The organism is Komagataeibacter sp. SM21 (assembly GCF_041402665.1).
GTDB lineage: Bacteria > Pseudomonadota > Alphaproteobacteria > Acetobacterales > Acetobacteraceae > Komagataeibacter > Komagataeibacter saccharivorans.
Genome location: NZ_JBGLOV010000001.1, coordinates 286236 through 343906, shown reverse-complemented (window position 1 = coordinate 343906; position 57671 = coordinate 286236). Strand labels below are relative to the sequence as shown.

Below are 57671 nucleotides of genomic sequence, written 5' to 3'. Positions count from 1 at the left end.
CCCGCATGGATGAACCACGCCGGGTTGGTCATGAGGGCCGCATCATCGGCAGGCAGCGTCTTCGCCTTGCCGACATGGGCCAGATATTCATCCGTTGCCTTGGGGATGACATCGAAGAACAGGCGCTTGGCGCGCTGCGGGGCATTGAACATATACTGCCCGAGACTTTCCGCGGGCGCGTAACGCAGCCATTCCTCAACCGAAATCCCGTTACCCTTGGACTTCGATATCTTCTGTCCGTTCTGGTCCAGAAACAGCTCGTAAGTCAGGCCCGCAGGCGGCTGGCCGCCAAGGATACGGCAGATCTTCCCCGACAGGCGCACGCTGTCGATCAGATCCTTGCCCGACATTTCATAGTCAACGCCCAGCGCATACCAGCGCATGGCCCAGTCGGCCTTCCACTGCATCTTGGCATGGCCGCCCGTTACGGGGGTCTCGAAGGTCTCGCCTTCCTCATCCGTCCAGCGCACGGTACCCGCCACCGGGTCGATCGCATCCATCTTCACCTGCATGACCTGGCCGGTACGGGGATGGATGGGCAGGACGGGGGAGTAGGTGGCACGCCGTTCCTCGCCCAGTGTCGGCGCGATCACGGCCACGATCTGGTCGTGTACTTCCAGCACGCGCTTCAGGGCGGCGTCGAAACGCCCCCCTTCATAATACAGGGTGGAGGACGCGAATTCATATTCGAATCCGAACCCGTCAAGGAAGGCGCGCAGACGGGCGTTGTTATGCGCGGCGAAGGATTCGTGCGTGCCGAACGGATCGGGCACGCGTGAAAGCGGCTTGCCGATGAACTGGTGCAGCATCTCCTGATTCGGCACGTTTTCCGGCACCTTGCGCAGGGCATCCATATCATCGGAAAACGCAAGCAGCCGCGTGGGCAGGCCGGTCAGCTTCGTGAAGGCCTGACGCACCCATGACGTGCGCGCGACCTCGCCAAACGTGCCGATATGCGGCAAGCCGGAGGGACCATAACCCGTTTCCAGCAGCACGGGCCGATCCGCCGTGACAGCGCGCGCGCCAACATGCGCGGACAGTTTGGCGGCCTCCTCAAACGGCCAGGACTTGGGGAGGGGCGAGATAAGGGGACGATGCTGTTCTGACATGGACCGGCAAGCTATGGGCAGGAATGACGCGGGTCAATCCATCCTATTCAACACCGCAGGACGCAGCAATGATAATGATCTGACACGCGGCGGGCGACAGACGCCCACAGGTACCCTATATCATTGACCGAGATGCCAGACACCCCGCCCCTGCCGGACAGCGCACCGGCGATCCTTCCCCGGCACGGCGCATGGTCGGTCCTGACCCCGGATGGAGAAATCCTGTCCATGACGGCGGCCGAAATCCGGCGTGACCTGCCGCACTGGCCGGCCATTCTGGTCATTCACGCCCCGGCCACGGCGCGCAGGCTGGACCTGCCGCCCCCGCCGCGCCCCTGTCCATGGCTGGACCTGCTGGAACTGTTCGCCTTCGCCATGCCCGCGCATGGCGTGCCCCCCACGGCGCGTGGACTTGGGGGGGCGCTGGGTATTGCAGCACACCGGCTGGATGCGCCCGAGGCCGACCTGCTGCCCGATCTGGCATTCGCACTGCTGCGTCACATCGCCCGCAGCCGCAACACGCCACAGGGCGGCATCATGACCGCGCTGGCATGGCGCATGCGGCAGGCGGGATGGGCATGGGGGCCATCCGTCTGTGCCGCGCTGGGACTGGATGCGGCCGGGCCCTTGCCCGCAGGCGTGATCCAGCCCGCCGAAGCCCTGAAGGTCTGGACGCGCCTGCCAAAATGGGAGGACACCGCCCCCCGCCCGCCACCAGCCGCCCAACCGGTAACGGGGGATGAAGCCTGCGACCACCTGCGCGCCATTCTGGGCGAAGGGGCCGAACACCGTCCCGCGCAGGAAGCGTTCAGCCACCTTGCCGCCCGGGCCTTTGCCCCGCGCACCACGCAGGGCGATCCGCACATGGTGCTGGCGGAAGCGGGAACCGGCACGGGCAAGACCCTTGGCTATGTCGCACCGGCCAGCATCTGGTCGCGCCGCAACGGAGGCGCTGTGTGGATCAGCACCTATACCCGGCACCTGCAACGCCAGATCGAGACGGAACTGGCCCGCCTGTTCCCCGATCCCGCCATCCGCCGCAGCCATGTGGTCGTACGCAAGGGGCGCGAAAACTATCTATGCCTGCTGAATATGGAGGAGAGCGTGAACATCGCCCTCTCCCGCGGGCAGGCGGCGAATGCCACCATTATCGGGCTGGCGCTGGTTGCCTTGTGGGTCGCCCATACCGATGATGGCGACCTGTTTGGCGGCGATCTGCCGGGCTGGTTTGCCGACCTGTTCGGTCGCGGGCTGCTGACCGGCATTGCCGACAGGCGTGGCGAATGCATTCACGGCGCCTGCCCGCATTACCAGCAATGCATGGTGGAACATTCCATCCGCCGCGCCCGCACGGCCGATCTGGTCATCGCAAACCATGCGCTGGTGATGTCACAGGCGGCATGGCACGCGCTGGACGGGTCGGACACCAATAACGAGGACAATACCCCTACCCGCTACATCATGGACGAAGGGCATCACATCGCCGATGCGGCCGACAGCGCCTTCGCCCTTGAACTGTCCGGGCTGGAGGCGGCTGAACTGCGGCGCTGGCTGCTGGGGGCCGAAGGGGCACGGTCGCGCGCGCGGGGCCTGCGGCGGCGGCTGGAAGACCTGCTGGTTCACATCCCGCGCATCGAAACCCCGCTTGATACGGCCCTGATGGCGGCACGCGCCCTGCCCGCCCCCGGCTGGTCGGCACGCCTTGCCGCGCAGGACCCGGCCAGCAAGACCGCCACCGTCCCCACAACCGACCTGCCCGACGGTACGGGCGAACCCGTGCTGTCCAATCCATCGGAAATGCTGCTGCATGAACTGCGCCAGCAGGTTCTCGCCCGCACGCAGGGCAGTCCCGAAGGCGGCCAGCGTCGCAGCGACAGTGAATGCGACCTGCACCCGATGCCCGATTCCCTGCGCATGGCGGCACAGGGACTGGAACGCGCCCTGCGACGACTGGCCGAGCCGCTGCGCACGCTCGTCGCGCGGCTGGAGGAAGTGCTGGATACCGAAGCGGACTGGCTGGACACCCCCATGCGCGAACGGATTGCGGCGGCGATCCGCTCCATCCGCCGCCGTGCCCTGTCCCGCGTCGATGGCTGGTGCGCCATGCTGGGCACCCTGCAGGCCGGAGAGCGCCCGCCCGAAGGCGAGACCCCGCATTATATCGACTATATCCGCATGGACCGGCGCGACGGACAGAACCCCGGCGAGCGCGATGTAGGACTGTATCGCCACTGGCTGGACCCGACCATACCGTTTGCCAGTGTCCTGGCCGCCCCCGCCCACGGGGTGCTGATTACATCCGCCACCCTGCGCGACGAAACGGGCGGGAGCAGAACGGAAGAAGAAAGCGAACGCGCATGGGATGCGGCGGAAGCCCGATCCGGCGCGGTCCACCTGCCATCGCCCGCCATAAGGGCGTCCTTTGCCAGTCCGTTCGATTATGCGCAGCAGAGCCGTGCCTACATCATCACCGATGTCGCCCATGACGATCCGGCGGCGCTTGCCGGTGCCTACCGCACCCTGTTCATGGCGTCCGGTGGTGGGGCGCTGGGGCTATTTACCGCCATATCGCGACTGCGCGAGGTCTACAGGCGCATCATCACCCCGCTGGAAGCAGCGGGACTACCCCTGTTTGCCCAGCATGTGGATCCGATGGACAACGCGACACTGGTGGACATCCTGCGCAGTGAACGCAATGCCTGCCTGCTGGGAACCGATGCGATGCGGGATGGAGTGGATGTGCCGGGCGATGCGCTGCGGCTGGTCGCCTTCGAGCGCGTACCGTGGCCACGCCCGGATATCCTGCACCGGGAGCGCCGCATCCACCTGTCCGGTGGGGCGCCGGGGCGTTATGACGACATGATCGCCCGCCTGCGCCTGCGTCAGGCGTTTGGTCGCCTGATCCGCAGTCGGCAGGACAGGGGCGTATTCGTCCTTCTGGACAGGCGCACCCCGTCACGCCTGCTGTCGGCTTTTCCCGAGGGGGTAATGGTCCGCCGCCTTGGCCTGAGCGCCGCGGCACGGGAAATTACGGAGTTCCTGCAGGCGCACGATACCTCCGCAGACCAGCTTTCCTGATCTGGTTCCCGCAGACCTTCCCCCCTGACCGGGAGAGACGTCAGAGCGCCTTGAGGTTGGTCGCAGCAGCCTTGCCGCGCTCCATGGCGATGTCATAGCTGACGGCCTGATCTTCGTTCAGACCACGCAGGCCAGCGGCCTGAACGGCGGTGATGTGGACGAACACGTCCTTGCCGCCATCATCAGGCATGATGAAGCCAAAACCCTTGGTCGCGTTGAACCATTTTACTTTTCCGGTAGCCATAGCCAGTCTCTTCTCCAGCGCCATCCTTGCCGGTCCTAATACCGGGAATCCGGGCGCGTGCCTTTACGGCCATGAAAAAAACGGGGCATCCGGAAAACACCCAGCCACTTTCACGTCGTTCGTGCTCCATAGGGGCAGCATGAAATGGGCGTCCATGTCAAATACTCCTGACATCACATACGCCGATGCCCCATGCACGGGGCATGAAAAAAGGGGGAAAGGCCACTGGCCCTTCCCCCTTTTTTTTCGTCGGTCCGGGTGGCCCCCTGCGGGAGCCACGCAGGAACAGCGTGGATCAGAAATCCATGCCGCCCATGCCACCCATTCCGCCCATGCCACCTTCCGGCATCGCAGGGGCCTTCTTTTCCGGGCGCTCGGCCACCATCGCTTCGGTGGTGATGAGCAGGCCGGCAACCGAAGCCGCATCCTGCAGCGCCGTGCGGACAACCTTCATCGGGTCGATGATACCGGCTTCCACCAGATCCTTGTAATCACCGATCTGGGCATCGAAACCGAAGGTGTAGGTATCGTTTTCCAGAACCTTGCCGGCGATGACCGCACCGTCTTCACCCGCGTTGTGGGCGATCTGGCGCAGCGGAGCCTGCAGGGCCTTGCGGATGATGTCCGCACCGACGCGCTGGTCGTCGTTATGGAAGTGCAGGCCACCCAGCTTGGTGGATGCGCGGGCAAGTGCGGTGCCACCACCGGGGACAATGCCTTCCTCAACCGCCGCACGGGTCGCGTGCAGGGCATCGTCAACGCGGTCCTTGCGTTCCTTCACCTCGATCTCGGTGGAACCACCGACGCGGATCACGGCAACGCCGCCTGCCAGCTTCGCAAGGCGTTCCTGCAGCTTTTCACGGTCGTAGTCGGAGGTGGTTTCCTCGATCTGCGCACGGATCTGGCTGCAACGGCCCTTGATGCCCTCGCTGTTGCCAGCGCCTTCGACAATGGTGGTGTTTTCCTTGTCGATGTGCACCTTCTTCGCGGTGCCCAGCATGTCCAGCGTGACGCTTTCCAGCTTGATGCCGAGGTCTTCGCTGATGACCTGGCCACCGGTCAGGATCGCGATGTCTTCCAGCATGGCCTTGCGACGGTCACCGAAGCCCGGCGCCTTGACGGCGGCGATCTTCAGGCCACCACGCAGCTTGTTGACCACCAGGGTCGCCAGCGCTTCGCCATCAACGTCTTCCGCAATGATCAGCAGCGGACGGCCGGACTGCACAACCGCTTCGAGCAGCGGCAGGATCGGCTGCAGCGAGGACAGCTTCTTTTCGTGGATCAGGATGTAGGGGCTGTCCAGATCGACGGTCATCTTTTCCGCATTCGTCACGAAATACGGGGAGATGTAGCCACGATCGAACTGCATGCCCTCGACCACGTCCAGCTCGGTGTGCAGGCCCTTGGCCTCTTCCACCGTGATGACGCCTTCGGAGCCGACCTTCTGCATGGCCTTGGAGATCATCTCGCCGATTTCATGTTCGCCATTGGCGGAAATCGTGCCGACCTGTGCCGTTTCAGCCGGGGTCGTGATCTTCTTCGCGTTCTTCTTCAGCTCTTCAACGACAACGCCGACAGCCTTGTCGATGCCGCGCTTGAGGTCCATCGGGTTCATGCCTGCGGCAACAGCCTTGGCGCCTTCACGCACGATGGCCTGCGCCAGAACGGTTGCCGTGGTGGTGCCGTCGCCCGCGATGTCGTTGGTCTTGGATGCGACCTCACGGACCATCTGCGCGCCCATGTTCTCGAACTTGTCGGCCAGTTCGATTTCCTTGGCGACGGAGACACCGTCCTTCGTGATGCGCGGCGCGCCGAAGCTCTTGTCCAGAACGACGTTACGACCCTTCGGGCCAAGCGTCACTTTTACCGCATCCGCAAGGATATCAACGCCGCGCAGCATGCGCTGGCGGGCTTCACCGCCGAACTTTACGTCCTTGGCTGCCATTTTCTTTTCTCCGGTATGGAAGGTTTCTTAAAAGGTTACTCGGTGCGAAAAGCGCGGGGTGGTCAGCCGACCACGCCCATGATGTCGCTTTCCTTCATGATCAGCAGTTCTTCACCGTCGATCGTCACTTCCGTGCCCGACCACTTGCCGAACAGGACGCGGTCACCCGCCTTCACGTCCAGCGCCACGATCTGGCCCTGTTCGTTACGGGCACCTGCGCCCACCGAGATCACCTCGCCTTCCATCGGCTTTTCCTTGGCGGTCTCAGGGATGATGATACCACCTGCTGTTTTTTCCTCGCTCTTGAGGCGACGGACGACCACACGGTCATGCAGGGGACGAAATTTCGTCATGGATGGATCGCTCCACATCTATAAAAAAGGTAACGCCCTTGAATTAAGCAACGCCACCGGTTTGGCGCGCGCGCCAGGCCGCATCGCGTTAGCACTCCCCTCGTGAGAGTGCTAATACCCAGATAGGAAGCACCCCGACGGGTGTCAAGAACACCGCATGGCTGGAACAGGCCTAAATCGCACAATCCCGGCAGCAGACAGGACAGTCACAAATTTAACCGTTAATTATCAATATATTATCGCATATTAAGCTTTCATGACCGAAAGCTGTGGGCTGCTGCCATACAACCGCATGGCACGGCCCCTCCCCCGATTCCGGTTCCCCGCATTGCAGGGTCGGAGTCCTTGAAAAACCCGCCTTCACGCTGTTTCATATTGACGCGGCGGGAACGGGCATCATTCTTTTCCCGCAATGCAGATAAGAAATGAGGGACCACCATGGGCGCAGTCGTAACCGTTACCGCGGCAGACGGGCATACGTTTTCCGCTTACCGGGCAGGCCGCCCATACGCCGCGCGCAGCGTGGTGGTCGTACAGGAAATTTTCGGAATCACGCCCTATATCCGCGCCGTATGCGATTCCCTGGCGGAGGCGGGCTATCAGGCCATCGCACCCGCGCTGTTCGACCGTGTCCGCCGCGATACCATCCTGCCCTATGACAGCAATGGCGTGCAGGAAGGGCTGAAACTGCGTGCCGAGGTGGGCGAAGAAAACGCGCTGAGGGACCTCACCGCCGCCGCCGGGTGCCTGACCACGGAAAAGAAGGGCATCATCGGTTTCTGCTGGGGTGGCAAGCTGGCATGGGAAGCGGCATGCCATACAACCACCTTTTCCGCCGCGGTCGCCTGGTACGGCGGCGGCATTGCCGCGACCCGCAACCAGACGCCCAACTGCCCCGTGCAGCTCCATTTCGGGGCGGAAGATGCCCATATTCCCGCAAACGATGTGGACGCCATCCGCGCCGCGCATGAGGATATTGAAATCTTCACCTATGAAGGGGCCGATCATGGCTTTGGCTGCACGGATCGCCCGTCATATGACGAAGCGGCGGCCACGCTGGCCATGCAGCGCAGCCTGAGCTTTTTTGAACACTGGCTGTAAGAGAGTGTTTGAAAAGAAATCTTTAATAAAAACAGGAAGGTTTCTGGATGCCGCTTTTTTCAAAAAGGCGGCGTCTTCCGAAGCTTTTTGAAAAAAGCCTCACCGGGAACGTCCGTATGATTCCTGGATATTTCCCGACAGGCTTTGCAAACGGCCTCAAGGAGCGCCCCGGTAAGGCGACGGGCCGGATACACGCTGTTTCCGGCCCTTTATCCCGCTGCCTGTCTTGCGGCAGCGGGAAAGTCACACCAGTCAGGCGCGGTTCAGCACACGGCCCGCAACCGCATCCAGCTTGGCCAGCAGGGCGGGATCACGCTTTTCGGGTGCGGTAATCAGCGCGTGTTCCAGCGCACGGTCACAACCGGCGTAACACGGCCCACGCTTCGCCCCCAGCCGGGGGATGACCGAACGGACCAGCGCCCGCGCGCGGCTTGCATTTTCCTGCATCACCTTGACCACGGCATCCACTGTCACGCTATCGTGATCGTCGTGCCAGCAATCATAATCGGTGACCATGGCGACGGTTGCGTAGCAGATCTCCGCCTCACGGGCGAGCTTGGCTTCCGGCATGTTGGTCATGCCCACAACCGAACAGCCCCATGAGCGGTAGAGGTTGCTTTCGGCACGGGTGGAGAACTGCGGTCCTTCCATGACCAGATAGGTACCGCCACGGGTCACATCCAGCCCCAGTTCCCGACACTGGCCTTCCAGCACGTCGCCAATACGCGGACATAGCGGATCGGCCATGCCGACATGGGCCACGCATCCGGTATCGAAAAAGCTCTTTTCGCGCGCGAAGGAACGGTCGATGAACTGGTCGATCACCACGAAATGGCCCGGCGGCAGTTCTTCCTTAAGCGAGCCTACGGCCGAAAGCGACACGATGTCGGTCACGCCCGAACGCTTCAGCGCATCGATATTGGCGCGGTAATTCAGCCGTGACGGCGGCAGCGGATGCCCGCGCCCGTGCCGGGGCAGGAACACGCAGCGCACACCGTCCAGACGACCGAACAGCAACTGGTCGGACGGCTTGCCCCATGGGGTTTCGACCGTGCGCCACTCCTTGTCCTCAAGACCTTCGATATCATACAGGCCGGAACCGCCGATCAGGCCGATAACCGGCTCGATCTGCTCATCAGTGGCAGGATTAGGGGACATTGGACCATGTTCTCCGTTTCAGACAGATGGAAAGAATAAGCACGAACACAAGGAACACGACCGCGCCCACCCCCAGCCGGTGGCGTTCGGTCAGGTGCGGCGTCGCCACCCATGCAAGGAAAGTGGTGACATCGCGCGCCTGCTGCGCAACCGTGGCCGGTGTGCCGTCGGGGTAGGTCACGCCGCCTTCATGCAGCGGCGGCGGCATGGCGGTCAGTCCCTGCGCGGCATAGGGATTGTGGAACATGCCCTGCGGCACGACCATGCCGGGGGGCGCAGGCTGGCCGTAACCGGTCAGGAACGCATAGATCCGGTCCACCCCACCGGGATGGACCACCGCCAGCCGGGACTGGTCCGGCGGCATCACGCCATGATTGGCCGCAGCCGCCGTTCGGGCATCGGGATAGGGGGAAAGCAGGTGGTCATCCGCGCTGGCCGGGCGCGAAAGCGCGTGCCCCCCGGCATCCACGCCCGCTGGCACATGATGGGCATGGGCTATGGCGTCGACATCGCTTTCCTTCAGGCCAAGGCCCGCAAGGTCGCCATAGGTAACCGATTTCATGCCATGGCAGGCGGAGCAGACCTGCGCGTAAACGGTATAGCCGCGCTGGACCGCGCCCATGTCGAAATGCCCAAGCGGCCCCTGAAAACTCCATGTCTGGCGGGGCGGTTCACGGTAATCGCGCGCCATGGCGGAACCACCTGACACAAGGCCAAGGGCTACAAGACCCGACAGCAGCGCGCCATGGCGCCGTGCGGCGTGCCTGCCGGGCGTATCGCACCGCTGTTGGCCCTGCTCATCCATGTCCGCTCCCGCCACAATTCCGTACCCCTTTTCGCGCCAGTATCCCACGCTGGCAACCTTCCTAGCGGCAGGATGACGGGTCTTGCAATTGCCCGTCTTGCAATAGGCGGGACAAACGGGCACCCGTAATATCCTTTGCGAATGACCTGAACGGGCAGAACGATACGACCATGACAATTTCCCGCACACCAGTCGCCCATGACGCGCTGAAGGACACGGCCCGGACGTGGTTTGAAACCCTGCGCGACCGCATATGCGCAGCCTTCGAGCAGATCGAGACCGAAGCCGCTGCCGCCGGCGCGCCCACCCTGCCGGGCAAGGAAACACCGGGCCGTTTCGAGCGCACGCCCTGGAACCGCACCAATGAGGACGGCACGCCCGGCGGCGGCGGTGTCATAAGCCTCATGCGCGGGCGTGTATTTGAAAAGGTCGGGGTCAATGTCTCGACGGTAAGTGGTGAATTCAGCCCCGGCTTTCGCGATTCGATCCCCGGCGCATCGGAAGATCCGCGCTTTTTCGCAACAGGCATAAGCCTTGTTGCCCATATGTGCAGCCCGCTGGTGCCCGCGGCCCATTTCAACACCCGCATGATCATCACCACACAGGGCTGGTTTGGCGGCGGCGGCGACATTACGCCGATGTTTCCCGAAAGCGCCGAAGCCATCAGCGACGGCGAACGGTTCCATGACGGGTTCAGACAGGCATGCGAAAAGCATGACCCCGAATATTATCCCCGCTTCCGCGACTGGTGTGACAAGTATTTTTACCTGCCCCACCGTAATGAACCGCGCGGGCTGGGCGGCATTTTCTATGACCGGCTCAATACCGGCGATCTCGATGCGGATTTCGCCTTTACGCGCGATGTGGGGCTGGGCTTTCTGGAAACCTACCCCGATATCGTGCGGAGCCGGATGATGGAACCGTGGACGGAAGAACAGCGCAAGGCGCAGCTTGTCCGGCGCGGACGGTATGTGGAGTTCAATCTCCTGCATGACCGGGGCACGATTTTCGGCCTGAAAACGGGCGGAAACACCGAAGCCATCCTCATGAGCCTTCCCCCCGAGGTCCACTGGCCATAAGAATAGCCCATGCCCGCCCGACACACCCGGCTCCGATCCGCCCCGACCACCGCCATGCCGCCCGCGCCATGGGGCTGCGGCATGCGGGCGCACGGGACCATGAACAGGCGGGCACAGCCATGATCGGGCGGCGCAACCTTCTGGCCATGCTTCTGGCCGGTTCGGCGGCGGGCATGCGCGGGGCGATGGCATCGGAACTGCCGCCCGAACGCCTGCCCGTGCCCGCTGGCGCGTCCGGCACGCCCGGCCTGCTGGTTGCAGGCAACCAGAGCGCCATGGCCGATCGCTGGAAGCCGGTCCTGCCCCGCACGCTGGCGCAGGGTTTTGGCCTGTCCAGCCCCCTGCCGGTGCGCGACACGGTGGGACAGGATGGTGTGACAGGGGCCAACCTGTTTGATTCCCAGTTCGCATCCGATGGCATGATGGCGCTGGCCGCACCGGGATCGGCCCTTGTCTCCTCACTATGCGGGGATACGCGCATCCATTTCGATTACAGCCGCTGGCTGCCACTGCTGCTGTGCATGACCGTGCCGGTGGTGATCGGGCGGGCGCAACTGCATCGCAGCCTTGGCAATTTCATGCGTGACCGGCCCGTGCGCATTGCGGTGTCCACCCTGACCGGCATTGAACTGCCAACCGTACTGGCCATGACCCTGTTCGGCCTGCGCCCCATCCCGGTCACGGGTCTTGCAACACCTGAGGCCGCCGCCGCGGCCCTGCGCGACAATCAGGTGGACGTGATCCAGATAACAGACCCGCTGGGCACGCCCGACACCACCGCCCTGATCGACGGGCTGGCACAGGCGGATTTTCCCGCCCTGTTTACCCTGAGCACACAGGCCCAGCCCTTCACGGTGCAGGACCAGACGATCATGAGCATGGAGACACGGCTGGGTCAGGATGCCCATTCCGCACTCGGCTCGCTGCTTTATGCGGCATGGAAACCGCTGGCGGGGGCGGCCGCGGTGGATCTGGCGCTGGTGCTGCCCATGCTGACCCAGCCCACAACACTGGCCCGCTGGCGGGCCGCGACGGCGCTGGCCATACGGGACAGCGCGGTGCTCTCCCTTACGCGTGACGCGGGTCGCACGCTCCTGACCGGTACGGACGCTACCGCCGCCCTGCAACAGATTTCAGGCGATACGTCCACCATCATGACCCTGCGCCGCTGGCTGGCGGCAAAGCTGCCGACCTGGAGACTGGGCTAACGCCCCGTGCCGCGCCCGGCACGGCGCAGCAGCACCCGCACCGCACCCTGATTGGCGGCATGCGGATGGACAACCGCCAGAATAAGCCGCCCCAGATCACCGCGCCCCAGCCAGAACGGCAGTTCGCGCCGCAGAATGCCGCCATTGAGGCCGCTGCCCAGCCCTGTAATGATTTCGACGCAGCGTACGTTGTCGGCATGTGCCTGTATCAGGAAGGTATGCAGGCGATGGAAGGCCGTCTGCGCCACCTGTCCATGCAGGTCGAGCCTGCGCGCGGGCCGTAGCTTGCCGCTGACGAGGCCACGCCAGCTTGTATCGTCCATTCCCGGCCTGCGCACGCCGATTTCAAACGGGCCGCCCCTGCCCTTCTGCACGGTCACGCTATGGCCGGGGGTTCCGTGCACGCCGTGCATGTTTCCCGCCGCAAGGCGCTGCAACTGTTCCGGGGTGGTAAGGGGCGCGTGTTTATCCGTTCCCGCCGCCGGAGTGGCCGCAACAGTGGGAGAAATGTCGGGCGTCGCCTGCCGGGCCGCGCGCAGGGGGGCGATACCCTGCGCGAAGGCCGTCCACAGGGCCGCCTCCTCCTCATTCAGTCTGCGCTGCCTCACCGTCTGATTCCTTTCCCTGGCCAGCGGCCCGTGCACATAGAATCACACCCCGCCGGTCGGGTCCATGTTTTCAGCCATGGGCCACAATGCAAAAACCCTGCCGCATGAACGGCAGGGCCTGCATTTCCCATAGGGGAAAAGGATTACGGGACCGTGTTACGCAGGGTCTCGCCCTGATAACGCCCGGTCAGCGTATTGAGGAAGGCGACGATATCCGCCACGTCCTGATCCGAAATATCATGATCGGGCGTCTGGTAGCGCGCCATGTCCCGCACGGCCTGATCCAGCGTCTTGACACTGCCATCGTGGAAATAGGGGCCGGTCAGCGCGATATTGCGCAGGTTGGGCACCTTGAAGCGTTCCATGTCCGCCGGGTTGTGGGTGACTTCGATACGTCCCTTGTCCGCATCGGTCAGCGGACCGCCACGGGCCGCGAAGTAATTGCCTTCCAGCCCCATCGGCTCGAACGCCTGTCCACCCATGGACGGACCGGTATGGCAGCCAGAGCAGCCAACATCCTTGAACAGCGCGTAACCATGTTTTTCCTGCGTGTTCAGGGCGGCGTCATCGCCCTTCAGGTACTGGTCGAAGCGGCTGTCCGGCGTGATCAGCGTCTTTTCATATTCGGCGATCGCGTCCGTGATCGTGGCCTGATTGATCGCATCGGACCCGAAGGCCGCCTGGAAATCCGCGACATAGGACGGATCAGCCGCCAGATGGGCCGCGACAACCGACCAGTCATGCGATCCCATCTCGACCGGGTTCATGACCGGACCAGCCGCCTGTTCGGCCAGCGTGCGGGCACGACCATTCCAGAACTGGCTTTTGTTGAAGGCGGCGTCAAACACGGTGGGGACATTGATCGGGCCTTTCTGCCCGTTGATGCCCGTCGCGGTCACCAGACCGTCAACCCCGCCATGCTGCAGGCTGTGGCAGCTTGCGCAGCTTAACCCGCCATTGCCCGAAAGCTGCCGGTCAAAGAACAGGCGCTGGCCCAGCGCGACCTTGTGGCTGTCCACCGGAATGGATTCGGGCACTGGCTGCACGGGTTCGCCTGCGAACCGGTCGGCAACGCCCTGTGTGGCGTAATGCTGGCGCCGTTCCTGCGCGATCCACGACAGCATGCTGTCACGCTGCGCCGCCGACAGATGGGCATGCCAGTGCATGAGCAGGTACAGCGTGGGCGGCATGCGGTTCTGGTGGATGACTTCCTCGATGCGGGCCAGAGGTTCCTCATCGGGAACGCCACCGTTCTGCAGGGCCTCGATCACCGGTTCAACGCGGAAATGGCGCAGGCCCTGATCGCGGTCGCGGCTCATGAGGGTATTGGCCACCGGCAGGCTGAAATAGAACGGCAGATCAACCTTCGCCGCGTGGCAGTAGTCGCACCGTGCCTCGCGGATGACGTTCAGCGCTGCCGTGGATGCCGCATCCACCCCGGCCCCCGCCGGTGCGGGCGCCGTCGCATGATCGAAATGGTCAAGATAGGCGACCGTTGCGCCATAAACCACGCCGCCGGCGGCGATCGCCCCCAGCACTGCCTTCCTTACCGACATGCCAACCCCTTCATTCGTTATCTGTGGGGCGTTCTGGCCGATTCAGGGATTATTTGTCAAAATAATCGTTTCAATAGAAACCATCAAATATTTCGATCAGACGCTGCGGTCGTGCCTTCCGCCTCCACCTGCATAGCCTGCCGTACCCGCTGGCGGGCGACATTGACATAAATGGTATCCAGATCGATTCCGATGCCCTGCCCCCCTTCGCGCACGGCGGCAACCAGCGTCGTGCCCGTGCCCATGAACGGGTCCAGCACCACTGGCGCGCTCTTGCCATGCAGGCGGATGCACATCTGCGGCAGCAGCACCGGAAACGTGCCGGGATGGTGGAATTTCTGTGCCTTGCCCTGCACCGTTTCATACGGGATGAACCATGTATCGCCCCGGCAGCGCCGATCCTGCCGGTGGCCGCGCCGCGCGATATTGGATTTGTCCATGTAAGGCACGCCAATATCCAGCCGGCTCAGCCCCACATTTCCCGTACGGGTCAGGTGGAAAAGATGTTCATGGTTGCGGTTCAGGTAGCGGGGGCTGTTGACCGGCTTGAAATGCCCGTGGGTATCCGTCCCCACCGAAATGGATTTGACCCATGAGATATGGTTCTGCAGCACGAACAGTTCACGCAGCCGGACCATAAGCTCGAACGGCAGCCAAGGCTGCGCGGATGAACCGGCCACGTTAAGAAAGAACGACCCGTCGGGGCGCATGACCCGGCGGACTTCCCGCGCCACCTCGACCATCCAGTCCAGATAACCTTCTTCCGCCAGCCGGTCGCGGTAGGTACGGTATTTCAGTCCGATATTATAGGGCGGCGAGGTCACGACAACGTCCACGCTGTCGGCCTCCATCCGGCGCAGGGCGCGTACGCAGTCGCCACGCACCAGCAGGTGCGGCCCTTCGGTATAGCGGGTGGTCCGCGGCATGCGCGGAGGAGATGCGCAAGCCTGCCCCGCGCGGGGTCGCCCTGTCATGGTGGTACGCTCTTCACTCCGTGGGACGGGCGGATCTGTGGTGTTTGTCTTTCCGCCTGACCGGGCTGCCACGGGGGACCAGCACGATCATCTGCCCGCCTGAACGCAGGTTTCCTGCCGTCTGGGCCGCTTCGGGCCCCCAACCCATATACAGGTCGGCCCGGTCGGGACCCTTGATGTCGGTGCCCAGATCCTGTGCGAAATCAAGCCGGTTCCACTGCGTCTCATGCCCGTCAACCGGAATCTGCGCCTGCACCCATACCGGGCTTCCAAGCGGAATGAAATCCCGGTCAATCGCCATGGAACGGCCCGGCGTCAGGTCCACACCCAGCGCGCCCGGCGCACCGGCCAGCGCATTGCCCTGATCCAGTTGCCGGAAAAAGACGTAATTCGGGTTCTGTTCCATCATCTGCGTCGCCTGGGCCGGATTCGCTTCCAGCCAGCCACGGATGGATGCCATGTTCACATCCTCGGCCTTCAGCAGTCCCTGTGCGACCATGACGCGGCCCAGCGGCACATAGGGCTGCCCATTCAGGCCATCGAAACCCAGCCGGACCACCCTGTCATCAGGCAGGCGCACACGTCCCGCCCCCTGTATCTGCAGGAAGAACAGGTCAACCGGATCGGCCAGCCACAGCATTTCAAGCTTTTTATGCGCCAGCGCGCCCTGATCGATCTGCGCACGGGTCCAGTACGGCACGATCTGCCTGCCCTGCCGGCGTCCGGTCACGACATGGCCCTGACTGTCATGCTCGCGCACCAGATCGGGGGGACGACGGTAGACAGGGGTCTGATAAATGCCGCCACGCCGGAGCGAACCCCGGATCTCGGGTTCATAATAGCCGGTGAACAGCATGCCATCGGCCCTTGTGCCCGCAGCAAGGCGGTAGGGGACGAACCATGTCTCGAAAAACGTGCGGGCCGCCACGCGATCGCCTGCGGGAACAGTGCGCGCGGCTTCACACGCTGCCTGCCAGTCCCCTACCCGTCGGCCGGGACGCCTGGCAGTGTCATCTCCGCCAAGTGTGCTGTCGGGGGGCAGGCTCTGGACCTTGTGACAGTCCTGAAGGAAAACCGGCAGGGCCTGCTCAAGCGCATCATCCTGCCAGCCCGCCAGTGCCGCGAAGGTAGTGGGGCCGGACCGGTTCTTCCTGCCGCCCATATCCGGATTGATGATCTGGCAGCCGCACAGCGCAATGACAGCGCATAGCGGCGCAATATGTCTGAATGCTTTCATGGACATGAATGAATCACGGACTTATCGGTAAATTATGGCAGGATGACCTTACGCGCTGCGGCTTGCACCCAGCCGCCAGTCCGCGCCATTGCTGCTTACGCCCAGAATGCGCTCGAATGTCCACAGGTCCGAGAATTCGGTCACGGCATCGACACCCGCCACTGGCTGGCCATTGCTGTCCAGCGTCAGGCTGATCTGGTCGGACACGATCCGGACCTCGATCCGGGCGACCGGATTCGGGGCGGCCGTTTCATCCACTTCCGCATCGACGATGGCAATATCGGTAATATCGCGGATCTCGCTGCGCAGCGTCTCACCAACCTGCTTGCGGGCCTGTATCGCGGCATCGAAAGTGGCGTAGGTCGCGGCCGTCAGCTTTTCGCGCAGCACGGCAAGATCACCGGTGGCATAGGCCCCCACGATCTGGCGGAAGGCGGGTTCCACCCCTTTGGCGAAGGCATCCGCCGTGAAACCGGGCTGTAGCGCCCCGATGCGGGCCAGAACGCCACCCACGCGGGTATCGGGCGAAGGAATGTCATAGGTTACGGCAGGCGGCGGCGGTTCGGCGGCTTTTTCAGCTACGGGCTGGACCGGGGGCGGCGCCATGACGGGACGCATCGCCGGTTCGGCCCCGACCCGGCGCCCAAGGATACCACGCAGGCGAAGAACAAGGAAAACAGCCACCAGCCCCAGAATAACCAGATCCAGAGGAAAATGACCAAAAGAGAAATTCATGCCGCGCGTCCATAACCGCAGGCGGGCAAGCCTGCCAGAAATAAGCCTGCCCACAACATAGGCAACGCCCGGAGCCAGCACAATGCGCAAGAGCCGTTAAAATTCCCACGGCTGCTATGGCATCGCCTGCTGGCGCATGCTACGGCCAGAGGATACGAGATTCACTTCTGTTTTCCGCGTATCTCTTGGAGAATGTAGACAAGCATGTCCGACACGACTCAGCCGACCACCCCCGAAAACGGCCAGAGCGCGCCCCCGGCCCTGCCGCTGGCGATCAACCTTCAATATATCAAGGACCTCTCGTTCGAAGTGCCCGCGGGTGCGGAAATCTTCGCGACCCTGCGCACCAACCCGCAGATTTCGGTCAATATTGACGTTCAGGCCAACCGCCTGGAACAGGAACAGCCGGTGTTCGAGGTGATCCTGACCGTCAAGGCCGAAGCCAGCGAACCCCCGCAGAAGGAAGGCGGCCCCGTCGGGCGTCCGGTGTTCATCGCCGAACTGTCCTATGCCGCGATCGCGACGCTGAACAATCCGCCCGCGGAACTGATCGAGCCGATCCTGCTGGTGGAAGTGCCGCGCCTGATCTTCCCCTACGTGCGCAATATCCTGAGCGAAGTCACCCGTGATGGCGGCTTCCCGCCGGTGGTGCTGCAGCCGATCGACTTCGTCGCGCTGTGGCAGGCCAAGCGCAACTCCTTCGACCAGACGCCGGGCCACGCCTGAACCCATGCGGCGGTAACGCTGCATGATGGGCCGGGAGCGCAGGCTTCCGGCCTTTTTTAATGGATAAAACCGGGTTCAATCCGCGCCGAGGGCGGCCAGCATGGCGTCCTGATCCGGGTGTGCCGCGACCGTGACCGCCCGCCAGCGCGGGCCGGCTTCAAGGGCGGCAGCTACGTTGGTGGACATGGCGATGGCCTGTACCTCCGCCAGCATGGGGCGCAGCGCCGCATCAAGCGCGGTGACAAAAGCCTGCGCCGTGCGGGTGGAATAGAACATGACCGACCTGACCTGCCCCGCCAGCAGCGCGGCACGCACGGGTGCAGGCAGCCGCCGTTCGGGATGGACCGCATAGACGCAGCGCCGCACCACCCGGAAACCCGCGCCACGCAGATCCGTGGCCATTTCACGCCCGTAACCCCGCCCGACGGCCAGCAGCAGCCGCGCGCCCTGCGGCGCAGCGGTGCGGATAAGGCTGGACAGGGCATCCGCCGTGCCCGCCGCCGTCATGACATGATTGAAACCCGCGCTGCGCATACGCGCGCCAGTCGCCTGACCGACCACATAGCATGGCACATCGTGCCATTGCGGGTGATTTACGGCTGCAATCGCCTGCCCGCTTGTCAGCACCAGCCCGTCGGGACGCGGGCCATCGGCTGTCAGGGCATGCTGCTCGATACGCAGCATGGGGGCTGCAACGGGATGCAGACCCAGCCGTGTCACCGCCGCCATGGTGGGCGCAAGGCCCGGCGGCGGTCGGGTAATGATGACGCCGTTGCGCGACGCGGCACGGAAAGGCGGGACGCCCCTATTCGGCAAAGATGTCAGCCGGGCTGTCCGCGCGCAGGCTGCGACCGAGATCCCGGCCCAGACGCGCCGCATCCCCCGGTGCGCCACTGATGGAGCGTTTGAGCAGGAACGACCCGTCTTCGCGCGCGACAAGGCCGGTCAGGTGCAGTTCCGGCGCGCCCCCGGCCACGACCGGGATCAGCCGTGCATACCCGCCGATGGGGGTACGGCACGAACCATCCAGTTCCGCCAGCAGCGCGCGTTCCGCCGTGGCGACGGCACGGGCCTCATAATCCTCGATTGCGGAAAGCAGTTCGCGCAGTTCCACATCGCTTTCACGCACGGTCACGCCCACAATGCCCTGCCCCGCCGCCGGTACCATGATGGTGGGATCAAGGATGACATCGGCACGGTCTTCCATGCCAAGGCGGCGCAGCCCGGCATAGGCCAGCAGCGTCGCATCGCACTGACGCGCCGCCAGCTTGTCCAGACGGGTCTGCACATTGCCGCGCAGCAGCCCGAAGCGCAGGTCGGGCCGGACATGCAGCATCTGCGCCTGACGCCGGACGGAGGCACAGCCCACCAGCGCACCCTGCGGAAGGGCGGCATACGGGTCGGCGGGGTCCGGTTCATCACAGTCGGGGCCAAGGATCAGCACATCGCGCGCGTCCTCGCGCTTGAGGGTGCAGGCCAGCACCAGCCCCGGCGGCAGCGTGGTTTCCAGATCCTTGAGGCTGTGGACGGCGAAATCGATCCGGCCATCCGCAAGGGCTTCATGGATTTCCTTGGCGAAAAGACCCTTCCCGCCAATTTCCGCCAGCTTGCGGTTGAGCACCTGATCGCCGGTCGTGCTGATCTGGTGTTCCTGAAACGCGCCCATATCGCGCAGCACCGGACAGAACCGGGTCAGCACCGTCAGGAAGGCCCGCGTCTGCACCAGCGCAAGCGGAGAGGCGCGCGTCCCGACCTTCAGCGGCAGCTGCCGCCGGTGGGGTTCGGCGCGTGTGGTTTCCTTTCGCTGGCGGGCAGCGGCCTCGGCCGCGACTTTCTGTAGCGCGGACGACGGAAACGGGGCTGATGGCTTTGCGGACTCCATCTCGCGTGTCTATTACCACATAACGATAAAGGAAAGATGACATTCCGCACCGCCGGATTGTAAATTGCGCCATGCCCGACGCCACACAGACACCCCCCGAAATGCCAACTCCCGTTATGGCCATTGAATCTTCGTGCGATGACACGGCCTGCGCCATCGTTACGACAGACGGTCGGATACTGGCAGAAACGACATTATCGCAATCCGGCCATGTGCCATTCGGCGGGGTCGTGCCCGAAATCGCGGCCCGCGCCCATCTTTCCGCGCTGCCCGCGCTGGTGCGCGACACGCTGGCGGCCGCGAACCTTCAGCCTCATGATCTGGGGGCGATTGCCGCAAGCTGCGGGCCAGGCCTGATCGGTGGGCTGATCGTGGGGGCCGATATGGGCAAGGGCATGGCCATCGCGCTGGACCGCCCCTTCATTGCCGTCAACCATATCGAAGCCCACGCCCTGACCGCGCGTCTGCCCGGCATCGCCCCCAATGGCGCGCCCTTCCCCTACCTGCTGCTGCTGGTGTCGGGTGGGCACTGCCAGTGCATCGCGGTGGAAGGGGTGGGCCATTACCGCAGGCTGGGCGGCACAATCGACGATGCCGCGGGGGAAGCGTTCGACAAGGTCGCCAAGATGCTGGGTCTTGGCTGGCCCGGCGGCCCGGCGGTGGAACAGCTTGCGCGCGAAGGCGATCCGCATGCGGTAGCCCTGCCCCGTCCCCTCATGGGCCGGGCGGGATGCGACTTTTCATTTTCGGGCCTCAAGACCGCCGTGGCGCAGAAACTCCCGACCGAGGTGCGCACGGCCCTTTCACGCCAGCAGGCGGCGGACCTTGCCGCCAGTTTCCAGCAGGCGGTAAGTGACATCGTCATCGACCGCCTTGGCCATGCGCTGGAAATGATGGAGCGTCCGACCACGCTGGTGGTCGCGGGCGGGGTTGCGGCCAATGGCGTGCTGCGCGCCCGTCTGCGGGAATTCGCCAGCGCGCATGACCTGCCCTTCGCCGCGCCACCGCTGCGCCTGTGCACGGACAATGCGGTCATGGTGGCATGGGCCGCGATCGAAACCATGCACGCGCGGCGCGACCTCGGCCTGCCCATCCCTGATGACATCGCCATGCGCCCCCGCCCCCGCTGGCCGCTATCGGAAATGGCTGCGCGCATGACGGTGGACGATACGGCCCTGATCCCTGCGGGAGCATGACGTTACCGTTGCTGACCTTCCGTTATACGACATGTCCACACTGCCGCGCCCCGACCCTTGCATGGCAACCCCAACTGGCGCATTGCGATTAAACTGAAAAAACAGAATGCCGGGCACGGCACACACCTCCGGGGAATGAACGGATGACGCACACCGCACGGATTGCCGTTATCGGCGCAGGCGCATGGGGCACGGCACTGGCCATGCAGGCCGCGCGCGCCGGTGCCGATGTCAGCCTGTGGGCACGCAATCCCGCCACCATGTCCGCAGGCCGCGTCATGCCCCGCCTGCCCGGTTTTGCCCTGCCGCCAACCATTACCGTCACCAGTGAGCTGCCCCGTCAGGCGGACCTAATCCTGCTGGCCTGCCCCATGCAGCATCTGCGCGCCACGGCGGCGATGGTCCCGGCCTGCGCGCCGCTGATCGCGTGCTGCAAGGGGATCGAACGCGAAACCGGCCTCATGCCGCTACAGGTACTGACAGGGCTGTTTCCCCACAGCGTGCTGGGCGTTCTGTCCGGTCCCAATTTCGCGCATGAAATCGCAGCCGGACTGCCCGCCGCCGCCGTGCTGGCCAGCCCCGACCGCGCACAGGCGCGCAGGCTGGCCGACCTGCTGACCACGGCCGCCTTCCGCCTGTATGCCAGCGATGACCCGACCGGCGTGCAACTGGGCGGGGCGGCCAAAAATGTCGTCGCCATCGCCGCCGGGGCCGCCATGGGCGCGAAACTGGGCGAAAACGCGCGCGCAGCATTAATGACACGCGGCATAGCCGAACTGGCCCGCCTGTCGCACGCGCTTGGCGGGCGGCCCGAAACGCTGTCCGGTCTGGCGGGGGTGGGCGACCTGCTGCTGACCTGCACGGGTCAGGCTTCACGCAATTACCGGCTGGGACTGGCGATCGGGCAGGGCACGCCCGCACCGCAGGCGGCACAGGCGCTGGAAGGCGTGGCCGAAGGCATGGCCACCGCCCCGGCGCTGTACCAGCTTGCGCAGCGCCACGATGTCAGCACCCCCGTCATCGCCACCGTAACGGGACTGCTTGCGGGAACGATCGACATGGCCGAAGCCAGCCGTCGCCTGCTGGCGCGGCCCGTCGGGCACGAATTCGCATGAAGGTTCCACGCCGCCACATTTCACACACGCGAACTGACCGCTTGACCACCGCCACCACAGCCTGCAATCGGGTCACTCCGGCGCGCATACAGAACCGAGCTTTTCAATGACCACAATCCATGACTTCGTCCTGCCCAGCCTGAACGGAGGGGAGATCGATCTTTCCACCCTGCGGGGAAAGCCGATCCTTATCGCCAACACGGCCTCCCGATGCGGTTTCACGCCGCAATATGAAGGATTGCAGAACCTGTGGACGACGTGGCGCAGCCACGACCTGATGGTCATTGGCGTGCCGTCGAATGATTTTGGCGCACAGGAGCCCGGCACCCCCGACGAAATCACCACCTTCTGCCAGCGCAACTACAGCGTCACCTTCCCCCTGACCGCCAAGAGCCACGTCAAGGGACCGCAGGCGATTCCCCTGTTCCGCTGGCTGGCGCGGGAAGGTGGGTTCCTGTCGCTGCCGCGTTGGAATTTCTACAAATACCTGATCGGGCGCGACGGCAATCTGGTGAACTGGTTCACATCCATCACATCCCCCGAATCGCGGCGCGTGCGCATGGCGGTCGAACGCGCCGTGATGGACCACTGATGACGGATCGAAGCGGCGGGCATTTCCTGCTGGCGCGATGCTGAAGGGCTTTCTGACCGTAAGCGGCTGGACCATGATCAGCCGCGTGCTGGGGCTGGTGCGCGACCAGCTTCTTGCGGCCTTTCTGGGTACTGGCGTTGCGCAGGACGCCTACCAGATCGCTTTCCGCCTGCCCAACATGTTCCGCCGCCTGTTTGGCGAAGGGGCGCTGAACGCCGCCTTCGTGCCGCTGTTCTCCTCCCTGCTGGAACGCGAAGGCAAGGACACCGCCCGGCGCTTTGCGTGCGAGACGATGAGCGTGCTGCTGTCATGGCTGCTGCTGCTGACCGTGCTGGGGGAAGTTTTCATGCCCGGCGTGCTGAGCGTGATCGCACCGGGCTTCACCCATGGCGGCGCGCGCGATTCGCTGGCCATATCGCTCAGCCGCATCACCTTTCCCTACCTGCTGCTGATCTGCGGGGCCGCGCTGGTGTCGGGCGTGCTGAACGGCATGCATCAGTTTGGCGTGGCGGCGGCGGCCTATGTCAGCTTCAATGTGATCGGCATTGCCGCCATCCTGATCCTGCCACCCTTCACGGGTGATGTCGCGCATGCCGCCGCATGGGGGGTGAGCGCATCGGGCGTGGTCCAGTTTGGCATCCTGCTTTACGCCGCCCGCCGCGCGGGCATGCGGCTGCGGCTGGTCATGCCCTGCCTTACGCCCCGCATCCGCACCCTGCTGGCGCGGATGGGCGTGGGGCTGGTGGGCAGCGGCATCACGCAGATCAATTTCATGGTGGACACCATCATCGCCACCCTGCTGCCGGCGGGTAGCGTTTCGCTCATGTATTTCGCCGACCGGGTGAACCAGCTTCCCCTTGGCGTGCTGGGGGCGGCGGCGGGCACCACATTGCTGCCGGTACTGACCCGTTCGCTTGCGGCGGGAGATATTGCGGGCGCGCACCGCACGCAGGGCCGGGCCATTTCCTATGCACTGATCCTGACGCTGCCAGCAGCGGCGGGGCTGCTGGTCGTTGCCGCCCCGGTGATGATGGCGCTGTTCGGTCATGGCCATTTCTCGGCGCGGGATGCGGTTCTGGCGGCACAGTCGCTGCGTGCCTATGCTGTGGGCCTGCCCGCCTTCGTGCTGGTCAAGGTACTCTCACCGGGGTTTTTCGCCCGTGGCGATACCCGCACGCCGGTTCTGGTGGGACTTGGCACGCTGGTGCTGAACTTCATCCTCAACATAAGCTTCATGCACTGGCTGGCGCATATCGGACCGCCACTGGCCAGCAGTCTGGCCGCCATGGTCAACGCGGGCGTTCTGGCGTTCATCCTGATGCGGCGCGGGGCGCTGATGCCCGATCCCCTGCTTGTCCGCCAGCTTGGTGGCATGGTCGTGTGCGCGGCCCTGATGGCGGCGGGGCTTGTGGCGGCGGGATACACGCCGCTGGGCGGGGCGATGCAGGCCGGTCCCGTGCTGCGCATTGTGGATGTGGGCGTGCTGATCGCCATTGGCATAAGCATCTACCTTGCGGCGCTGCACCTGCTGGGGATCACCGATATGCGACAGGTCGCCAGTGCCATCAACCGCCGGTTGCACCGTAACAGGCAGGCATAGGAAAGCCATAAAATCCGGACTGGCGAATCCGCCATCCCGCCGCTAGACACCGGGCATGACATTCCCATCCCCCGAAGGTGCTTCGCCCGCCATGGCGCAGTGGTTCGCGCTTAAAGCCGAACATCCCGATGCGCTCCTGTTCTTCCGGATGGGAGATTTCTACGAACTGTTTTTCAACGATGCGGAAGCGGCGGCCTCCGCGCTGGATATCTCACTGACCGCACGCGGCACGCATGGGGGGGAGCCCATTCCCATGTGCGGCGTTCCGGTGCATGCGGCGCAGGCCTATCTGGCCCGGCTGATCCGCCGGGGTTTTCGCGTATCGGTGGCGGAACAGACGGAACAGCCGCGCAAGGGACGCCCCGCATCCAAGGGACCGCTGCGGCGCGCGGTCGTGCGGCTGATCACGCCGGGTACCCTGACGGAAGATGAACTGCTGGAAGCGGGACGGCAGAACCTGCTGGCCTGCATCGTCTGCCCCACCGGCCGCGACAGCGCCGATCCGGGTCTGGCATGGATCGATATTTCCACCGGCCTGTTTGAAACCGCGTGCGTCCCGGCGCGCGACATGCACGACCTGCTGGGCCGTCTGGACCCGGCGGAAATCCTGTGCGCGGACAATGTCGAACTGGGTGATTTCGCCGACCGCCGCACCCCTGTCCTGCTACCTGCAGGCCCGGAGGCCGCCCGCCAGCGCATGGCGGAAGCCTTCGGCGTGGCCAGTCTGGACGCGTTCGGCACCTTCAGCGATGCGGAAGCGCTGGCCGCCGGGGCCGCCATCGATTACATCCGCCGCAGTCAGGCGGGGCAGTTGCCGCGCCTGTCGCATCCCCGGCCCAGCTACAGCGGGGATATCCTGGGCCTCGACCCCGCCACGCGGGCAAGCCTTGACCTGCTGCGCACGCGCGATGGCACGACCGAGCATACCCTGTTCGCAGCCGTGGCCCGCACGGTTACCGCAGCGGGCAGCCGCCTGCTGGCGGACTGGATCGCAGCCCCCCTGACCGATCCCGAGCGCATCGCCCGCCGTCAGGCAGGATGGACGTGGCTGCTGGACAAGCACGGCATACGCGATGACCTGCGCGCCTGCCTGCGCACCGCGCCCGACATGGCGCGCGCGCTTGGCCGTCTTTCACTGGGGCGGGGGCAGCCGCGCGATGCGGTCGCGATCCGCATCGCCCTTGGGGTCGCGCGCGAGGTCGGACAGATCCTGAACCGGCAGGAAGAACTGCCCCCCATACTGGCGCAGGCCGTGGGCCATCTGGACCGCGCGCATGAACTGCAGGACCTGCTGGCGCGCGCACTGGCCGAAAACCCGCCCGCCCGCCTTGATGACGGCGGCATCATCGCCACGGGTTATGATGAGGAACTGGATGCGCAGCGCGAACTGCGCGACGGCAGCCGCCGCGTTATCGCCGCCCTGCAGAAGGAATATGCCGAACAGTTCGACATCGCCAACCTCAAGATCCGTCACCATGCGCAGCTTGGCTATGTGATCGAGGTTCCGGCAGCCGCCAGTGCGCGCCTGCGCGGACATGAGGACCTCATCATGCGGCAGGGCACGGCCAGCGCCAGCCGCTTTTCAACCGAACGGCTGGTCAGCCTTGACCAGCAGATCGCACAGGCGGCTGAAAACGCCGGCCTGCGCGAACGCCACCTGTTCACGCAGGTCGTGCGCCACATTCTGGATGAAGCCGCCCTGCCGGACATGGCCGCCGCCCTGTCCTGCATCGACATCGCGCAGTCCTGCGCCATGCTGGCGGGCGGGGGTACATGGTGCTGCCCCGTGGTGGGAGATGACACGGGTTTCGTCATCGAAGGCTGCCGCCACCCGGTGGTGGAAGCCGCCCTGCCCAGGAACGCACGCTTCACCCCCAATGACTGCGACCTTGAACCCGACCGCCGCATCATGCTGCTGACCGGCCCCAACATGGCAGGCAAATCGACCTTCCTGCGGCAGACGGCGCTGGCGGTCATTCTGGCGCAGGCCGGGCTGCCGGTGGCGGCGCAGGCCATGCGTATCGGGGTGGTGGACCGCCTGTTCTCCCGCGTGGGTGCTGCCGATGACCTTGCGCGCGGTCGCTCAACCTTCATGGTGGAAATGACCGAGACCGCAGCCATCCTCAATCAGGCGGGACCGAAATCGCTAGTGGTGGTGGACGAGATCGGGCGCGGCACCTCCACGCTCGATGGTCTGGCCATTGCATGGGCCGTGCTGGAAACGCTGCATTCCACCCTGCGCTCGCGTGCCATCTTCGCCACCCATTTCCATGAACTGGCCGAACTGGCCAACAGCATGCCGCGCCTTTCCCCCCACACCATGAGCGTGCGGGAATGGAAGGGGCAGGTCATTTTCCAGCACGAGGTCATTCCCGGCTGCGCGCGGCGGAGCTGGGGCGTGCATGTCGCCCGTCTGGCGGGCGTGCCCGAACCGGTGGTGCGCCGCGCGGGCAGGCTGCTGGGCATGCTGGAAAAGGAACGCGGCAGGCAGGCGCCGCCACTGCCCCTGTTTGAACAGCACATGGCGGAAAAGCCCGAAGAGGACATCGCGCCCCCGTCCCCCGCCGTTCCGCCCGCCGTGGTGGACATGCTGGAAGAACTGGACCCGGATGCGCTCAGCCCTCGCACGGCGCTGGAAATGCTTTATAAACTCAAAAAACTGTTGAAAGCCTGATACAGCACTGGACCTGCCGCCATTAAGGGCGGCACACTCCAACCCTTATCCCTATCGTCATTCACAGGACGCCATCTGGCCACGATGTCGAACGCCGCCCCCCTTAACGCCTCCTCCGTCGAGGCGATGACAGACGCCCTCCATGCCGCCCTTTTCCCGCCGGGGGGCACCGACGATACGCGCGCCCTGCCGCGTGAGGAGGCGATCGGGCTGTTCCGCCGCCACCTGTCGCGCTATCAGGCCCATGTGCGCGAGGCGTTCGAGCACCACCACCTGGGCGGGGCGGAAGCGGGCAAGCTGCTTGCCGCCTATACCGATGGCATGATCCGGGTACTGGGCGAGTTCGCCATGCGGGAAGCCGGGATCGACTCGCAGCCCGAAGCCCCGTTCGCCGTTGCCGCGACCGGCGGATACGGGCGCGGCCTTCTGGCCCCGTTCAGTGATATCGACCTTCTGTTCCTGACAGCGGACACGCAAGCGGAGGATGTGCGGGCCTGCGTGGAATACATCCTGTATTTCCTGTGGGATCTGGGGCTGAAGGTCGGGCATGCCACCCGCACCATCAACGAATGCATTGCGGAGGCGGAAGCCGACACCACGGTCCGCACCACCCTGCTCGACGCGCGCGTGCTGACGGGTAGCGAGACCCTGTTTTCCATGTTCCAGGCCCGCTATATCGTGGCCTGCGTGCGGGCGGGGGCCGACCGTTTCATTACCGACAAGCGCAAGGAACGCGCGGCGCGCCACCAGCGCTTTGGCGACAGCCCCTACCTTGTCGAACCCAACATCAAGGAAGGCCGGGGTGGCCTGCGCGACCTGCAGACGCTGTACTGGATGTGCCGCTACACCTTCGGCACCCGGCATGTATCCGACCTGCTTGCACCCGGGTTCAGTGAACTCGGCCTGCTGACCGAACAGGAAGCCAAGCGCGCGCGGCGGGCATGGGACTTCCTGTGGCGTGTGCGCTTTCACCTGCATTACGTATCGGGCCGGGCGGAAGAGCGCCTGACATTCGATGTACAGCCGGTTGTGGGCGGGCGCATGGGTTACACCCGCCATGGTCGGCAGGTGGGCGTGGAGCGGTTCATGCGCCACTACTTCCTGACCGTGCGCGAGGTCATGCGCCTGACGCTGGTGCTGGAACCCGCCGTGCTGCGACAGGCCCTTGGCCCCGTGGCCAATGCGCCCGAAGCCGACAGCCAGATGCGCGATGCGGGCTTTACGGTGCTGGATGGCCGCATCCTGCCACAGCGCGGCACGTCGTTTGAAAACGAACCCATCCAGATGATGCGCCTGCTGGACTGGGCCAAGAAGCGCAAGCTGCCCATCCATCCCATGGCCATGCACCAGTTGATCCGCTGGGAACGCAAGGCCGCCAGCCTGCGCGGCGACCCGGAAACCGCGCGTATCTTCCTCGACCTCATGTGTGGCGATCCGCCCGAACGTCAGGCCCGCACGCCGCGCGCGGGCGAGACACCGGATGCGCCGGATGCCTCCCCCAGTTTCCACCTGATGGATGAGGGACGGCGCAAGGGCAACGCCTACTGGCTGCATATCCTTAACGAGACCGGCCTCATGGGTCGCCTGCTGCCCGACTGGTCGCGTGTCGTGGGGCAGATGCAGTTCGACACCTACCATGTGTTCACGGTTGATGAGCACATCATCGACGCGCTGCGCATTATGGGCCGGGTGGAACATGGCCAGATGGCCGATGAAATCCCCATCGCCTATGATCTGGCGCATAACCTGCATTCGCGCCGCGCGCTGTATGTAGCGGTGATGCTGCATGACATCGCCAAGGGCCGGGGCGGCGACCATTCGGAAATCGGTTCGCAGATCGCGCTGTATGTCTGCCCCGAACTGGGCATGGACAGCGAGGAGACGGAAACCGTTTCATGGCTGGTGCTGCATCACCTGCTGCTCAGCCACACCGCGTTCCAGCGTGATATCGACGACCCCAAGACCATCCTTGACCTTGCCGACATCATCCAGTCGCCCGAGCGCCTGCGCCTGCTGCTTTTGCTGACCATCGTGGACATGCGCGCCGTGGGTCCGCGCGTATGGAACGCATGGAAGGCGACGCTGCTGAACGAACTGTACATGCGCGTGGCCGAAGTGCTGGAAGGCAGCCTTGCCACCACCGAACGCGACGTGCGCGTGGAACGCGCCAAGGCCGCCACCGCACAGTGGCTGGTGGAAGAAGGCATGAACGCCACCGATGTCGGCCACTTCATGGATCTGGGCTATGGCAGTTACTGGCTGTCGTTCGATCACGATACCCATGCCCGCCATGCCCGGCTGATTGGCGATTCCGAACGCCTGCATTCCCCCCTTACGGTAGAAACCCAGCCGCTTCCCGCCCGGGGCGTGACCGAGGTTACGATCTATGCCGCCGACCATCCCGGCCTGTTTTCCAAGATCGCGGGGGCGGTGGCCATTTCCGGGGCCTCGATCGTGGATGCGCGCATCCATACCATGACCAATGGCATGGCGCTGGATACGCTATGGATTCAGGATGCTGGCGGCGCCGCGTTCGAGGAGCCGCAGCAGCTTGGCCGCCTGTCGCTACTGATCGAACAGGCATTGACGGGCCGCATCAATATCGACCGCGAGATTGCCCAGTGTGGCCGCCGTCTGAGCGGGCGGCGCATGCGGGCCATCCATGTGCCGCCGCGCGTGGTGATCGACAACCGGGCGTCGAACACCTGCACCGTGGTCGAAATCAATGGTCGGGACCGCCCTGGCCTGCTGCATGATGTCACCGCCGCACTGAGCGAACAGAAACTGCAGATCGCGTCGGCCCATATCACCACCTACGGCGTGCGGGCAGTGGACGTGTTCTACGTCAAGGACCTGTTCGGCCTGAAGATCACGGACAAGGAACGCCTGAACCGCATCCGCACTGCCCTGCTGTCCGGCCTGCAGGAAGCGGAGGCAGCGGCACAGCGCCGTTCCTCCGAACTGGAAAGCATCACGATCTGACAGTTTCCCGCCCTGCAATCCATGCCTGCAGGGCACTGCTGACAGCCGTCATGACCGCCCCCCACGCCTGATCGGGGGGCTGAAGGCCGCCCTGCCGGAACTGCCACAGGGACGGATACCACCGGCTGCGCGGGCAGCCGTCCGGCACAGGTGGATAACCCGGGGGCACACCCTCCGGCCCGTCCAGATCGAAGGCGGGATACCAGCGCCAGTCTCCCCCGAAACGATTGAGCAGCCAGACCGGGCACCCCATGGCCCCGGCCAGATGGGCCGCGAGCGTATCCACGCTGATGACCAGATCCAGCGTCGTGATCAGGTGCGCCGTATCGAGCAGATCAGCATCAGGCGCAAGGCTGTGCCGCACGAAGCCTGCCTGCACACCTTCAGCGACCCGTGGCTGCACGGATATGAACTCCACTCCCGTCACCTGCGTCAGCGGCGCCAGCGCCGCAACAGGCACGGAACGCCGTGCGTCAAAGCGATAGGCCGGATTGCCGGCATGGCACAGGCCGATGCGTAGCGGCCCCTTTGTCCTTTTGTGCGTCCGCCACGGCTTTTCCCCCAGATAAGGATTGAACGCAGGCATCTGCGCGCCACCCAACACATGCGGCAGGCTGAACAGGTCGCACTGGCTGGTGATGCCCATATTTACATATTCATCAGGAGCGATAATTTCTATCGGGTAATCCACCCCATTCGCCGTTGCGCACCCCAATGTATGCACAAGCCTGCGCAGTGCCTGCGGCACCGCCAGCACGATGGGCGCACGCTGCGCCGCAAGTGGCACATAACGCAGGAAATGAATGACATCGCCCAGTCCCTGCGCCAGATGCACCAGTACCTTCCCGCCCCCGGCGAACACCCGACCGTTCCATCGTGGCAGATGGCTGGCCGATGGATGGGGCGGCAGAAAGGCAAGCCGGGATTCCCACAACGTCCATCCCTGCTCCATCTCGCCACAGGCCAGCAGGGCGACACCCATATTGAAGCGGGCGCGTGCCTGTGTGTCCTCATCAACTGGCGGGGTCGTGGCCAGTATGGCGTCATAAGCCACGCGGGCAGCGACGGGCTGACCGCCTTCGAACAGTCCGGTGGCATGGTTCAGGGCGATGCGGGCATCGGATGGCTGCATGTGCATCGCCTGTCGCAGGGCGGCATCCGCGCCCGCCATATCCCCCAACGCCATGCGGGCGAGACCAAGGTTGTTACAGGCTTCCACCGAAGGTGCATGATCCATGGCCCGCTGAAGCCTGTCCACGGCATCCCGCATATGCCCACCCGCGAACAGCAGTGCCCCAAGCTGCGACAGCGCCACCCCATCGTGCGGATCATGCTCCAGATGCGCGCGTAAAAGCGTCTCCGCCTCCTTCCGCGCGCCGAGGGCCAGCAGCATTTCCACCAGTTCATGCAGATATTCCGCCCGGCCGGGGGCAAGGCGCACGGCCTGCCGCATCTGCGCGCACGCCGCTGTCCGCCTTCCGCGTCGCCACAGGAAACGGGCATGCAGGGCGCGACTGTCACCATCATGCGGACCGGCCAGACTGACCACGCGCGCATAGGCACGGGCGGCGGCCAGCGTATCACCCGTGCTTTCCATCATGTCGGCTGCGCACAGCATGATGGCGACGTCATCGGGATGCGACAGGCAGGCAATGTTCATAGCTGCCCGCGCCGCATCATGATGCCCCTGCACCAGCAGCGCACGCGCCAGCACGACATGATACTGCCCCCGTGGCGCGATACGCAGCGCGCGACCGGCCAGACCGATGGCAACATCCGCCCGGCCAATGGCCAGCGCCACGCAGGCCAGACCGTGAAGCGCATCGGGATCGTCCCCCCGCATGCCCTGCAATTGGGCGAAACAGGCCCGCGCGGTTACGATGTCATCCGCCAGCAGGGCGGCATGCCCCTGCGCCAGCCTGCCTTCGCGGTCATGGCTACCCTGCATCATCCGGCCCTCCCCTTGCATGGCGCGGCGCGCTCCCGCACAGTTCACGCACCAGTCCATACGGGACAGACCATTAAGATTCAGTCAGGACCCCACATGAATATCCAGTCCAGCCATGCCGGTCAGCAGGCCTATGACACATTGCGACAGCGCTTCGCCCGTATGGGACAGATCCGCAATGCGCTGGGCATTCTGGGCTGGGACAAGGATACGATGATGCCGGTGGGCGCGAGCGACAGCCGCGCCGAAAGCATCGCAACCCTTGCCGTCCTGTCGCACGAACTCATGACCGCGCCGGACATGGCCGAACTGCTGGATCGCGCGCAGCCCCCGGCCGACGCCATGGCGCGGGCCAACCTGCATGAAATGCGCCGCCAGCACGCCCATGCGGCCGCCGTGCCCGGTGAACTGGTGGAAGCCGCGTCCCGCGCCGCGTCACGCTGCGAGATGGCATGGCGCACCGCCCGCCAGAACAGCGATTTCGCCTCCCTGCTGCCGCAACTGCAGGCGGTGCTGTCCTGCACGCGCGAAATCGCGGCGGCAAAGGCCGAAGCCCTTGGCCTCAGCCCCTATGATGCGCTGCTGGACCAGTATGACGCGGGCACACGGCAGGCTGATATCGACCCGGTCTTTGCCGAACTGGCGCGCGAACTGCCGGACCTGATTGCATCCGCGCTCGCACATCAGGACAGCATGCCGCCGCCGCGCGCACCCTCCGGTCCGTTCGGGGTGGGGGCACAGGAAAAACTGGGAACGGAAACCATGGCGGCCATGGGATTCGACATGCAGCGCGGGCGGCTTGATGTCAGCCTGCACCCCTTCTGTGGCGGGGCGGAGGACGATGTGCGCATCACCACCCGTTACGTGGAAGATGACTGCCTGAACGCCCTGATGGGTATCGTGCATGAAACCGGCCACGCCCTGTATGAACAGGGACTGCCCCGGGCATGGCGCGCGCAGCCGGTCGGCGAGGCGCGGGGCATGAGCCTGCATGAAAGCCAGTCCCTGCTGATGGAAATGCAGATATGCCGCTCGCGCCCCTTCATGGACTGGATGGCCCCGCGCCTGCGCGCGGCGTTTAATGGCACGGCGGATGACGGGGCGTGGGACGCCGCCAACCTGCACCGCCTCATGACCCGCGTGCGCCCCGGGTTCATCCGGGTGGATGCCGATGAAATCACATATCCGGCCCATATCCTCGTCCGGTACGAGATGGAAACCGCGCTGATCGCTGGCAAGATGAAGCTGTCCGACCTGCCGGACGCCTTCAATGCCCGCATCCATGACCTGCTTGGCCTGACCGTGACCGAAGACCGGCTGGGCTGCCTGCAGGATATTCACTGGCCATCGGGTTCATGGGGGTATTTCCCCACCTACACGCTGGGCGCGATCATCGCGGCCCAGTTGCGTGAAGCCGCCGAGCGGGACACGCCCGACATGATGGCCGCCATCGGCAGGGGCGATTTCTCCCCCCTGCTTGGCTGGCTGCGGCCACGCATCCATGCCCGTGGCAGCGGGGCCTCGACCATTGACATCGTACGCGACGCGACGGGGGCCGCCCCCAATACCGGGCCTTACCTGCGTCACCTGCGCCAGCGTTACTGCGCGTAAGCCTGAAAAAGCCGCCGCCCTTTGCCACCGCATCGGTGAAGGGCGGGCATGCTGCATCATGCCCTTGCCATTCACGGCGGTTCGTGACGAGATACCGCGCGATGTACGCGAACTCCTCCCCCATCATCCGCCGCCTGCGCCATGCGGGCTTCCTTCTGGCCTGCGGCACCGCCATGCTTGGCACCGTGCAGGCCGCCCGTGCCGCCAAGCCCGCGCCGCCGCTCAACCCGCCCGCGGCGCTGGAAGATGTGGCGTCCTCCACCACCAGCGCGTGGGACCGCGTGGTCGTGCTGCCCGATGGCCGGTTGCTGGTGGAACTGCCCCGCTGGGCAGGAAATACCGGACCGGGCCTCGCGGTGCTGGACGCCAGCGGCACGCCCCATCCCTACCCTGACGACGCATGGAACGACTCCGCCACACCGGCGGCCAGACGTCTGGTGGCCCCCGCGGACATCCAGATGGAAGCAGACGGCACGCTATGGGTGCTGGATAGCGGACAGCCCGACCCCACCCGGCCGCCTGTGGCGGATGGCCCCAAGATCGTAAAGATCGACGCCCATACCGGCCAGGTCGCGCAGACATGGGCCATCGACCCGTCCATGCTGCATGATGGCAGCCATCCCGCCACCATGCGTGTGGGGCGCGGGCATGCCTTCATCGGGGATTCGGGCGTTCCGGCCATGATCGTGATCCGGCTGGACACCAACCGGCAGCGGCGGCTTATGCAGCACACATCATCCCTCACGGCGGGCCAGCCCATTACCGTCAATGGTCGCGTACTGACCAATGCGACGGGCCATACCGCCATTGTCAACATAAGCCAGATGGCCATAAGCCCCGACGGGCAGTGGCTGTATTTCGAACCGCTATGCGGTCCGGTCTACAAGCTGGATACCGACCTGCTGATCGATCCGACCGTAACCCCCATCGAACTGGAAGAAGGGCCTACGCTGTGGTACAAGACCCCGGCGCTGGGCGGCATCACGCTGGCGCCCGACGGTACGCTGTATTTCAATGATGTATCGACCAACAGCATCTTCCGGCTGATGCCCGACCGGGTTTACCAGAAAATCGTAACAGACAGCCGCCTGCACTGGCCCGGTGGCTCCTTCGCCACGCGCGACGGGCAGCTTTACATCCCCACGGGCCAGATCGACCTTACCGCCCCGTTCAATGGCGGGCATAACGCCATCCAGTGGCCCGTCCATATCTACCGCATCAATATCGACGCGCTGCCCCCGCCCAAATTCTGACACACCACGCGCGGAATTGCGCCGGGGGTCGCATGCGCCCCCTTCGCGCGGGGGACGGTTGGGATTATGATAGGGGGATGCGCTATATTTCTACCCGGGGGACTGCCCCCGTCCGCGATTTTTCGTCCGTTCTGCTGGCGGGGCTGGCAGAGGACGGTGGCCTGTACCTGCCGGAAAGCTGGCCCGAGCTTTCGGTAGCCCAGTGGCGCGAACTGCGCGCCCTGCCCTATCCCGAACTGGCGGCCCGTATCATCGCCCCCTTTGCCGAAGGGTCGATCACGCATGATGTGCTGCTGAAGCTGTGCCGCGAGGCCTACGCCCGATTCGACCATCCGGCGATCGTGCCGCTGACGCAGGTGGAAGACGGGCTGTTCGTGCAGGAACTGTTCCACGGCCCGACGCTCGCGTTCAAGGACATGGCCATGCAGTTGCTTGGCCGCCTGTTCGACCATGTACTGACCGAACGGAATGAAACCGTCACCATCGTCGGCGCGACATCGGGCGATACCGGGTCGGCGGCGATCGAAGCCTGTCGTGGGCGTGAACGGCTGCGCGTGGTGATCCTGCACCCCGAAGGCCGCACGTCAGAAGTGCAGCGCCGGCAGATGACCACCGTGCGGGAACCCAACGTGACCAACCTTGCGGTACAGGGCACGTTCGATGACTGTCAGGACATGGTCAAGGCCATGTTCGCCGATCTGCCCTTCCGCACCGACATGCGCCTGTCGGCGGTCAATTCCATCAACTGGGCGCGCATTGCGGCGCAGGTGCCCTATTATGTCTATGCGGCCCTGGCGATGGGCGCGCCGGACCGGGAAGTTTCGTTCGCGGTGCCCACCGGCAATTTCGGCAACGTGCTGGCCGCATGGGTCGCGCGCCGCATGGGGCTGCCCATCCGCGCGCTGTGTGTGGGATCGAACCGCAACGACATCCTGTCGCGCTTCCTGAATGAAAACGACATGAGCATCCACGGCGTGGTGCCCAGCCTGTCGCCTTCCATGGATATTCAGGTATCTTCCAATTTCGAACGCCTGCTGTTCGAACTGCTCGACCGGGATGCGACGGCCTGCGCAAGAATCATGACCGAGTTCCGCAAGACCGGCGTGATGAAGGTGGCAGACCCCGTATGGGACCGCGCCCATGCGCTGTTCCACGGGGTATCGCTGGATGACGCCGCGACGCTGGCGGAAATCCGCACGCTGAACAATCGCAGCCATTATCTGGCCGACCCGCATACCGCCATCGGCATAGCCGCGGGCCGCGCCTTCCGCGAACCGGGCATTCCCATGGTGGCCATGGCGACCGCGCATCCCGCCAAGTTCCCCGATGCGATGGCGCAGGCAACCGGCATCCGCCCCGCCCTGCCCGCCGCACTGGCCGATCTGTATGACCGCCCCGAACGCTACAGCGTGGTCCCGGCGGATCTGAACATGATCGAGGACAGGGTGCGCGCCGCCGTGATGACCAACGCGGGCTGACGCTTCCTTCCTCCATTCCCTTACGCCAACAAGGGGCGGCACGGGCGCGAACATGCGCCATGCGGCCCGCAGGACCAGCATGACCGACCTGATCAATGTGACCCGACTGGACTCCGGCCTGACCATCGTGACCGAACGGATGGAACGGGTGGAGACCGTGTCCCTCGGGGCGTATGTCGCCGCGGGCACCTGCAATGAAACCGCGCAGGAAAACGGCGTTTCCCACTTCCTCGAACATATGGCCTTCAAGGGAACCGGCACCCGCACCGCCGCCGGAATCGCGGAGGAAATCGAGAATGTGGGCGGCCACATCAACGCCTACACCGCGCGCGAGCACACCGCCTATTACGTCAAGCTGCTGAAGGAAAACCTTGATCTGGGCGCGGATATCATCGGCGATATCCTGACCCACAGCAGCCTCGCCCCCGAGGAACTGGAGCGCGAACGCGGCGTGATCCTGCAGGAAATCGGACAGGCGAACGACACGCCCGACGATATCGTGTTTGACCATTTTCAGGAAACCGCCTTCCCCGACCAGCCGATGGGCCGCCCCACACTGGGCACGGAAGCGGGTATCCAGACCATGTCGCGCGCAACGCTGGTCAACTACATGAACACCCATTACACGGCGGGCAACACCATCATCGCGGCGGCGGGCAACCTTGAACATGCCCGCGTGGTCGATCTGGTGCAGCAGCATTTCCGTGACCTGCCGACCGGCATCGTGCCGCCCCAGCCGCCCGTGCGTTACGTGGGCGGAGAGTTCACGCAGGAACGCGAACTGGATCAGGCCCATATCGTGCTGGGCTTTCCGTCCATGCCCTATGGCGACCCGGACTATTACCCGGCCCTGCTGCTGTCCACGCTGCTGGGTGGGGGCATGTCGTCGCGCCTGTTTCAGGAAATCCGCGAAAAGCGCGGACTGGTCTATTCCGTCTATTCCTTCAACGCGCCGTTCCGTCAGGGCGGGCTGTTCGGCATTTATGCCGGAACGGGGGAAACGCAGGTCGCCGACCTCATCCCCGTCACGCTGGATGAACTGACCAAGGTGCGCCACACCGTTACCATGGCGGAACTGGCGCGCGCGCGGGCGCAGCTCAAGTCATCGCTGCTGATGTCGCTGGAAAGCACGGGCAGCCGGTGTGAACAGCTTGCCCGCCAGCTCCAGATCTTCGACCGGCTGATCCCGACCGCCGAAACCGTGCGCCGGGTGGACGCCGTCACCATCGAGGACGTGCAGCGCGTCGCCACCCGCATCTTCAGCGGCCGGCCCACGCTTACATCGCTGGGGCCGGTCAGGCACCTGCCCTCGCTCGACAGCATTACGGGGGCACTGGCGGCATGAGTTCCAATCCCATCGACCAGATCGCAACCCTCATCACCCGTGCAAAGGGCGCGGGCGCCGATGCGGCGGATGCGATTTACGTCAGCCGCACCGCCCATGGCGCACAGGTGCGCAATGGCCGCACCGAAGACCTTGAACGTTCCGAAACGTGTGATCTGGGCCTGCGGGTTTTCGTGGGCCAGCGCGCGGCCATCGTCTCGGCCACAGCACTTGATCCCGCGCGGTTCGACGCACTGGCCGAACGCGCGGTGGCCATGGCCCGCGTCGTGCCGGAAGACCGTTTTGCCGGTCTGTGCGCCGAAGCCGAGCATCGCTTTGTCGATGCGGCGGGGCTGGACCTGTTCGACCCCACCGAACCCGCGACCGGCGATCTGATCACCCGCGCCCGCGTGGCGGAGGAATCGGCCCTGGCAGTGGAAGGCGTTTCCAACAGCAACGGTGCATCCGCAAGCTTCGGCCTGTCGGACATCATCCTCATGACATCGGCCGGTTTTTCGGGTCGCTATGCCCGCACCAGCCATTCCGTCTCCGTCAGCACCGTGGCGGGCAGCGGCACGAAGATGGAGCGCGATTACGATTATCACGCAGCCGTCCATCTGTCCGACCTTGAGGGTGCCGCCCTTGTCGGTCGCCGCGCGGGTGAGCGGACGGTCGCACGCCTGAACCCGGTCCGGCCACGTACGGGCCGCATGCCCATCGTGCTGGATCCGCGCGTTTCCACCAGCATGCTGGGACACCTGTCGGGCGCGATCAACGGCATTTCCATTGCGCGTGGCACTTCCTTCCTGAAGGAAAAGATGGACAGCCGGATCATGCCCGCTGGCATCACCATCATCGACGATCCCCGTCGCGTACGTGGCCCCGGCGCCCGTCCCTTCGATGGGGAAGGCATGCTGACCGCAACGCGGACACTGGTGGAAGATGGCGTGCTGAAGACATGGGCGCTGGATTCACGATCCGCCCGCCAACTCGGGCTGAAGCCCAATGGCTGCGCCAGCCGGGGCACATCGGGGCCGCCTGCACCCAGCCTTGGCAACATGTACATGCTGCCGGGCAGCATGACACCCACCGAACTGATGGCCGACATCACCGAAGGCATTTACATAACCGAGATGATGGGGTCCGCCATCAACGGCATTACCGGCGATTACAGCCGTGGCGCCGCAGGGTTCATGATCCGTAACGGCGTACCGGCCGAACCGGTGGCCGAACTGACGGTCGCGGGGAACCTCAATGACATGTTCATGCGGCTGGTTCCGGCCAATGACCTGACATTCCGCCAGTCCACCAATGCCCCCACCATCCGTATCGACGACATGATGATTGCCGGGGCGTAATCGTTTCCTTTCCATGATTTCATGTTGCTGCGAGCCCGCGCCCCCTGTTACCGGGGCGCGGGCTTACTTATATCTGTAACACGTGGTCCGTTTCACGAGACCGCACGGATAAAGATGGTTCCGACACAGGATTGCAGATACCCTGACCCAGATGAAGACAATTTCCCCGCGCATGATGCCGCGTAAAAGCATCGCTCTCGCCGCCGTGACGGCCCTGACCGTGCTGCCGCTGCTGGCTCATCCCCACGCGGCGGAAGCCCGTGCGGGTGGTGGTTTCTCTATGGGTAGCCGTGGATCGCGCACCTACAGCGCGCCCGCGCCGTCGCAGACCGCGCCCTATGGCGCAACACCCTTCCAGCAGACGATGACCCCGCGCCAGCAGATGCCCGGCTTTGGTGCGCGCGCTCCCTTCGGCGCGGGTGCTGGCATGGCCATGGCACGTCCCCGCCATCCGTTCATGAACGGGTTTATGGGCGGTCTGGTCGGTGCTGGCCTGTTTGGCATGCTGTTCGGCCATGGCATGTTCGGTTCGGGCATGGGGGGCAGCGGCTTCCTTGGCCTGCTGATCCAGCTGGCGCTGGTCTTCTTCATCGTGCGCTGGGCCATCCGGCGCTTTAGTGGCGGCATGGGTGCCAGCACCGATGCGGGAGCGATGGGCACGCCCTCCCCCGCCGGTATGGCGCCGCAGGGGGCACGACAGCCGGTTGGCGTGGCCATTACGGCGGCTGACTATCAGGCGTTCCAGCAGGCCCTTATCAACATCCAGACGGCGTGGAGCCAGCAGGATGTGCGGGCCATGCAGCACATGGCGACACCGGAAATGGTGTCCTACTTCAACAACCAGTTGAGCAATCTGGCCAGCCGTGGCGCGCGCAACGTGGTGTCCGACATACGTTTCGACCGGGGTGATCTGGTGGAAAGCTGGCGTGAAAACGGCTTCGATTACGCCACGGTCGCCATGCAGTATTCGATGATCGACATCACCACTGACATGACTGGCCGTGTGATCGAAGGCGACCCGACCAACCGGGTCAGCGTTACCGAACTGTGGACGTTCGTGCGCTCGGCCGGAACGGGAAGCTGGCTTCTGTCCGCCATCCAGCAGACACCGGGCCGCTGATCCCCACATTTCATGCTTGACGGAAAAAGGCCTGCATCCCCCCGATGCAGGCCTTTTTTATTATCCGCGCCCCAGACCGCCCATGGCGGCATAACCGGCGTATCACGTCAGTTCGCCCTGGTGCCCAGCCTGGCGTCACACTCCCAGCCTGATGTTCCTATGGCGGCTGCCTGCATGATGGATGGCGTGCGCCATTGCCGGGGCAGCAGGCAGGTTTTATGGATGACAGGCGGCGGTGGCTCTACCGCATCGTCATTGAACGGCGTTCCATCCTCACGCACGGTGCCCGTCAGGGCATTTACGCTTACATGCAACCCGTCATTATCGCTGCCAGCATGCCAGTACTCCTCGTCCCACCCGGCAATGATCCATTGGCCCTGCCGTATGGTCAGGCGCCAGGTTTCATTCCAGCGCCACGCACTGCCACCATAATTCTTCACCACGACAGAACCGTGACTGAGGGTAACTCCCTGAAACGGGTCGCCCATAATGCCGCCATCGGATGGCGCTCTGGCAATATCAGCGCTGGAGATAACCTGCCTGCCCGCAACGAAAATGCGCAGGCGACGTGGCCCGCCATCCCGACCGCGCAGGACGTCAATGCAGGCCATCACGGGCGCAGTGGCCCCAACCGGACCTTTTACGCTGGTCTCCGTTCTGTACCCGGCTTCAACCCTGCCACACGCTGTATTTGCGCTGTCCGTAGCCGCTGCCTGATGGAACGGAAAAGACAGCACCGCGCATCCGCAAAAAAGAACGGGGACGCATCGGCTCAGATGACGGTAAAGCCGAAACCGTGATCGGGGAGCACTTATGGCCATAAAATATCGGGCCGGGATCATGCCCCTCTGGTTCAGCCCCGCCTAGATGTGCGCAAGGCTGAGCGCATACAGGATCGCAGCCAGCGCCGAAAGCGTAACCGCTACGGCCCGGATGCGCCCCTTGTGCCGACGCGCCGCCTCCTGCGCTTCCATCTGCGGTGTAACCTGAACCGTTGTTGCCTGATCCATCTGCCCGAACTCCCGCATGGATAAAACTGCCCGATCAGTGGGCGATGAAGGCATGGTCGGCCAGCAGGCCCAGAAACAGAAAAAACAGGTAAGCCAGCGAATAACGGAAGGAACGGCGCGCCGGGCCATCACCCGTCAGGCTCACGCCATTGGCGTCCTGCCGGTCACGCAGCACCCCGATGGCGCACAGGATGAATCCCAACCCCAGCACACTGGCGACAACCGTGTACAGCCAGCCCGCCTGATGCGTGAATGAAGGCACCAGCGATACCGCCATGAGGATGAAGGTGTACCACAGGATCTGCCACCGCGTATGCCGCGCACCACGCACCACCGGCAGCATGGGAATACCTGCCCGTCCGTAATCCTTGCAGGCATAAAGCGAAAGCGACCAGAAATGCGGCGGCGTCCACAGGAAGATGATGCCGAACATCACCACCGGCATGACCGCCATGGACCCCGTGGCCGCGGCCCAGCCGATCATGGGCGGGAATGCTCCTGCCGCCCCGCCGATCACGATATTCTGCGGCGTCGAACGCTTGAGCCACATCGTATAGATCACGGCGTAGAAAAAGATGGAAAACGCAAGGATACCCGCAGCCAGCGCGTTGGTCGCAAACCACATCAGGATGACGGACGCAACCGACAGCCCGACACCATAACCCAGCGCGGCTTCCGCCCCCACGCGGCCATCGGGTATGGGACGGGTAACGGTACGCTTCATGACCGCATCGATATCGCGGTCGTACCACATGTTGATGGCCCCGGCGGCACCGGAAGCCATGCAGATGCACAGGATGCTGACAGCCGCCACCAGCGGGTTGAGCGGCCCCGGCGCCATGGCCAGACCGGCCGCCCCGGTAAAGACCACCAGCGAGATGACACGGGGCTTGAGCAGCACGAACCAGTCCCGTGCTTCCGTACCCACACGTGAGGCATCAAATGTAACGGCGGCGCTATCCGCCGCGCCGGGCGTCGTGATGGTGCCGCTCATGTTCAGGCATCCCCATGTGCGGGGGACGGTGCCTGCCATTCCGGCGTGCGGGCACCCGGCCCCCAGTAATTGGCAGGCAGCGACCGGGCGGGGCTAAGGGCCACCTGCACCACGATCCCGGCGAAAACCAGAACGGACAGCCCCATCAGCACGGCACCGACCATACCGGCCGCCCCATGAAACGCCATCAGCGACAGCACGGTGCCAGCCGTCGTCAGGCCGAAGTGCAGCCTGCTGGCCCCGCGGGGGGCGACATGGCCCACCATCTTGCCAATCCAGTAATAGAAACCCGCGAACACCGCGAACATGGCGGCATACAGCGTAGCCGCATGCACATCGGCCATGCCGCCGGGCAGCAGGGACATGACGGAACCGACCAGCAGCAGGGCAACGAAGCCTGCAGCCCATTCCATCGGCACGGCGGCGCGCATGTGGCCCAGACGTGCCGTCTGCACCCATGCGGCCAGCACGGCCAGCACCGGCAGCACGATCAGCCCCAGTTGCACCACGGGTGCGGAAGTCGCCATATGATCCAGCCCACCATGCAGCAGATCATGAACCCAGACCGAACTGCCACCCACGGACAGCACGACCAGCGCCCCCAGCACGACACGGGGCATCTGCAGCGGCTTCGCACAGAATGTCTCGATCACCTGCGACACGATCCCCAGCGAGGGCAGCAGCAGCAATGCGATTTCCGGCCCGGCGAAGACATGCAGCAGCCCGTCGATCCGCGCGGACATATCGCCGCCATCAAGCCATACCCGCGTCAGGCCGCCAGCAAGAACCGGCATGACCATGACCGTCATCAGCGCCGTAAGGCCCTGTGCCCATACGAAAATGGGCATGTCCCGCAGGCGCTGTCCCATCGGCCCCATGTTCAGCACCGTCGCCACCATGTTGATGGCCTGAAACAGCATGGCCAGACACCAGACCATAAGGGCGATGACCGAAACCTGCGCGGGCACGGCAGGGGAAAGACCGGCCAGAACAGCCACGAAGCTGCCCGCCGTCAGCCCCCACCCGGCCAGCGCCAGACGGGGAAAGGCAAGAGCGCGTGCGCGCAGCAGCAGGGGCACCAGCCAGTTGCCGAACCCGCCGAACAGGGCAGGCAGGGCACAGAAGAACACCATCATCATGCCATGGCGACGACCGATGCGCTCAACGGCGGCGGTTGCATCCCCACCGGCCCATGCGGCCAGCACGGAATGCGGCAGCAGGCCCGCCTGCAGGCCGACAGCCATCAGCCCACCGGCCACGCCCGCCACAATCGCCATGACGAGATAAAGCATGCCGACGGTCCGGTAATCCCCGGCCCGGCTGGAATCATGCCTGCCATCCGCCCCGAACTGTGTGCCTGTGGGCATCAGATCACTCCCTGCTGCCATGCGCCGGTGTCTGGGCATGGCCAATCGTTACCATGATTTCATCATATAGCCCGACTTATACACGAAAACGACACTGTGGATCGTTCCCGTGGTCGCGCAGATGTCATTTCAGCCCTGCTACAGGAACAGGGCTGTGGATGAGCTCAGCGGGAAATCAGGCCACCAGCGGACTGGCGCATGACCCGGCTTCGCGCTCCAGCGTGACCAGCGTGAACAGGCCCGCGGGCGGTACCGGCTGCAGGACCGCACGGCGCAGGTCGGCGGGCGGCAGCAGCGATTCAATGGCGAAATCCGGATGCCAGCCCAGCGAGTGCGAAGCACGTGCCATGCCGCGTTCCACCGCAAGGCGGACACCGCCCTGCGCAAGGAAGTGATTGACGAACAGGATATGCCCGCCCGGCTTGACCACGCGCTTGAGTTCAGCCAGCAGCGCGCGCGGATGCGGCACGACGGAGGCCACGAACATCGCAACCGCGACATCGAACGTGCCATCGGCGAACTGGGTCGCCTCGGCATCCATTTCCAGCAGGTTTTCCACGTTGGACAGCTTCATGCGGCGCACGCGCTGACGCGCACGCTCAAGCATGTCACCCGACAGGTCGATACCCGTGATCCGCTTGTTCGCGCGATAATATGGCAGGGCAAGGCCGGTGCCCACGCCCACTTCCAGCACCTGCGTACCGGGCAGCGCGTTGACCGCTTCCACCGCGCGCTTGCGCCCGAAGGCGGAAACGCTGCCGAACAGCGCATCGTACACACTGGCCCAGCGGCGGTACGCAGCCTTGACCGCCGCAGCATCCAGCGCGGATTTGGGAGAGGGGATTTCCACAACCTTCTCGGCTGCTTCGTCGTGCAGAACGTCACTCATCAGGCTGTTCCCATGCCCTTGCCATGAAAGAAGGCATCGCCCGCCCCCTTCCGCACCGCATCCGCCATGATCAAATCCGTTCCGTTCTGCTGCATTACACTTCCACCTGACCTGCCCGCGCGCCCATCCGGCCCGCGTAGCCGCCTGTAATCCATACACGATGCCATGCCACATGGCACGGCAGTCACGATCACCGCGCCTGCCATGGACACCGTTTCCAATCCTTACGCGCCCACGTCAACCGTAGCCAGACGCGATACGATCGCATCCCAGATCAGGCCCGCCGTATTGGTGCCGTCAAAGCGGTCGATTTCCTGCAGTCCGGTCGGGGATGTGACATTGATCTCGGTCAACCATTCCCCAATCACGTCGATCCCCACGAAAATCAGGCCCTGATCGCGCAGGAACGGCCCGATGGTGTCGCATATCTCACGGTCGCGCGCGGTCAGTTCCGCGCGCACCGGGCGACCGCCCACATGCATGTTGGACCGCGTTTCCCCTTCCGCCGGGATACGGTCGATCGCGCCGACCGGCCTGCCATCGACCAGAATGATGCGCTTGTCCCCCTTGCGCACCGCCGGTTCGTAACGCTGGATCATCAGCGGCTCGCGTGAGCGGGCGAAATGCATTTCCAGCAGGGCGTTCAGGTTCGGATCATCCTGACGGATGCGGAACACGCCCGCGCCACCATTGCCGAAAAGCGGCTTGACGATGATGTCGCCCCACTTCGCACGGAAATCCCTTATCGCCGCCACATCCCACGTCACCAGCGTAGGGGGCATGAGATCGGGATAATGCGTGACCAGCAGCTTTTCGGGCGCGTTGCGAACCGCTGCGGGGTTGTTGACCACCAGCGCGCGGCCCGGACCGACACCATGGATATGCTCAAGGATATGGGTGGCGGTGATATAGGCCATGTCGAAAGGCGGGTCCTGACGCATCAGCACCACATCCATGGCGGACAGGTCGATCACCTGTTCATCGCCAAAGGTCGCATGTGCGCCTGCCTTGCGCTGCACCGTTACCGGGCGGGCGCGGGCGGTCACCCGTGCCGCGCGCGGGGCGTCAGGCGTGCGACGTCCCTCGCTCAGGCTCAGGGCCTCGACCTGATAGACGAACAGTTCATATCCCCGCGCCTGTGCTTCCAGCATCAGGGCAAAGGTTGAATCGCCATTGATGTCGATGCCGCCAAGCGGGTCCATCTGGACGGCGACCTTCAGGGGGCGTGGCATCTAATCAGTATCTCCGCACAGGACCGGTTCGCGCCGGACGTCACAAACTGAAACGGCCCGCGCCCAAATGTCATAATATGCCTTCAGCCACACGGCCAGCCCCCCATTACGGCAAAGGGGGATAGGAAATGCCCAGTACCTCGATCATTTCATCCCCCCGTGGCGTTGTCAGCCTGACTTCATCGCCCACCGCCGCACGCATGAGCGCGCGCGCCACCGGCGAGACGAGGCTGATCTGCCCCGCCGTCATGTCCGCCTCATCCACACCAAGGATTGTAACGGTGCGTTCCGCATCGCGTTCATCAACATATGTGACCGTAGCGCCAAAAAACACCCGATCGCGCTGCTGCTGGGCGGCCGGATCGACAATAATGGCGTTATCGATCCGCTTGGTCAGGAAGCGGATGCGGCGGTCGATCTCACGCAGCCGGCGCTTGCCATACTGGTAATCGCCGTTTTCAGAACGGTCGCCATTGCCTGCGGCCCACGATACAATTTCCACGATCCGGGGGCGTTCATCGCGCAGCAGGGCATTAAGCTCGGTGCGCATGGCCGCGATTCCGGCGGGTGTGATATAACATGACAGCCCGCCCGTGGCCGGTTTTTCCCCCTTGGCCATGGATGACCTGCCCGCTGTCAGCACCGTGTCACCGTCATGCGGATATGCCCTTCCATCTTCTGGCCCGGCGCCAGTACGCGCACGCCGCTATCGGCAATGATCGGGCGATTGAAGCCATCGGTCATGTTGCTGACCGGTTCAAGCCCGATATAGGGCTGGCCGGGTGGGGTAAAAAGTACCAGATGCCGCAGTTCGGGGCTGCCTTCCACCGTCAGCGCATAGCCTTCGCGCGGCCAGCGCAGGAAGGCACTGCCGGACCACCCCGCATAACAGTTGTCGATCGGCTCCTGCCCTGCATCGCGCATATGGGCGAAGGACCATTCCCCTTCCACCGGCACACGCAGGGCAGGCAGGTGGTCCGGTCCGTTTGTCCATACGCTGCTGGCGGCAAAACCCAGCTTCAGCCCGGCATGACGGGGAAAATAAGGATGAAAGCCCATGCCCACCGGCTGGTCGCGGGTATCGGTATTTTCAAGCAATATGCCGATCGAAAGCCCGTTTTCACGCAGGTCGTAACGCAACTGCGCGCGGTAGCTGAACGGCCACTGCCCCATCAGGTCGCGCGTGGGCGCGTGATCGAGGGTAAGCGTGGCGCTGCTGTTGGCCAGCCTGTCCAGCCCCCAGCGCCGCTGCCACCCGTTGCCGTGAATGGCGCAGTTCTCCCCGCCGAAGCTGGGAGCGAGGTGATAGTCCACCCCTTCAAAACGGAAATGGTCACCCGCCACCCGGTTGGAAAACGGCACTAGCGGATAACCTGCCACGGCACGACCGTGCTGGGCGATCAGATGGGGGTCACTGACCGGGCGCAGCAGGTCTATCTCCCCACACCGCCAGAACGCGATGCTGCCGCCCACATCGGGCATGAGCCCCAGCTTCGCGCCACCGGCCTCAAGTTCGACAACCGCCGTCATTTCGCGTTCGCGCTGGCCCGTGCAGGGCATGTTGAGGGAGGTGGTCCTATCGTCCACGTCGCTTTCCCCTTCCCTTCGCCTGTTCCGGGTCATAGCCCCCGCCCCCCGGCCCCAGCGGCACGGGGCCACGGTTGCGCCGGGCGATGGCCTTAGGGCTGGTGCCCGGACGCCCCGCACTGGACTGGGGCAGCGGGGGCGGAACCATGCCCAGTTCCAGGGCTTCCAGCCTGCGGATTTCATCACGCAGGCGGGCGGCTGTCTCGAATTCCAGTTCCGCCGAGGCCGCGCGCATCTGTTTTTCCAGTTCGGCAATGGCGGCCTTGTAATCCTTGCCGACCATTTCCTGCACGCTGCCATCCGCCGTGGGGGTGACGGTCACGTAATCCTGCTCGAACACGGACGAAATGACATCGCCGATATGCTTGCGCACGGATTGGGGGGTGATGCCGTGTTCCTCGTTCCACAGGCTCTGCTTTTCGCGCCTGCGGGCGGTTTCCTCGATGGCGTAGGCAAGGCTGTCGGTCATCCTGTCCGCATAAAGCAGCACGCGCCCTTCCACATTGCGCGCGGCGCGGCCAATGGTCTGGATCAGGGACGTGCGCGAACGCAGGAAGCCTTCCTTGTCAGCATCCAGAATGGCGACAAGGGAACATTCGGGAATATCCAGCCCTTCGCGCAGCAGGTTGATGCCGATCAGCACATCGAACGCGCCAAGCCGCAGGTCGCGGATGATCTCGATACGCTCCAGCGTATCCACATCCGAATGCAGGTACCGCACACGGATACCGGCTTCGTTCATGTATTCGGTCAGGTCTTCAGCCATGCGCTTGGTCAGCGTCGTGACCAGCACGCGGCCACCATCGGCAATGGTCAGACGACATTCGGCCAGCAGGTCATCGACCTGATGTTCAACCGGCCGGACGATGGTGACCGGGTCGATCAGGCCGGTGGGGCGGATGACCTGTTCGGCAAACACGCCCTCCGTGCGGCGCATTTCCCACGGGCCGGGAGTCGCGCTGACGAAGACCGTCTGCGGCCGGTAGGAATCCCATTCGGCAAAGGTAAGCGGGCGGTTGTCGAGGCATGAAGGCAGGCGGAAGCCGAATTCGGCCAGCACGGATTTGCGTGCATGATCCCCGCGTTCCATCCCGCCGATCTGCGGCACGGTCACATGGCTTTCATCCACGATCAGCAGCGCATCCTCGGGCAGGTATTCAAACAGGGTTGGCGGCGGTTCACCCGGCGCGCGACCGGACAGGTAGCGGGAATAATTCTCGATTCCCTTACAGACGCCCGTAGTCTCGATCATTTCCAGATCGAAGGTGGTGCGCTGCTGCAGGCGCTCGGCCTCCAGCAGTTTGCCATCCGCATTGAAGCGGGCCAGCGTTTCACGCAGTTCCTGCTTGATACCCGTCATCGCCTGCGTAAGCGTGGGGCGCGGCGTCACGTAATGGCTGTTGGCGTAGATGCTGATGGCTTCCAGATCACCGGTCTTTTCACCGGTCAGCGGATCGAATTCGATAATCTCGTCAATCTCGTCGCCAAACAGGCTGACGCGCCATGCCCGATCCTCGTTCTGGACGGGAAAGACATCAATCGTCTCGCCACGCACGCGAAAGGTGCCGCGCTGGAAGGCGGCATCGTTACGGCGGTACTGAAGTTCGACCAACCCCTTTATCAGGCGGTCGCGGTCGATCTCGCCACCGACCTCCAGCTTGACCACCATGCGCGAATAGGTCTCGACCGAGCCGATACCGTAAATGCACGAAACCGAGGCCACGATGATCACATCGTTGCGCTCCAGCAGCGCCTGCGTGGCAGCATGACGCATACGGTCGATCTGTTCGTTTATCTGGCTGTCTTTTTCGATATACGTGTCCGACCGGGGCACATAGGCTTCCGGCTGGTAGTAATCGTAATAGCTGACGAAATATTCCACCGCGTTGTCGGGGAAGAACTGTTTCATCTCGGCATAGAGCTGGGCGGCCAGCGTCTTGTTGGGCGCAAGGATCAGGGCGGGCTTCTGCGTGGCCTCGATGATCTTGGCCATCGTGAAGGTCTTGCCCGAACCGGTCACACCCAGCAGAACCTGATCGCGTTCGCCCTTTTCCACGCCGCTGACCAGTTCGGCAATGGCGGTGGGCTGGTCGCCTGCCGGTTCATAGGGGGAACTGACGCGAAAGGTATGAGTGCGTGGTTTCGCGGGCTGACGTTCCGGCTGGAACAGGACGGGCCTGTCAGCCGGATCGATATCGGTAGTCTTCTTTTTCCTACGGGATGCTGTCGCCATGGTTAAGGAAAGTGGGGATAAAACCGCCGCAGCACAAGGGCTGTATGCGGCTCCATCCCCACTCCCGCCGTTCAGCCATGCGTGCCAAGCGGCGGCGGCACGCGGGCTTCGCGCATGGCTTCGGCCTGACGGCGCGCCAGCGCGGCCTCATCGAAGTCGGCGGCCATTTCCTGAAACAGTTGATACCAGTTGACCTTTGCCCTGAGGCGCAGGAACACGCTGCCCAGCCCCACGGCGGAACGGTCAACCAGCACGAATTCACGCGGCGGCTGCACGCCCCCCGTGCGCTTGAGACCGGCATAGACCCGTTCAGCCACCGCGCGGCCATATTGCGGGTCGTTATCTTCCTGAATGAAGCGTTCACGGTCCTCCATCAACGGACCGTAGATGAAGCGCGCCCATTCATTGAGCACCCGCATCGTATCGCGCGACATGTTGGTAAAGCCCCATGCCTGATAGGCATGATAGGCCAGATCCTCGTCATCCGTCTCGATCGCCCTGTGCAGGTCGATGATTCCCTGCACGAAGCGCGCGGGGAAAATGCGGATGGCCCCGAAATCGAGCAGGTTGATGCCGTAATCATCGCGCACGGTAAAATTGCCCATGTGCGGGTCGCCATGGATCACGCCATAGCGGTACAGCGGCGCATACCATGCCCGGAACAGGGCACGGGCCATGCTGTTACGCTCTTCCTGCGTGGGATTGGTATCCAGCACCTTCTGGATGCCACGGCCATTGACCCAGTCCATGGTCAGCAGGCGCTGGGTACACAGGTTGTCGATGGGGGCCGGGATGGTCACGTCCGACCACTGCGCCAGCATGAGGCGATACAGCCGCATGTTCGCCGCTTCACGCTGGTAATCCAGTTCCTCGTACAGCCGGTCCTGCAGTTCTTCCAGCACGTCATCCTGACAGATCGTGCTGTCCAGACGGTAAAACAACCCCACCGCCATGCGAAACTGCTTGAGGTCGGATTCCACGGTCGAGCGCATGTCGGGATATTGCAGCTTGCACGCGACAGGCCGCCCGTCGGGCAGCACCGCGCGATGGACCTGCCCCAGACTGGCCGCGGCAGACGCTTCCCGGTTGAAGGAGCGGAAATTACGCTCCCAGTTCGGCCCCAGTTCGGTGGCCATGCGACGGCGGACGAAATTCCAGCCCATGGCGGGCGCATTGGCCTGAAGCTGGGCCAGTTCCTTGGCATATTCCTCCGGCAGGGCGCCGGGGATCGTGGACAGAAGCTGCGCGCCCTTCATAAGCGGCCCCTTCAGGCCGCCCAGCACGCTTTTCAGGTCCTCGGCATGGATGGTCTGGTTGGACCTGAACCCCATCTTGTGCCCGGCGATACGCGCCGCGATGCCGCCTACCGTGCCCGACGTACGCACCATGCGGCGGAATTCGCCAAACAGGCCAGTATTATCGAGATTCCGTTCATCCGCCACGTCAGACACGCTCCAGTTCATCAATAAATCCGGCGATCACATCCAGCCCCTTCTGCCAGAATCCGGGGTCTGCCGCATCCAGTCCGAACGGGGCCAGCAGTTCCTTATGCCGCCTGGTGCCGCCTGCGCGCAGCATGTCGATATACTTGTCCTGGAAACCCGGATGACCGGACCGGAAAACCCCGTATAGCGCGTTTACCAGACAATCACCAAAGGCGTAGGCATACACATAGAACGGCGAATGGATGAAATGCGGGATGTAGGTCCAGTACGCATCGTAATCCGGGGTAAAGCTGAAGGCCGGGCCAAGGCTTTCAACCTGCGTCTGCCGCCAGATCTCCCCAATGCGCGCGGGCAGCAGTTCGCCCTTGCGGCGTTCGTCATGCACCAGTGTCTCGAATCGGTAAAAGGCGATCTGGCGCACCACGGTATTGAGCATGTCCTCCACCTTGGCGGCCAGCATCAGCCTGCGCCGGGCGGGATCGGTCTGCGCATCCAGCAGGGCACGGAAGGTCAGCATCTCGCCAAACACGCTGGCGGTTTCGGCCAGTGTCAGCGGCGTGTTGGACATGAGATAGCCCTGCTCACCCGCCAGAACCTGATGCACGCCATGCCCCAGTTCATGCGCCAGCGTCATCACATCGCGCGTGCGCCCACGGTAATTGAGCAGAAGATAGGGATGGGCGGACGGCACGGTCGGATGGGCGAAGGCACCGGACGCCTTGCCCGGAACAGGCGGGGCGTCGATCCATGCGTTATCGAAAAACTGCCGGGCGACCTTACCCATGCGCGGGTCAAAGCCTTCATACGCCGCCATGACCTGCCGGGTGGCGTCGGGCCATGTGATCAGCGGTTCGTCCTGCGTGGTAAGCGGGGCGTTACGGTCCCAGTATTCCAGCTTTTCCAGCCCCAGCCATTTGGCCTTGAGCGCGTAATAGCGATGCGACAGGCGGGGATAGGCTTCGGTCACGGCCTGAACCAGCGCGTCCACCACTTCGTCCTCGACCATGTTGGCGCAGTTGCGCGCGGAAGTCGGACGCGGGTAATGGCGCAGCCCGTCCATGATGGCCTTGTCCTTCGCCAGCGTGTTCGTCACCAGCGAGAACAGTTTAACATTCCCCCCCAGCACATCGCCAATGGCGCGGGCCGCACGTTCACGCGTGGCGCGGTCGGGGCTGGACATGGTGTCGAGCGCGCTGCCCAGCGTGACTTCCTCCCCGCCCAGACGCACGCGCAGGCCGGCCATCGTCTCATCGAACAGGCGGTTCCAGGCGGCGGCACCCGTGACCGATTTTTCATGCAGGACAGCTTCGACTTCGTCCGAAAGCTGGTAGGGCCGGAAAACCCGCAGGTCGCGCAGGAACGGACCCCAGTGCGCCAGCGCCGGGTCCGCAAGCTGCGTGGCCAGCACATCATCAGGGATACGGTTGATTTCCAGCGTGAAGAACAGGAGATGCGTTGAAATGCCGGTCAGCCGTTCATTGATCGACTGCGCGAAACGGCCCACGCCCGAATCCGATGTATTGGCCGCGAACAGAAGCTGGGCATAGGAACCGGCACGGCCCAGCACCTCATCAATGCGCTGGTATTCGGCTAGAGCCTGTGCCAGTTCGCTGCCGGGCAGGCTATCCAGACGGCCCTGCCACACACGGGCGAAAGCCTGCGCGTCCTCATCGGCCTGATCGAGGTCGGTGGCGAGCTTCGGGCTTTCCGGCCCGTCATACAGATCCGACAGATCCCATCGCGGCAGCCCCGCAAGCGCCGGTGCGCCACCGGATTCCCCGGCAACGTCGTGCCGCACGCGGGATGTGGTGGTGGCACCGGCCACGGGGGCGGAAAAATACGCTTTGGACATAGATCAGGCACACCCATCAGATCGGGCGAAGCCAGCGCGTGCGCACCAGCCCCGCGATTCCCTTTATCCTGAATCTAGTGCGTCATGGCCGCATGTGCGACCCCGCAGGCCGATATTCCGCCTTAAAAACAGACAGGGCCGGACATTGCTGCCCGGCCCCGCCGCCTTATCCCGTCATCAGGTCAGCCCTGATTTCACGCACCACGTGCCAGTGCGGGTGCTTCGAAACCGATCACGCGCGCATATTCCGTGGGCACGACCTGCCAGAAGCGCGGCAGCGTCTTGTCCCAGTTATGCAGCAGCAGTTCGGCATACCGGCTGCCGGTTTCGCGTGCATGGATCTCGACCTGCTCACGCAGCACGGCTTCCCATTTCGGGTCCTGCACGCGGCACCACATGACGGTATCGGCGTTTACACGCTCGGCAAACGTGCCACTTGCGTCATACACAAACGCCATGCCGCCGGTGAAGCCCGCGCCAAAATTGTCGCCAATCTCGCCAAGGATGACCACGGTGCCGCCGGTCATGTATTCGCAACCGTTCGATCCACACCCTTCGATCACCGCCGTAGCGCCCGAGTTACGCACAGCAAAGCGTTCACCCGCCTGCCCCGCCGCATACAGCGCACCCGCTGTCGCGCCATACAGGACGGTATTGCCGACAATCGCGTTCTCGTTCGACACAAGGCTGGAGGACGGGGAGGCACGGACCACGATGGTCGCACCCGAAAGCCCCTTGCCCACATAGTCGTTCGCATCGCCCAGCACCTCAAGCTTGAGGCCCTGCACCGCAAACGCGCCCAGCGACTGCCCCGCCGACCCACGCAGACGCACCGTAAGGTGCCCCGGCGCCAGCTTGGTCATGCCGAACTGCCGCACGATCAGCGAGGAAATGCGCGTGCCGATCGCGCGATGCGTGTTCTGCACGTTGTACTGCAGCTGCATCTTCTCGCCATGGTCGAACAGCGGGCGCGCATCCGCGATCATCTGTGCATCCAGCGTCTCTGGCACCTCGTTACGACCTTCGCGGGTGCAGTAGCGGCCATAGGGGCCGGGGTCCGCCTGCGCCAGAAGCGAGTTGAGGTCCAGATCGTCCAGATAATCAGCCCCACGCAGCACCTGATGCAGCAGGTCGGTGCGGCCAATGATCTCGTTGAGCGAGGTGAAGCCCAGCGAGGCAAGGATGTTGCGCACGTCCTCGGCAATGAAGGAGAACAGGTTGATCACCTTCTCCGGCGTGCCCTCGAACTTGCGGCGCAGTTCATCATCCTGCGTACACACGCCCACCGGGCAGGTGTTGGAGTGGCACTGACGCACCATGATACAGCCCATGGCGACGAGGCTGGCGGTGCCGATGCCGAATTCCTCCGCGCCCAGCATGGCGGCGATCACCACGTCACGCCCGGTTTTCAGCCCGCCATCGGTACGCAGCTTCACCCGGTGGCGCAGGCGGTTGAGCATCAGTACCTGATGCGCTTCCGCCAGCCCCAGTTCCCACGGCATGCCCGCATATTTGACCGAGGACTGCGGGCTTGCACCCGTGCCGCCGGAATGGCCCGAGATCAGGATCGCATCCGCCTTCGCCTTCGCGACACCGGCTGCAATCGTGCCGATGCCCGAACGCGCGACCAGCTTCACCGTAACCGTGGCTTCAGGATTGATCTGCTTGAGGTCGTAGATGAGCTGGGCCAGATCCTCGATCGAATAGATGTCGTGGTGCGGCGGGGGCGAGATCAGGGTCACGCCTTCGGTCGCATGACGCAGCCGGGCGATCAGGCCCGTCACCTTGAAGCCGGGAAGCTGTCCACCTTCGCCCGGCTTCGCACCCTGCGCCATCTTGATCTCGATCTCGCGGCAGTCATTGAGGTACTGCGCGGTCACGCCAAAACGGCCCGATGCGATCTGCTTGATGGCCGACGATGCGTTATCGCCATTGGCGCGCGGCTTCGCGCGGGCCGGATCTTCGCCGCCCTCACCCGAATCGGACTTCGCACCGATGCGGTTCATGGCGATCGACAGCGTCTCATGCGCTTCGGGGCTGAGCGCACCCAGCGAGATGCCCGGCGCGATCAGGCGCTTGCGCAGTTCCGTGATGCTTTCAACCGATTCCACGGGGATGGGCGTGCGCCCGCCACGGAAGTCCAGCAGGTCGCGCAGCGCCACCGGCGGCTGGCGGCGCACCGCATCCGCGTAACGCTGGTAGACCGAGAAGCTGCCCGTCGCCACGGCGGTCTGGAGCATGTGGATCAGGTTGCCGTCAAAGGCATGGACTTCACCGCTGCGGCGCAGCTTGTAACGCCCACCGACGGACAACGTCTCAACCTGCCTGTTCCATGCCTTGTGATGGAAGCTCAGCACATTGCGCGCGATGCCGGTCAGGCCGATGCCTGAAATGCGCGAGGGCATGCCGGGGAAGAATTCCGCCGTCAGCGCGCGTGACAGGCCGATGGCCTCGAAATTATAGCCGCCGCGATAGGATGCCACGATGGAAATGCCCATCTTGGACATGATCTTGAGCAGGCCCTTGTTGACCGCCTTGCGATACCGCTCGACCGAATCCGACAGTGACAGGTTGCCGAACAGCCCGCGCCGGTGCCGGTCCGCGATGCTTTCCTGCGCCAGATACGGATTGACCGTGGTGGCACCCACGCCGATCGTCACCGCAATGGCATGCACATCAAGCGCACCGGCGGAACGCACGTTCAGCGAGGTGAAGGTCCGCAGCGACTGCCGCACCAGATGCGTATGCACCGCAGCCGTGGCGAGGATCATCGGGATATAGGCCCGGTCCCCGGACTGGTGTTCATCGGTCAGGAAGACATGGGTGCAGCCCTGACGCACGCGGTCCTCGGCTTCCGCGCGGATGCGTGCAATGGCGCTGCGCAGTCCGGCCTCGCCCTCCGCCGCGGGGAAGGTGCAGTCGATGATGCAGGCATCCTTGCCACAGAATTCGACCAGCGCCTGGAATTCACCCGTGGTCAGCACCGGGGAAGGAAGCTGGAGCAGGTCGCACTGCGTCTCGCTTTCCTCAAGGATGTTGCCAAGGTTGCCCAGTCGCGTCACCAGGCTCATCACCCGCGTTTCACGCAGGCTGTCGATGGGCGGGTTGGTGACCTGACTGAAAGCCTGACGGAAGTAATGCGCAAGCCCGCGATAACGGGTGGACAGCACCGCAAGCGGCGTGTCGTCGCCCATCGACCCGATGGCTTCGGAAGCACTTTCCACCATCGGCTGGAGAATGGTTTCGAGGTCTTCCAGCGTCATGCCTACGGCAAGCTGGCGGCGGCGCAGGGTTTCGGCGTCATACAGCACCGGCTCGCTGCCATCGGGGCGCACGATGCTGGAGATTTCATGCGTGCGCTGGACCCAGCTACCGAAATCCTGACGGCCGGCCAGTTCGTCCAGCAGTTCGTCATTGCTGTACAGTTTCGCCGTTTTCAGGTCGAGGGCCAGCGACTGCCCCGGCCCGAGCCGCCCGCGGCTTACGATCTTGGCTTCGGGCACCTTGACCATGCCGGTTTCGGAACCGACGATCAGCAGCCCGTCACTGGTCACGGTATAACGCAGCGGACGCAGGCCGCTACGGTCCAGACCCGCCACCAGCCAGCGGCCATCCGTGGCGCACAGCGCGGCAGGGCCGTCCCACGGCTCCATCACGGCATTGCAGTAGGAATACATGTCCTTGTGCCGCTTCGGCATGGCGGAATTGCCGCCGATGCTGGCCGGGATCATGAGGCAGCGCGCCATGGGGGCGTCGCGTCCGGCGAAGGTCAGCAGTTCGAACACATTGTCGAAACACGCCGTATCGGACCCCTGCGCCTGCACGACGGGCTTGAGGTCTTCCATATACGGGTCCAGCACGGGATCGGCCAGCCGCGTCTCGTGGCTTTTCATCCAGTTCACATTGCCCGAAATGGTGTTGATTTCACCATTATGGGCAAGGCGACGGAAAGGCTGGGCCAGCTTCCATGTGGGGAAGGTGTTGGTCGAATAACGCTGGTGATAGATCGCGAAACGGCTGACGAAACGCGGGTCGAGCAGGTCGGGATAGAACACCGTCAGATGTTCGGCCAGGAACATGCCCTTGTAGATCAGCGACCGGCACGACAGCGAACACACATACAGGTCCACCTGATTGGCGATCGCGCTTTTTTCAATCCGGCGGCGGATGATGTACAGGTCGCGCTCGAACTCGTCTTCCGCGCTGCCGGGCAGGTTGCGGATCAGGATCTGCTCGATTTCCGGGCGGGTGGCGTTGGCCTTTTCACCGATACAGTCGGTGTTGATCGGCACCTGCCGCCAGCCATAGATGCTGTAGCCGAAAGCAAGGATCTCGCTTTCGATGATCTGGCGGCAGCGTTCCTGCGCCGCGATATCGGTCTTGGGCAGAAAGACCATGCCAACGGCGATCTGGCTGTCCACGCCGCCTTCGGCGCCGCCTGCGTGGATCGCATCGGCAAAGAAATCCTGCGGGATCTCGACATGGATGCCTGCGCCATCGCCGGTCTTGCCGTCTGCATCGACCGCGCCACGGTGCCACACGGCCTTCAGCGCCGCGATACCGGCTTCCACCACGTCGCGGCGCGGCTTGCCATCCAGTGCCGCAACCATGCCCACGCCGCAGGCATCATGCTCATCCGCCGGGCTGTACAGGCCGGAGATGGCTTTGGCGTTCGCTTCCCATTCCTGCACGAAATCGGTCGGCTGCTGTTCAAACTGGTCCATCATGCTTACTCCGCCACCTCGGCCTGCGCCGCCGTCATTTCCTCAAGCCATTCGTGCATCCGGGCTGCCGCGTCACGACCGTCGCGGATGGCCCACACAACCAGACTGGCCCCGCGCACGATATCGCCTGCCGCAAACACGCCGGGCAGGCTGGTCATGAATGTCTTGCGATCGACCATGAGCGTGCCCCAGCGTGAAACCTCCAGTTCCGGCTGCCCCCACAGGGTGGGCAGCGGTTCGGGATCGAAGCCCAGCGCCTTGACCACAAGGTCCGCTTCCAGCGTAAACG

General features: G+C 64.2%; 44 protein-coding genes (2 of these 44 cut by a window edge). 17 read left to right on the top strand and 27 right to left on the bottom strand.

Annotated features, from left to right (window positions below):
• Positions 1–1109, bottom strand: the 5' portion of a protein-coding gene (locus ACBR42_RS01500; protein ID WP_371207107.1) for a lysine--tRNA ligase. The gene continues 499 nt to the left of window position 1, outside the view; only the first 1109 of its 1608 coding nucleotides appear in the window; its start codon is at positions 1107–1109; its stop codon lies beyond the left edge, outside the window.
• A 132-nt stretch (positions 1110–1241) separates the two neighbouring features.
• Between ACBR42_RS01500 and ACBR42_RS01495 the strand changes: the two genes are divergently transcribed.
• The gene (locus ACBR42_RS01495) at positions 1242–4187 is read left to right on the top strand and encodes an ATP-dependent DNA helicase (protein ID WP_371207161.1); all 2946 of its coding nucleotides are present in this window, start codon (positions 1242–1244) and stop codon (positions 4185–4187) included.
• Between the two features lie 40 nt (positions 4188–4227).
• Here the strand turns inward: ACBR42_RS01495 and ACBR42_RS01490 are convergent, their stop codons facing one another.
• From ACBR42_RS01490 to groES, 3 genes are all read right to left on the bottom strand, one after another.
• The gene (locus ACBR42_RS01490; RefSeq protein WP_010507660.1) at positions 4228–4431 is read right to left on the bottom strand and encodes a cold-shock protein; all 204 of its coding nucleotides are present in this window, start codon (positions 4429–4431) and stop codon (positions 4228–4230) included.
• A 295-nt stretch (positions 4432–4726) separates the two neighbouring features.
• Complete coding sequence (gene groL / locus ACBR42_RS01485) at positions 4727–6376, bottom strand: chaperonin GroEL (protein ID WP_102324529.1); 1650 nt, start codon at positions 6374–6376, stop codon at positions 4727–4729.
• A 62-nt stretch (positions 6377–6438) separates the two neighbouring features.
• Positions 6439–6729, bottom strand: coding sequence for a co-chaperone GroES (groES, locus tag ACBR42_RS01480; protein ID WP_102324530.1), 291 nt, complete (start codon positions 6727–6729; stop codon positions 6439–6441).
• Between the two features lie 438 nt (positions 6730–7167).
• Here groES and ACBR42_RS01475 point away from each other — a divergent pair, with 438 nt between their 5' ends.
• Entirely contained in the window at positions 7168–7830 is a 663-nt protein-coding gene (locus ACBR42_RS01475) for a dienelactone hydrolase family protein (RefSeq protein WP_102324531.1), read from the top strand.
• A gap of 252 nt (positions 7831–8082) precedes the next feature.
• Here ACBR42_RS01475 and ACBR42_RS01470 read toward each other — a convergent pair whose 3' ends face one another.
• A complete protein-coding gene (locus ACBR42_RS01470) occupies positions 8083–8988 on the bottom strand; it encodes an S-methyl-5'-thioadenosine phosphorylase (protein ID WP_102324532.1) in 906 nt (301 codons plus the stop codon).
• Positions 8978–9793 carry a cytochrome c1 gene (locus ACBR42_RS01465; protein WP_132305762.1) on the bottom strand — a complete coding sequence of 272 codons (816 nt, stop codon included), beginning with the start codon at positions 9791–9793 and terminating at the stop codon, positions 8978–8980. The genes ACBR42_RS01470 and ACBR42_RS01465 overlap by 11 nt, the downstream gene beginning before the upstream one ends.
• 170 nt (positions 9794–9963) lie before the next feature.
• Here ACBR42_RS01465 and hemF point away from each other — a divergent pair, with 170 nt between their 5' ends.
• Together hemF and ACBR42_RS01455 are read left to right on the top strand one after the other, a co-directional pair.
• Positions 9964–10872 carry an oxygen-dependent coproporphyrinogen oxidase gene (hemF, locus tag ACBR42_RS01460; protein ID WP_371207106.1) on the top strand — a complete coding sequence of 303 codons (909 nt, stop codon included), beginning with the start codon at positions 9964–9966 and terminating at the stop codon, positions 10870–10872.
• A 119-nt stretch (positions 10873–10991) separates the two neighbouring features.
• Entirely contained in the window at positions 10992–12080 is a 1089-nt protein-coding gene (locus ACBR42_RS01455; RefSeq protein WP_102324819.1) for a hypothetical protein, read from the top strand.
• Here the strand turns inward: ACBR42_RS01455 and ACBR42_RS01450 are convergent.
• The 5 genes from ACBR42_RS01450 to ACBR42_RS01430 form a co-directional block, all read right to left on the bottom strand.
• Positions 12077–12688, bottom strand: a complete 612-nt coding sequence (locus tag ACBR42_RS01450) for a Smr/MutS family protein (RefSeq protein WP_102324535.1) — start codon at positions 12686–12688, stop codon at positions 12077–12079. The two genes, ACBR42_RS01455 and ACBR42_RS01450, sit on opposite strands and share 4 nt — an antisense overlap.
• A 143-nt stretch (positions 12689–12831) precedes the next feature.
• On the bottom strand, positions 12832–14244 hold the full coding sequence (locus tag ACBR42_RS01445) for a cytochrome-c peroxidase (RefSeq protein WP_102324536.1): 1413 nt from the start codon (positions 14242–14244) through the stop codon (positions 12832–12834).
• 83 nt (positions 14245–14327) lie between these two features.
• Positions 14328–15218 (bottom strand): site-specific DNA-methyltransferase, encoded by an 891-nt coding sequence (locus ACBR42_RS01440; protein WP_102324537.1) that lies wholly within the window; start codon positions 15216–15218, stop codon positions 14328–14330.
• Positions 15219–15231: 13 nt separating this feature from the next.
• Complete coding sequence (locus tag ACBR42_RS01435) at positions 15232–16380, bottom strand: murein transglycosylase A (protein ID WP_371207160.1); 1149 nt, start codon at positions 16378–16380, stop codon at positions 15232–15234.
• Between the two features lie 123 nt (positions 16381–16503).
• Positions 16504–17190, bottom strand: a complete 687-nt coding sequence (locus ACBR42_RS01430; protein ID WP_162900387.1) for a Tim44/TimA family putative adaptor protein — start codon at positions 17188–17190, stop codon at positions 16504–16506.
• 204 nt (positions 17191–17394) lie between these two features.
• Here ACBR42_RS01430 and secB point away from each other — a divergent pair, with 204 nt between their 5' ends.
• Positions 17395–17916 (top strand): protein-export chaperone SecB, encoded by a 522-nt coding sequence (gene secB, locus ACBR42_RS01425; protein ID WP_102324539.1) that lies wholly within the window; start codon positions 17395–17397, stop codon positions 17914–17916.
• A 75-nt stretch (positions 17917–17991) separates the two neighbouring features.
• Here secB and ACBR42_RS01420 read toward each other — a convergent pair whose 3' ends face one another.
• Positions 17992–18732: a uroporphyrinogen-III synthase gene (locus ACBR42_RS01420; RefSeq protein ID WP_371207105.1), complete on the bottom strand. Its 741-nt coding sequence runs from the start codon at positions 18730–18732 to the stop codon at positions 17992–17994.
• The gene (gene hemC / locus ACBR42_RS01415; protein ID WP_102324541.1) at positions 18722–19798 is read right to left on the bottom strand and encodes a hydroxymethylbilane synthase; all 1077 of its coding nucleotides are present in this window, start codon (positions 19796–19798) and stop codon (positions 18722–18724) included. The genes ACBR42_RS01420 and hemC overlap by 11 nt, the downstream gene beginning before the upstream one ends.
• Positions 19799–19869: 71 nt before the next feature.
• Between hemC and tsaD the strand changes: the two genes are divergently transcribed.
• From tsaD to ACBR42_RS01385, 6 genes are all read left to right on the top strand, one after another.
• A complete protein-coding gene (gene tsaD, locus ACBR42_RS01410; protein WP_371207104.1) occupies positions 19870–20994 on the top strand; it encodes a tRNA (adenosine(37)-N6)-threonylcarbamoyltransferase complex transferase subunit TsaD in 1125 nt (374 codons plus the stop codon).
• Between the two features lie 143 nt (positions 20995–21137).
• Positions 21138–22109 carry an NAD(P)H-dependent glycerol-3-phosphate dehydrogenase gene (locus tag ACBR42_RS01405; protein WP_371207103.1) on the top strand — a complete coding sequence of 324 codons (972 nt, stop codon included), beginning with the start codon at positions 21138–21140 and terminating at the stop codon, positions 22107–22109.
• Positions 22110–22215: 106 nt separating this feature from the next.
• A complete protein-coding gene (locus tag ACBR42_RS01400) occupies positions 22216–22701 on the top strand; it encodes a glutathione peroxidase (RefSeq protein WP_102324544.1) in 486 nt (161 codons plus the stop codon).
• Positions 22702–22738: 37 nt separating this feature from the next.
• Positions 22739–24301: a murein biosynthesis integral membrane protein MurJ gene (gene murJ, locus ACBR42_RS01395; RefSeq protein ID WP_371207102.1), complete on the top strand. Its 1563-nt coding sequence runs from the start codon at positions 22739–22741 to the stop codon at positions 24299–24301.
• A gap of 55 nt (positions 24302–24356) precedes the next feature.
• Positions 24357–26975: a DNA mismatch repair protein MutS gene (mutS, locus tag ACBR42_RS01390; RefSeq protein WP_371207101.1), complete on the top strand. Its 2619-nt coding sequence runs from the start codon at positions 24357–24359 to the stop codon at positions 26973–26975.
• Positions 26976–27059: 84 nt separating this feature from the next.
• On the top strand, positions 27060–29957 hold the full coding sequence (locus ACBR42_RS01385; protein ID WP_110547119.1) for a [protein-PII] uridylyltransferase: 2898 nt from the start codon (positions 27060–27062) through the stop codon (positions 29955–29957).
• Here the strand turns inward: ACBR42_RS01385 and ACBR42_RS01380 are convergent.
• A complete protein-coding gene (locus ACBR42_RS01380) occupies positions 29947–31908 on the bottom strand; it encodes a tetratricopeptide repeat protein (protein WP_371207100.1) in 1962 nt (653 codons plus the stop codon). The two genes, ACBR42_RS01385 and ACBR42_RS01380, sit on opposite strands and share 11 nt — an antisense overlap.
• Positions 31909–32001: 93 nt before the next feature.
• On the opposite strand from ACBR42_RS01380, the gene ACBR42_RS01375 reads away from it, so the two are divergent.
• The 6 genes from ACBR42_RS01375 (at position 32002) to ACBR42_RS01350 (ending at position 40049) form a co-directional block, all read left to right on the top strand.
• Entirely contained in the window at positions 32002–33516 is a 1515-nt protein-coding gene (locus tag ACBR42_RS01375; protein WP_371207099.1) for a carboxypeptidase M32, read from the top strand.
• A gap of 101 nt (positions 33517–33617) precedes the next feature.
• Entirely contained in the window at positions 33618–34769 is a 1152-nt protein-coding gene (locus ACBR42_RS01370; RefSeq protein WP_371207098.1) for an L-dopachrome tautomerase-related protein, read from the top strand.
• 77 nt (positions 34770–34846) lie between these two features.
• A complete protein-coding gene (gene thrC / locus ACBR42_RS01365) occupies positions 34847–36247 on the top strand; it encodes a threonine synthase (RefSeq protein WP_132305738.1) in 1401 nt (466 codons plus the stop codon).
• Positions 36248–36326: 79 nt separating this feature from the next.
• Positions 36327–37592 carry a pitrilysin family protein gene (locus ACBR42_RS01360; protein WP_118962425.1) on the top strand — a complete coding sequence of 422 codons (1266 nt, stop codon included), beginning with the start codon at positions 36327–36329 and terminating at the stop codon, positions 37590–37592.
• Entirely contained in the window at positions 37589–38929 is a 1341-nt protein-coding gene (locus ACBR42_RS01355) for a TldD/PmbA family protein (protein ID WP_371207097.1), read from the top strand. Before ACBR42_RS01360 ends, ACBR42_RS01355 begins: the two co-directional genes overlap by 4 nt.
• 151 nt (positions 38930–39080) lie before the next feature.
• On the top strand, positions 39081–40049 hold the full coding sequence (locus ACBR42_RS01350; RefSeq protein ID WP_371207096.1) for a Tim44-like domain-containing protein: 969 nt from the start codon (positions 39081–39083) through the stop codon (positions 40047–40049).
• A gap of 107 nt (positions 40050–40156) precedes the next feature.
• On the opposite strand, the gene ACBR42_RS01345 is transcribed toward ACBR42_RS01350, so the two are convergent.
• The 13 genes from ACBR42_RS01345 to ACBR42_RS01285 form a co-directional block, all read right to left on the bottom strand.
• Entirely contained in the window at positions 40157–40660 is a 504-nt protein-coding gene (locus tag ACBR42_RS01345; RefSeq protein ID WP_371207095.1) for a hypothetical protein, read from the bottom strand.
• Between the two features lie 252 nt (positions 40661–40912).
• The gene (locus ACBR42_RS01340) at positions 40913–41059 is read right to left on the bottom strand and encodes a hypothetical protein (protein WP_162900365.1); all 147 of its coding nucleotides are present in this window, start codon (positions 41057–41059) and stop codon (positions 40913–40915) included.
• Between the two features lie 34 nt (positions 41060–41093).
• Positions 41094–42053, bottom strand: a complete 960-nt coding sequence (locus ACBR42_RS01335) for a heme o synthase (RefSeq protein WP_102324822.1) — start codon at positions 42051–42053, stop codon at positions 41094–41096.
• A gap of 2 nt (positions 42054–42055) precedes the next feature.
• Complete coding sequence (locus ACBR42_RS01330; RefSeq protein WP_371207094.1) at positions 42056–43420, bottom strand: cbb3-type cytochrome c oxidase subunit I; 1365 nt, start codon at positions 43418–43420, stop codon at positions 42056–42058.
• Between the two features lie 175 nt (positions 43421–43595).
• On the bottom strand, positions 43596–44309 hold the full coding sequence (locus ACBR42_RS01325) for a class I SAM-dependent methyltransferase (protein ID WP_102324555.1): 714 nt from the start codon (positions 44307–44309) through the stop codon (positions 43596–43598).
• Between the two features lie 224 nt (positions 44310–44533).
• Complete coding sequence (gshB, locus tag ACBR42_RS01320) at positions 44534–45541, bottom strand: glutathione synthase (RefSeq protein ID WP_102324557.1); 1008 nt, start codon at positions 45539–45541, stop codon at positions 44534–44536.
• Positions 45542–45647: 106 nt separating this feature from the next.
• The gene (greB, locus tag ACBR42_RS01315) at positions 45648–46160 is read right to left on the bottom strand and encodes a transcription elongation factor GreB (RefSeq protein WP_371207093.1); all 513 of its coding nucleotides are present in this window, start codon (positions 46158–46160) and stop codon (positions 45648–45650) included.
• A 17-nt stretch (positions 46161–46177) separates the two neighbouring features.
• Positions 46178–47071, bottom strand: coding sequence for an aldose 1-epimerase (locus ACBR42_RS01310; protein ID WP_371207159.1), 894 nt, complete (start codon positions 47069–47071; stop codon positions 46178–46180).
• A gap of 46 nt (positions 47072–47117) precedes the next feature.
• On the bottom strand, positions 47118–49361 hold the full coding sequence (uvrB, locus tag ACBR42_RS01305; RefSeq protein ID WP_102324559.1) for an excinuclease ABC subunit UvrB: 2244 nt from the start codon (positions 49359–49361) through the stop codon (positions 47118–47120).
• A gap of 71 nt (positions 49362–49432) precedes the next feature.
• Positions 49433–50824, bottom strand: a complete 1392-nt coding sequence (locus ACBR42_RS01300) for an AarF/ABC1/UbiB kinase family protein (RefSeq protein ID WP_102324560.1) — start codon at positions 50822–50824, stop codon at positions 49433–49435.
• Positions 50805–52658, bottom strand: a complete 1854-nt coding sequence (locus tag ACBR42_RS01295) for a M3 family oligoendopeptidase (RefSeq protein ID WP_371207091.1) — start codon at positions 52656–52658, stop codon at positions 50805–50807. The genes ACBR42_RS01300 and ACBR42_RS01295 overlap by 20 nt, the downstream gene beginning before the upstream one ends.
• 194 nt (positions 52659–52852) lie before the next feature.
• Positions 52853–57385 (bottom strand): glutamate synthase large subunit, encoded by a 4533-nt coding sequence (gltB, locus tag ACBR42_RS01290; protein ID WP_110547130.1) that lies wholly within the window; start codon positions 57383–57385, stop codon positions 52853–52855.
• A gap of 2 nt (positions 57386–57387) precedes the next feature.
• Positions 57388–57671 carry the final stretch of an NAD(P)-dependent oxidoreductase gene (locus ACBR42_RS01285; protein WP_132305722.1) on the bottom strand. Its footprint extends 1171 nt past the window's final position, so only the last 284 of its 1455 coding nucleotides appear in the window; its start codon lies beyond the right edge, outside the window; it ends in the stop codon at positions 57388–57390.

What these genes read in the sequence shown, in the direction of transcription:
- ACBR42_RS01495 (WP_371207161.1), top strand. Translation starts at nt 1,242, where the DNA reads ATGCCAGACACCCCGCCCCTGCCGGACAGCGCACCGGCGATCCTTCCC.
- ACBR42_RS01490 (WP_010507660.1), bottom strand. Translation starts at nt 4,431, where the DNA reads ATGGCTACCGGAAAAGTAAAATGGTTCAACGCGACCAAGGGTTTTGGC.
- groL (WP_102324529.1), bottom strand. Translation starts at nt 6,376, where the DNA reads ATGGCAGCCAAGGACGTAAAGTTCGGCGGTGAAGCCCGCCAGCGCATG.
- groES (WP_102324530.1), bottom strand. Translation starts at nt 6,729, where the DNA reads ATGACGAAATTTCGTCCCCTGCATGACCGTGTGGTCGTCCGTCGCCTC.
- ACBR42_RS01475 (WP_102324531.1), top strand. Translation starts at nt 7,168, where the DNA reads ATGGGCGCAGTCGTAACCGTTACCGCGGCAGACGGGCATACGTTTTCC.
- ACBR42_RS01470 (WP_102324532.1), bottom strand. Translation starts at nt 8,988, where the DNA reads ATGTCCCCTAATCCTGCCACTGATGAGCAGATCGAGCCGGTTATCGGC.
- ACBR42_RS01465 (WP_132305762.1), bottom strand. Translation starts at nt 9,793, where the DNA reads ATGGATGAGCAGGGCCAACAGCGGTGCGATACGCCCGGCAGGCACGCC.
- hemF (WP_371207106.1), top strand. Translation starts at nt 9,964, where the DNA reads ATGACAATTTCCCGCACACCAGTCGCCCATGACGCGCTGAAGGACACG.
- ACBR42_RS01455 (WP_102324819.1), top strand. Translation starts at nt 10,992, where the DNA reads ATGATCGGGCGGCGCAACCTTCTGGCCATGCTTCTGGCCGGTTCGGCG.
- ACBR42_RS01445 (WP_102324536.1), bottom strand. Translation starts at nt 14,244, where the DNA reads ATGTCGGTAAGGAAGGCAGTGCTGGGGGCGATCGCCGCCGGCGGCGTG.
- ACBR42_RS01440 (WP_102324537.1), bottom strand. Translation starts at nt 15,218, where the DNA reads ATGACAGGGCGACCCCGCGCGGGGCAGGCTTGCGCATCTCCTCCGCGC.
- ACBR42_RS01435 (WP_371207160.1), bottom strand. Translation starts at nt 16,380, where the DNA reads ATGGGCGGCAGGAAGAACCGGTCCGGCCCCACTACCTTCGCGGCACTG.
- ACBR42_RS01430 (WP_162900387.1), bottom strand. Translation starts at nt 17,190, where the DNA reads ATGAATTTCTCTTTTGGTCATTTTCCTCTGGATCTGGTTATTCTGGGG.
- secB (WP_102324539.1), top strand. Translation starts at nt 17,395, where the DNA reads ATGTCCGACACGACTCAGCCGACCACCCCCGAAAACGGCCAGAGCGCG.
- hemC (WP_102324541.1), bottom strand. Translation starts at nt 19,798, where the DNA reads ATGGAGTCCGCAAAGCCATCAGCCCCGTTTCCGTCGTCCGCGCTACAG.
- tsaD (WP_371207104.1), top strand. Translation starts at nt 19,870, where the DNA reads ATGCCCGACGCCACACAGACACCCCCCGAAATGCCAACTCCCGTTATG.
- ACBR42_RS01405 (WP_371207103.1), top strand. Translation starts at nt 21,138, where the DNA reads ATGACGCACACCGCACGGATTGCCGTTATCGGCGCAGGCGCATGGGGC.
- ACBR42_RS01400 (WP_102324544.1), top strand. Translation starts at nt 22,216, where the DNA reads ATGACCACAATCCATGACTTCGTCCTGCCCAGCCTGAACGGAGGGGAG.
- murJ (WP_371207102.1), top strand. Translation starts at nt 22,739, where the DNA reads ATGCTGAAGGGCTTTCTGACCGTAAGCGGCTGGACCATGATCAGCCGC.
- mutS (WP_371207101.1), top strand. Translation starts at nt 24,357, where the DNA reads ATGACATTCCCATCCCCCGAAGGTGCTTCGCCCGCCATGGCGCAGTGG.
- ACBR42_RS01385 (WP_110547119.1), top strand. Translation starts at nt 27,060, where the DNA reads ATGTCGAACGCCGCCCCCCTTAACGCCTCCTCCGTCGAGGCGATGACA.
- ACBR42_RS01380 (WP_371207100.1), bottom strand. Translation starts at nt 31,908, where the DNA reads ATGATGCAGGGTAGCCATGACCGCGAAGGCAGGCTGGCGCAGGGGCAT.
- ACBR42_RS01375 (WP_371207099.1), top strand. Translation starts at nt 32,002, where the DNA reads ATGAATATCCAGTCCAGCCATGCCGGTCAGCAGGCCTATGACACATTG.
- ACBR42_RS01370 (WP_371207098.1), top strand. Translation starts at nt 33,618, where the DNA reads ATGTACGCGAACTCCTCCCCCATCATCCGCCGCCTGCGCCATGCGGGC.
- thrC (WP_132305738.1), top strand. Translation starts at nt 34,847, where the DNA reads ATGCGCTATATTTCTACCCGGGGGACTGCCCCCGTCCGCGATTTTTCG.
- ACBR42_RS01360 (WP_118962425.1), top strand. Translation starts at nt 36,327, where the DNA reads ATGACCGACCTGATCAATGTGACCCGACTGGACTCCGGCCTGACCATC.
- ACBR42_RS01355 (WP_371207097.1), top strand. Translation starts at nt 37,589, where the DNA reads ATGAGTTCCAATCCCATCGACCAGATCGCAACCCTCATCACCCGTGCA.
- ACBR42_RS01350 (WP_371207096.1), top strand. Translation starts at nt 39,081, where the DNA reads ATGAAGACAATTTCCCCGCGCATGATGCCGCGTAAAAGCATCGCTCTC.
- ACBR42_RS01345 (WP_371207095.1), bottom strand. Translation starts at nt 40,660, where the DNA reads ATGGCCTGCATTGACGTCCTGCGCGGTCGGGATGGCGGGCCACGTCGC.
- ACBR42_RS01340 (WP_162900365.1), bottom strand. Translation starts at nt 41,059, where the DNA reads ATGGATCAGGCAACAACGGTTCAGGTTACACCGCAGATGGAAGCGCAG.
- ACBR42_RS01335 (WP_102324822.1), bottom strand. Translation starts at nt 42,053, where the DNA reads ATGAGCGGCACCATCACGACGCCCGGCGCGGCGGATAGCGCCGCCGTT.
- ACBR42_RS01330 (WP_371207094.1), bottom strand. Translation starts at nt 43,420, where the DNA reads ATGCCCACAGGCACACAGTTCGGGGCGGATGGCAGGCATGATTCCAGC.
- ACBR42_RS01325 (WP_102324555.1), bottom strand. Translation starts at nt 44,309, where the DNA reads ATGAGTGACGTTCTGCACGACGAAGCAGCCGAGAAGGTTGTGGAAATC.
- gshB (WP_102324557.1), bottom strand. Translation starts at nt 45,541, where the DNA reads ATGCCACGCCCCCTGAAGGTCGCCGTCCAGATGGACCCGCTTGGCGGC.
- greB (WP_371207093.1), bottom strand. Translation starts at nt 46,160, where the DNA reads ATGGCCAAGGGGGAAAAACCGGCCACGGGCGGGCTGTCATGTTATATC.
- ACBR42_RS01310 (WP_371207159.1), bottom strand. Translation starts at nt 47,071, where the DNA reads ATGACGGCGGTTGTCGAACTTGAGGCCGGTGGCGCGAAGCTGGGGCTC.
- uvrB (WP_102324559.1), bottom strand. Translation starts at nt 49,361, where the DNA reads ATGGCGACAGCATCCCGTAGGAAAAAGAAGACTACCGATATCGATCCG.
- ACBR42_RS01300 (WP_102324560.1), bottom strand. Translation starts at nt 50,824, where the DNA reads ATGAACTGGAGCGTGTCTGACGTGGCGGATGAACGGAATCTCGATAAT.
- ACBR42_RS01295 (WP_371207091.1), bottom strand. Translation starts at nt 52,658, where the DNA reads ATGTCCAAAGCGTATTTTTCCGCCCCCGTGGCCGGTGCCACCACCACA.
- gltB (WP_110547130.1), bottom strand. Translation starts at nt 57,385, where the DNA reads ATGATGGACCAGTTTGAACAGCAGCCGACCGATTTCGTGCAGGAATGG.